The 55,635-nt window shown below is 61.5% G+C and carries 55 protein-coding genes, 1 pseudogene and 1 riboswitch (1 of these 57 only partly in view); of the genes and pseudogenes, 20 read left to right on the forward strand and 36 right to left on the reverse strand.

Features of this window, described 5'->3' with window-relative positions; all coding sequences use genetic code 11:
- Positions 1-189: 189 nt before the first annotated feature.
- The gene (gene yccS / locus NTD89_RS07530) at positions 190-2,373 is read left to right on the forward strand and encodes a YccS family putative transporter (RefSeq protein WP_145157603.1); all 2,184 of its coding nucleotides are present in this window, start codon (positions 190-192) and stop codon (positions 2,371-2,373) included.
- A 259-nt stretch (positions 2,374-2,632) separates the two neighbouring features.
- On the opposite strand, the gene NTD89_RS07535 is transcribed toward yccS, so the two are convergent.
- Complete coding sequence (locus NTD89_RS07535; protein WP_262206931.1) at positions 2,633-3,370, reverse strand: substrate-binding periplasmic protein; 738 nt, start codon at positions 3,368-3,370, stop codon at positions 2,633-2,635.
- A 198-nt stretch (positions 3,371-3,568) separates the two neighbouring features.
- Between NTD89_RS07535 and NTD89_RS07540 the strand changes: the two genes are divergently transcribed.
- Positions 3,569-4,021 (forward strand): GNAT family N-acetyltransferase, encoded by a 453-nt coding sequence (locus tag NTD89_RS07540; RefSeq protein WP_145157608.1) that lies wholly within the window; start codon positions 3,569-3,571, stop codon positions 4,019-4,021.
- A gap of 105 nt (positions 4,022-4,126) precedes the next feature.
- Here NTD89_RS07540 and NTD89_RS07545 read toward each other — a convergent pair whose 3' ends face one another.
- The 3 genes from NTD89_RS07545 to NTD89_RS07555 are packed head-to-tail and all read right to left on the reverse strand — an operon-like array spanning position 4,127 to position 7,091.
- The gene (locus NTD89_RS07545) at positions 4,127-4,423 is read right to left on the reverse strand and encodes a helix-turn-helix domain-containing protein (RefSeq protein ID WP_106575620.1); all 297 of its coding nucleotides are present in this window, start codon (positions 4,421-4,423) and stop codon (positions 4,127-4,129) included.
- A gap of 19 nt (positions 4,424-4,442) precedes the next feature.
- Complete coding sequence (locus tag NTD89_RS07550) at positions 4,443-4,943, reverse strand: M48 family metallopeptidase (protein WP_094949103.1); 501 nt, start codon at positions 4,941-4,943, stop codon at positions 4,443-4,445.
- A 42-nt stretch (positions 4,944-4,985) separates the two neighbouring features.
- Positions 4,986-7,091: a putative bifunctional diguanylate cyclase/phosphodiesterase gene (locus NTD89_RS07555; protein WP_262206936.1), complete on the reverse strand. Its 2,106-nt coding sequence runs from the start codon at positions 7,089-7,091 to the stop codon at positions 4,986-4,988.
- A gap of 309 nt (positions 7,092-7,400) precedes the next feature.
- Here NTD89_RS07555 and NTD89_RS07560 point away from each other — a divergent pair, with 309 nt between their 5' ends.
- Positions 7,401-8,066 carry a polysaccharide lyase family 7 protein gene (locus NTD89_RS07560; RefSeq protein WP_242200602.1) on the forward strand — a complete coding sequence of 222 codons (666 nt, stop codon included), beginning with the start codon at positions 7,401-7,403 and terminating at the stop codon, positions 8,064-8,066.
- Between the two features lie 254 nt (positions 8,067-8,320).
- On the opposite strand, the gene fba is transcribed toward NTD89_RS07560, so the two are convergent.
- The 6 genes from fba to tkt all read right to left on the reverse strand — a co-directional run bounded on the left by fba (position 8,321) and on the right by tkt (position 14,692).
- Positions 8,321-9,385, reverse strand: coding sequence for a class II fructose-bisphosphate aldolase (fba, locus tag NTD89_RS07565; RefSeq protein ID WP_003177554.1), 1,065 nt, complete (start codon positions 9,383-9,385; stop codon positions 8,321-8,323).
- A 283-nt stretch (positions 9,386-9,668) separates the two neighbouring features.
- A complete protein-coding gene (locus tag NTD89_RS07570; protein ID WP_119737525.1) occupies positions 9,669-10,001 on the reverse strand; it encodes an MliC family protein in 333 nt (110 codons plus the stop codon).
- 62 nt (positions 10,002-10,063) lie between these two features.
- The gene (locus tag NTD89_RS07575) at positions 10,064-10,291 is read right to left on the reverse strand and encodes a hypothetical protein (protein WP_145157625.1); all 228 of its coding nucleotides are present in this window, start codon (positions 10,289-10,291) and stop codon (positions 10,064-10,066) included.
- A 29-nt stretch (positions 10,292-10,320) separates the two neighbouring features.
- On the reverse strand, positions 10,321-11,484 hold the full coding sequence (locus tag NTD89_RS07580; RefSeq protein ID WP_262206938.1) for a phosphoglycerate kinase: 1,164 nt from the start codon (positions 11,482-11,484) through the stop codon (positions 10,321-10,323).
- 17 nt (positions 11,485-11,501) lie between these two features.
- Positions 11,502-12,557: an erythrose-4-phosphate dehydrogenase gene (gene epd / locus NTD89_RS07585; RefSeq protein ID WP_145157628.1), complete on the reverse strand. Its 1,056-nt coding sequence runs from the start codon at positions 12,555-12,557 to the stop codon at positions 11,502-11,504.
- A 137-nt stretch (positions 12,558-12,694) separates the two neighbouring features.
- Positions 12,695-14,692 carry a transketolase gene (gene tkt, locus NTD89_RS07590; RefSeq protein ID WP_124418633.1) on the reverse strand — a complete coding sequence of 666 codons (1,998 nt, stop codon included), beginning with the start codon at positions 14,690-14,692 and terminating at the stop codon, positions 12,695-12,697.
- 257 nt (positions 14,693-14,949) lie between these two features.
- Here tkt and NTD89_RS07595 point away from each other — a divergent pair, with 257 nt between their 5' ends.
- From NTD89_RS07595 to NTD89_RS07615, 5 genes and pseudogenes are all read left to right on the forward strand, one after another.
- Complete coding sequence (locus NTD89_RS07595) at positions 14,950-15,945, forward strand: ArsR/SmtB family transcription factor (RefSeq protein WP_262206941.1); 996 nt, start codon at positions 14,950-14,952, stop codon at positions 15,943-15,945.
- A gap of 19 nt (positions 15,946-15,964) precedes the next feature.
- Positions 15,965-17,155 (forward strand): methionine adenosyltransferase, encoded by a 1,191-nt coding sequence (gene metK / locus NTD89_RS07600; protein ID WP_099234792.1) that lies wholly within the window; start codon positions 15,965-15,967, stop codon positions 17,153-17,155.
- A gap of 99 nt (positions 17,156-17,254) precedes the next feature.
- A pseudogene (locus NTD89_RS07605) lies at positions 17,255-17,455 on the forward strand (hypothetical protein); the annotation flags it as partial.
- 95 nt (positions 17,456-17,550) lie between these two features.
- On the forward strand, positions 17,551-19,215 hold the full coding sequence (ligB, locus tag NTD89_RS07610) for an NAD-dependent DNA ligase LigB (protein WP_262206944.1): 1,665 nt from the start codon (positions 17,551-17,553) through the stop codon (positions 19,213-19,215).
- Positions 19,216-19,283: 68 nt separating this feature from the next.
- Positions 19,284-19,679, forward strand: coding sequence for a DUF1090 domain-containing protein (locus tag NTD89_RS07615; RefSeq protein ID WP_262206945.1), 396 nt, complete (start codon positions 19,284-19,286; stop codon positions 19,677-19,679).
- Positions 19,680-19,685: 6 nt separating this feature from the next.
- On the opposite strand, the gene NTD89_RS07620 is transcribed toward NTD89_RS07615, so the two are convergent.
- Positions 19,686-20,135 carry a c-type cytochrome gene (locus NTD89_RS07620; RefSeq protein ID WP_145157640.1) on the reverse strand — a complete coding sequence of 150 codons (450 nt, stop codon included), beginning with the start codon at positions 20,133-20,135 and terminating at the stop codon, positions 19,686-19,688.
- 127 nt (positions 20,136-20,262) lie between these two features.
- On the opposite strand from NTD89_RS07620, the gene NTD89_RS07625 reads away from it, so the two are divergent.
- Positions 20,263-21,447: a murein transglycosylase A gene (locus tag NTD89_RS07625; RefSeq protein WP_262206946.1), complete on the forward strand. Its 1,185-nt coding sequence runs from the start codon at positions 20,263-20,265 to the stop codon at positions 21,445-21,447.
- Between the two features lie 299 nt (positions 21,448-21,746).
- Here the strand turns inward: NTD89_RS07625 and NTD89_RS07630 are convergent, their stop codons facing one another.
- Positions 21,747-22,133, reverse strand: coding sequence for an MAPEG family protein (locus tag NTD89_RS07630; protein WP_106575634.1), 387 nt, complete (start codon positions 22,131-22,133; stop codon positions 21,747-21,749).
- Positions 22,134-22,328: 195 nt separating this feature from the next.
- Here NTD89_RS07630 and NTD89_RS07635 point away from each other — a divergent pair, with 195 nt between their 5' ends.
- Positions 22,329-23,588: a cation:proton antiporter gene (locus tag NTD89_RS07635; RefSeq protein ID WP_106575635.1), complete on the forward strand. Its 1,260-nt coding sequence runs from the start codon at positions 22,329-22,331 to the stop codon at positions 23,586-23,588.
- Positions 23,589-23,629: 41 nt separating this feature from the next.
- Here the strand turns inward: NTD89_RS07635 and NTD89_RS07640 are convergent, their stop codons facing one another.
- The 4 genes from NTD89_RS07640 to NTD89_RS07655 all read right to left on the reverse strand — a co-directional run bounded on the left by NTD89_RS07640 (position 23,630) and on the right by NTD89_RS07655 (position 25,397).
- On the reverse strand, positions 23,630-23,836 hold the full coding sequence (locus NTD89_RS07640) for a hypothetical protein (protein ID WP_262206947.1): 207 nt from the start codon (positions 23,834-23,836) through the stop codon (positions 23,630-23,632).
- The gene (locus tag NTD89_RS07645; RefSeq protein WP_262206948.1) at positions 23,814-23,966 is read right to left on the reverse strand and encodes a hypothetical protein; all 153 of its coding nucleotides are present in this window, start codon (positions 23,964-23,966) and stop codon (positions 23,814-23,816) included. The genes NTD89_RS07640 and NTD89_RS07645 overlap by 23 nt, the downstream gene beginning before the upstream one ends.
- Positions 23,967-24,031: 65 nt before the next feature.
- Positions 24,032-24,916, reverse strand: a complete 885-nt coding sequence (locus NTD89_RS07650) for a formate/nitrite transporter family protein (RefSeq protein WP_145157649.1) — start codon at positions 24,914-24,916, stop codon at positions 24,032-24,034.
- A 76-nt stretch (positions 24,917-24,992) separates the two neighbouring features.
- Positions 24,993-25,397, reverse strand: a complete 405-nt coding sequence (locus tag NTD89_RS07655) for an acyl-CoA thioesterase (protein ID WP_064454506.1) — start codon at positions 25,395-25,397, stop codon at positions 24,993-24,995.
- A 198-nt stretch (positions 25,398-25,595) separates the two neighbouring features.
- Positions 25,596-25,702, forward strand: a riboswitch (S-adenosyl-L-homocysteine riboswitch).
- A gap of 21 nt (positions 25,703-25,723) precedes the next feature.
- On the opposite strand from NTD89_RS07655, the gene ahcY reads away from it, so the two are divergent.
- From ahcY to NTD89_RS07675, 4 genes are all read left to right on the forward strand, one after another.
- On the forward strand, positions 25,724-27,133 hold the full coding sequence (ahcY, locus tag NTD89_RS07660; protein WP_145157652.1) for an adenosylhomocysteinase: 1,410 nt from the start codon (positions 25,724-25,726) through the stop codon (positions 27,131-27,133).
- 178 nt (positions 27,134-27,311) lie between these two features.
- Positions 27,312-28,157 carry a methylenetetrahydrofolate reductase [NAD(P)H] gene (gene metF / locus NTD89_RS07665; RefSeq protein WP_145157656.1) on the forward strand — a complete coding sequence of 282 codons (846 nt, stop codon included), beginning with the start codon at positions 27,312-27,314 and terminating at the stop codon, positions 28,155-28,157.
- Positions 28,158-28,287: 130 nt separating this feature from the next.
- On the forward strand, positions 28,288-29,079 hold the full coding sequence (locus NTD89_RS07670; protein ID WP_262206949.1) for a substrate-binding periplasmic protein: 792 nt from the start codon (positions 28,288-28,290) through the stop codon (positions 29,077-29,079).
- A 221-nt stretch (positions 29,080-29,300) separates the two neighbouring features.
- On the forward strand, positions 29,301-31,187 hold the full coding sequence (locus tag NTD89_RS07675; protein ID WP_262206950.1) for a DEAD/DEAH box helicase: 1,887 nt from the start codon (positions 29,301-29,303) through the stop codon (positions 31,185-31,187).
- 68 nt (positions 31,188-31,255) lie between these two features.
- On the opposite strand, the gene NTD89_RS07680 is transcribed toward NTD89_RS07675, so the two are convergent.
- Together NTD89_RS07680 and NTD89_RS07685 are read right to left on the reverse strand one after the other, a co-directional pair.
- Entirely contained in the window at positions 31,256-31,852 is a 597-nt protein-coding gene (locus NTD89_RS07680) for a YceI family protein (protein WP_106575642.1), read from the reverse strand.
- Positions 31,853-31,884: 32 nt separating this feature from the next.
- Positions 31,885-32,436, reverse strand: coding sequence for a cytochrome b (locus NTD89_RS07685; protein WP_106575643.1), 552 nt, complete (start codon positions 32,434-32,436; stop codon positions 31,885-31,887).
- 273 nt (positions 32,437-32,709) lie between these two features.
- Between NTD89_RS07685 and NTD89_RS07690 the strand changes: the two genes are divergently transcribed.
- Positions 32,710-34,116, forward strand: a complete 1,407-nt coding sequence (locus NTD89_RS07690; RefSeq protein ID WP_262206954.1) for an adenosylmethionine--8-amino-7-oxononanoate transaminase — start codon at positions 32,710-32,712, stop codon at positions 34,114-34,116.
- A 32-nt stretch (positions 34,117-34,148) separates the two neighbouring features.
- Positions 34,149-34,868: a 16S rRNA (uracil(1498)-N(3))-methyltransferase gene (locus NTD89_RS07695; protein ID WP_145157669.1), complete on the forward strand. Its 720-nt coding sequence runs from the start codon at positions 34,149-34,151 to the stop codon at positions 34,866-34,868.
- Positions 34,869-35,002: 134 nt separating this feature from the next.
- On the opposite strand, the gene NTD89_RS07700 is transcribed toward NTD89_RS07695, so the two are convergent.
- Both NTD89_RS07700 and NTD89_RS07705 read right to left on the reverse strand, forming a co-directional pair.
- Positions 35,003-35,905: a transporter substrate-binding domain-containing protein gene (locus NTD89_RS07700; RefSeq protein WP_262206957.1), complete on the reverse strand. Its 903-nt coding sequence runs from the start codon at positions 35,903-35,905 to the stop codon at positions 35,003-35,005.
- Positions 35,906-35,933: 28 nt separating this feature from the next.
- Positions 35,934-37,175, reverse strand: coding sequence for a D-amino acid dehydrogenase (locus tag NTD89_RS07705; RefSeq protein ID WP_262206959.1), 1,242 nt, complete (start codon positions 37,173-37,175; stop codon positions 35,934-35,936).
- 108 nt (positions 37,176-37,283) lie between these two features.
- Between NTD89_RS07705 and NTD89_RS07710 the strand changes: the two genes are divergently transcribed.
- Complete coding sequence (locus tag NTD89_RS07710; protein WP_242199844.1) at positions 37,284-38,186, forward strand: LysR family transcriptional regulator; 903 nt, start codon at positions 37,284-37,286, stop codon at positions 38,184-38,186.
- A gap of 89 nt (positions 38,187-38,275) precedes the next feature.
- Here the strand turns inward: NTD89_RS07710 and trhA are convergent, their stop codons facing one another.
- Complete coding sequence (trhA, locus tag NTD89_RS07715) at positions 38,276-38,893, reverse strand: PAQR family membrane homeostasis protein TrhA (RefSeq protein ID WP_124418644.1); 618 nt, start codon at positions 38,891-38,893, stop codon at positions 38,276-38,278.
- 174 nt (positions 38,894-39,067) lie between these two features.
- Between trhA and NTD89_RS07720 the strand changes: the two genes are divergently transcribed.
- The 3 genes from NTD89_RS07720 to NTD89_RS07730 are packed head-to-tail and all read left to right on the forward strand — an operon-like array spanning position 39,068 to position 41,128.
- Complete coding sequence (locus NTD89_RS07720; protein WP_145157680.1) at positions 39,068-39,634, forward strand: chromate transporter; 567 nt, start codon at positions 39,068-39,070, stop codon at positions 39,632-39,634.
- Complete coding sequence (locus NTD89_RS07725) at positions 39,634-40,176, forward strand: chromate transporter (protein ID WP_145157682.1); 543 nt, start codon at positions 39,634-39,636, stop codon at positions 40,174-40,176. Before NTD89_RS07720 ends, NTD89_RS07725 begins: the two co-directional genes overlap by 1 nt.
- Positions 40,177-40,213: 37 nt before the next feature.
- Entirely contained in the window at positions 40,214-41,128 is a 915-nt protein-coding gene (locus NTD89_RS07730) for a LysR substrate-binding domain-containing protein (RefSeq protein WP_242199842.1), read from the forward strand.
- A 102-nt stretch (positions 41,129-41,230) separates the two neighbouring features.
- Here NTD89_RS07730 and madM read toward each other — a convergent pair whose 3' ends face one another.
- The 15 genes from madM to NTD89_RS07805 all read right to left on the reverse strand — a co-directional run.
- Positions 41,231-41,995: a malonate transporter subunit MadM gene (madM, locus tag NTD89_RS07735; RefSeq protein ID WP_145157686.1), complete on the reverse strand. Its 765-nt coding sequence runs from the start codon at positions 41,993-41,995 to the stop codon at positions 41,231-41,233.
- Position 41,996: 1 nt separating this feature from the next.
- Positions 41,997-42,401 (reverse strand): malonate transporter subunit MadL, encoded by a 405-nt coding sequence (gene madL, locus NTD89_RS07740; RefSeq protein ID WP_106575654.1) that lies wholly within the window; start codon positions 42,399-42,401, stop codon positions 41,997-41,999.
- A gap of 67 nt (positions 42,402-42,468) precedes the next feature.
- Positions 42,469-43,368, reverse strand: a complete 900-nt coding sequence (mdcH, locus tag NTD89_RS07745; protein ID WP_262206963.1) for a malonate decarboxylase subunit epsilon — start codon at positions 43,366-43,368, stop codon at positions 42,469-42,471.
- Positions 43,365-43,961: a malonate decarboxylase holo-ACP synthase gene (locus NTD89_RS07750; protein WP_262206965.1), complete on the reverse strand. Its 597-nt coding sequence runs from the start codon at positions 43,959-43,961 to the stop codon at positions 43,365-43,367. The genes mdcH and NTD89_RS07750 overlap by 4 nt, the downstream gene beginning before the upstream one ends.
- On the reverse strand, positions 43,955-44,725 hold the full coding sequence (mdcE, locus tag NTD89_RS07755) for a biotin-independent malonate decarboxylase subunit gamma (RefSeq protein ID WP_262206967.1): 771 nt from the start codon (positions 44,723-44,725) through the stop codon (positions 43,955-43,957). The genes NTD89_RS07750 and mdcE overlap by 7 nt, the downstream gene beginning before the upstream one ends.
- Positions 44,722-45,564: a biotin-independent malonate decarboxylase subunit beta gene (locus NTD89_RS07760; RefSeq protein ID WP_242199832.1), complete on the reverse strand. Its 843-nt coding sequence runs from the start codon at positions 45,562-45,564 to the stop codon at positions 44,722-44,724. The genes mdcE and NTD89_RS07760 overlap by 4 nt, the downstream gene beginning before the upstream one ends.
- Positions 45,557-45,856 carry a malonate decarboxylase subunit delta gene (locus tag NTD89_RS07765; protein ID WP_056857713.1) on the reverse strand — a complete coding sequence of 100 codons (300 nt, stop codon included), beginning with the start codon at positions 45,854-45,856 and terminating at the stop codon, positions 45,557-45,559. The genes NTD89_RS07760 and NTD89_RS07765 overlap by 8 nt, the downstream gene beginning before the upstream one ends.
- Positions 45,856-46,689: a triphosphoribosyl-dephospho-CoA synthase gene (locus NTD89_RS07770; protein WP_262206971.1), complete on the reverse strand. Its 834-nt coding sequence runs from the start codon at positions 46,687-46,689 to the stop codon at positions 45,856-45,858. The genes NTD89_RS07765 and NTD89_RS07770 overlap by 1 nt, the downstream gene beginning before the upstream one ends.
- A complete protein-coding gene (mdcA, locus tag NTD89_RS07775) occupies positions 46,690-48,360 on the reverse strand; it encodes a malonate decarboxylase subunit alpha (RefSeq protein ID WP_145157701.1) in 1,671 nt (556 codons plus the stop codon).
- A gap of 260 nt (positions 48,361-48,620) precedes the next feature.
- A complete protein-coding gene (locus tag NTD89_RS07780) occupies positions 48,621-49,055 on the reverse strand; it encodes a hypothetical protein (RefSeq protein ID WP_262206973.1) in 435 nt (144 codons plus the stop codon).
- The gene (locus NTD89_RS07785) at positions 49,018-49,647 is read right to left on the reverse strand and encodes a nucleotidyltransferase domain-containing protein (RefSeq protein ID WP_145157706.1); all 630 of its coding nucleotides are present in this window, start codon (positions 49,645-49,647) and stop codon (positions 49,018-49,020) included. Before NTD89_RS07785 ends, NTD89_RS07780 begins: the two co-directional genes overlap by 38 nt.
- A gap of 265 nt (positions 49,648-49,912) precedes the next feature.
- Entirely contained in the window at positions 49,913-50,152 is a 240-nt protein-coding gene (locus NTD89_RS07790) for a DUF6124 family protein (RefSeq protein WP_262206976.1), read from the reverse strand.
- Between the two features lie 330 nt (positions 50,153-50,482).
- The gene (locus NTD89_RS07795; protein ID WP_262206978.1) at positions 50,483-50,878 is read right to left on the reverse strand and encodes a hypothetical protein; all 396 of its coding nucleotides are present in this window, start codon (positions 50,876-50,878) and stop codon (positions 50,483-50,485) included.
- Positions 50,879-51,185: 307 nt separating this feature from the next.
- A complete protein-coding gene (locus NTD89_RS07800) occupies positions 51,186-51,641 on the reverse strand; it encodes a chemotaxis protein CheW (protein WP_053258465.1) in 456 nt (151 codons plus the stop codon).
- Positions 51,634-55,635 carry the 3' portion of an Hpt domain-containing protein gene (locus NTD89_RS07805; RefSeq protein ID WP_262206981.1) on the reverse strand. Its footprint extends 1,815 nt past the window's final position, so 4,002 of the gene's 5,817 nt are visible here — the last part of the coding sequence; its start codon lies off the right edge, out of view; its stop codon occupies positions 51,634-51,636. Before NTD89_RS07805 ends, NTD89_RS07800 begins: the two co-directional genes overlap by 8 nt.

Here is a 55,635-nt window from a genome sequence, read left to right on the forward strand (position 1 = left end):
CCGGGGCGGCGGGGGGGGGCGGGGGGGGGCGGGGGGGGGCCCCCCCCCCCCCCCCCCCCCAAGCCAGCTCCCACATGTGTCTTGTGGTGTGCCTGGAAGTTATTTTGCGCATCGATGTGATCGCTACGCTTGCCGTGGCGTCCTTGATAGCTCAATTTAGCGGCATCGTCCCGGAAGACTCCAGACTTCATGTCATCGACCTCGTTCAAGCAGTCCATGCGCCGCCTGTGGGCGCTGGATAAATTCAGCTACAGCGTACGGGTGTTCATCGCCCTCACCGGCAGCATGGCGCTGTGCTGGTATCAGGACGAAATGACGCTGCTGATCCCGCTGTTCCTGGGGATTATCGCCAGCGCCCTGGCCGAGACCGATGACAGTTGGCAAGGCCGCCTCAACGCTCTGGCGGTGACGCTGGTGTGCTTCAGCATCGCCGCGCTGTCGGTGGAACTGCTGTTCCCTTACCCGTGGATGTTCGCAATCGCCCTGGCCCTGGCCAGTTTCTGCCTGACCATGCTGGGTGCGCTGGGCGAACGCTATGGCGCGATTGCTTCGGCGACGCTGATTCTGTCGGTGTACACCATGATTGGTGTGGACCAGCGCGGTGGCGCCGTCTCTGATTTCTGGCATGAACCGCTGCTGCTGGTGGCCGGTGCTGCCTGGTATGGCGTGCTCTCGGTGCTGTGGCAGGTGCTGTTTTCCAACCAGCCGGTGCAGCAAAGCCTGGCGCGGCTGTTTCGCGAGTTGGGGCGTTATCTCAAGCTCAAATCGTCGCTGTTCGAACCGATTCGCCAGTTGGACGTGGAAGCGCGCCGCCTGGAACTCGCCCAGCAAAACGGGCGCGTTGTGGCAGCGCTGAATGCGGCGAAGGAAATCATCCTGCACCGCGTGGGCAATGGTCGGCCCGGCTCGAAGGTCAGCCGCTACTTGAAGCTGTACTTCCTCGCCCAGGACATCCACGAACGCGCCAGCTCCTCGCACTACCCGTACAACGCCCTGGCTGACGCCTTTTTCCACAGCGACGTGCTGTTCCGCTGTCAGCGCCTGCTGCGCCAGCAAGGCAAGGCCTGCCAGACCCTGGGCGAGTCGATCCAGCTGCGCCAGCCGTTCATTTACGACGACAGCTTCGCCGAAGCGCTGGGCGACCTGAATGCCTCGCTGGAACACCTGCGCATCCAGAGCAACCCGGCGTGGCGCGGTCTGCTGCGCTCGTTGCGCGCCCTGGCAGCCAACCTGTCGACCCTCGACCGCCTGCTCGGCGACGCCAGCAACCCCGACGCCCTCGCGGACGCCACCGACAGCAACCTGCTGGACCGTGCGCCACGCAACCTCAAGGAAATGTGGACGCGCCTGCGCACGCAACTGACGCCGACCTCGCTGCTGTTCCGCCATGCCTTGCGCCTGGCCCTGGCGCTGACCATCGGCTACGGCACCCTGCATGCGATTCACGCCTCCCAGGGTTATTGGATCATCCTCACCACCCTGTTCGTGTGCCAGCCCAACTACGGCGCCACCCGGCGCAAACTCGGCCAACGGATCATCGGCACGGCCATCGGCCTGACCGTGGCCTGGGCACTGTTCGACCTGTTCCCAAGCCCGCTGGTGCAATCGCTGTTCGCCATCGCCGCCGGCCTGGTGTTCTTTATCAACCGCACCACCCGCTACACCCTGGCCACGGCGGCAATCACCTTGATGGTGTTGTTCTGCTTCAACCAAGTGGGTGATGGCTACGGGCTGTTCCTGCCACGGCTGTTCGATACGCTGATTGGCAGCCTGATCGCGGGCCTGGCGGTATTCCTGTTCCTGCCGGACTGGCAGGGCCGGCGCCTGAACAAAGTGCTGGCCAACACCCTGACCTGCAACAGCATCTACCTGCGCCAGATCATGCAGCAATACGCCGCCGGCAAGAGCGACGACCTGGCCTACCGCCTGGCCCGGCGCAACGCGCACAACGCCGATGCGGCGCTGTCCACCACGCTGGCGAACATGCTGATGGAGCCTGGGCACTTTCGCAAAGAAGCTGACGTAGGCTTCCGCTTTTTGGTGCTGTCGCACACCTTGCTCAGTTACCTGTCGGGGCTGGGCGCACACCGCGAAACCCAACTGCCGGCCGAAGTGCGTGAGCACTTGATCGACGGCGCCGGCAACAGCCTGGCAGCGAGCATCGACGAGATCGCCACGGGGCTGGCCAACAAGCAGCCGATCGCAATTCAAAGCGACGCCGAAGAAGCCCTGGCAGCGGACCTGGAGCAGATGCCGGATGAGATCGATGAAGGGCAGCGGTTGGTGCAGACGCAGTTGGCGTTGATCTGCCGGCAACTGGGGCCGCTGCGCACGCTGGCGGCGCACCTGATCAAGGACACCCGCGCGGCTTAATGGCTGCGGTGCTTCCTGTGGCGGGCAGGCTTCTTGTGGCGGGTGGGCTTCCTGTGGCGAGCGGGCTTGCCCCGCGTTGGGGCGCGAAGCGGCCCCCAGATAAGCCGCCACGGTGCATCAGGTAAATCAAGGTGTCAGGTATTGGGGCTGCTGCGCAGCCCAACGCGGGGCAAGCCCGCTCGCCACAACAAGCCCACCCGCCACAGGAAGCCCGCTTGCCACGAGAAGCCTGCTTGGCACGATAAAGCGTTCACCCCGTTCACATCCCATGCGCCTTCATCAGCCGTGCATAACTGCCATCGACCTTCATCTTGGCAATTTCCCGGTCGAAACCGGCAACAATCTGTGCATGCTCGGGGTTCTTCAGGCTGACCAGAATATGCAGGCTGTTTTCGCTCAACGCCTGGGGTAAAAACTCCACCGCATTGCGCACCCGTGGCGACTCGCGCGCCAGGTAATAGCGGGCGACATATTCGTCTTCCAGCGTCAGCCTCACGCGTTGCGCCGCGAGCATGCGCACGGCCATGGCGAAGTTATGTACCGGCACTTTCTGCAACTGCGCATCCTGGTCGAACGCCGCCGAATAGGCATACCCGCGCACCACGGCGATGGGCTCACCGTGCAGCTGTTCAAGGTTCTGATACTCAATGGGGTCGTCCCGGCGCTTGATAAACCGCACGCGGTTGAGCAGGTACTCAGCGGAAAATTGCCCCAGTTGCGTGCGCGCCTCGTCGTACCAGGCATTGATCAACACGTCATAGCGGCCATCACCCACACCCATCAACGCGCGTGCCCAAGGTACCTGCTCAAAATCACTGGCGTAGCCGGCGCGCGCCAGGGCCGTGCTGACAATGTCGGTGGCCAACCCACCGTTGATCAATGTCGAATCAGTAAACGGTGGCCAGGCATCCGCCACCAAACGCAGACGTTGTGCGACCACTGGCGTGGTCAGCAACAACACTCCTATCAAAGCAACGGCACGAGAAAATCGCGGCATGCTTAAAGTCCTTGGCGGGCAGGCAGTGGCTTGATAACAGTAGCTCATCAATGAGCCTGCATTGCAGATTACACAAAGAACCGGGCCGCGCGCGCACGGAATGATGGCAAATTGACGCCATTCACAAAAATGCTGAATTTAGACAGTTCTGACCGTCACGCTTACTATCGGCTCCAGCCATTAACAAGAGAACACACCATGACGGTTAGTTGGGTCTGCAAACACCAGGAAGACTTGGGCAAGGACCAGCTCTACGCCCTTCTGCGCTTGCGCAGCGAGGTCTTTGTCGTTGAACAGCAGTGCGTGTATCCGGACCTCGACGGGCAGGACCTTTCGGGTGATACCCACCACCTGATGGCCTGGAAAGATGATGAGCTGGTGGCCTACCTGCGGCTGCTGGACCCGCAATCCCAGGGCGGTGATGTGGTGATTGGCCGAGTGATCGTCGCGCCAGTGGCACGCGGCACCGGGCTGGGCCATCAAATGATGGAAGAAGCCCTCAAGCGCATTGACGACATCTGGCCTGAAACGCCGATCTTTCTGTCAGCCCAGGCGCATTTGCAGGGGTATTACGGGCGGTACGGGTTTGTGGCTGAGGGTGAGGAATACCTGGAGGACGATATTCCGCACATTGGTATGCGGCGTCAGTGAGGGCGCCATCGCAGGCAAGCCAGCTCCCACCTTTGACAGCGTTCACAACTCAACAGGTGGGAGCTGGCTTGCCCGCGATGAGGCCAGACCAACCACCAGCCGGTGTCAGGGATAACCCAACACCTGCTTGATCGCCCCCAGATTCGCCTCGATCCACTTGCGGTCAATCGCCCCCCAGCTACGAATCCGATAGCGCCCGGCATGATTGCGCGCGCCGTCTTCCTGCTCGAACTCACACAGGATATCCAGGTCGGCCAATGCCGCAATCGTGTCCTGCGCCGTGCGCCGCGGCATGCCGGTGGCGTCGGTCAACGCCGGGACGCTGCTGGCCAGCCCGCTGTCGATCAGGTACGCCACGTACAGGCGGCGGTAGAAACTGCTTTTGGTCTTGCTCACGTCCATGCTCGGTCGCCTGGTGAGGTTAGGGCTTGCCCTGCAAGTCGCGATACGTGAGGTACACCCGCAGGTCGAATTCCACCTGATGGTAGCCGGGCATCATGTATTCGCAGAGTTTGTAGAACGCCTTGTTGTGGTCCGATTCCTTGAAGTGTGCCAGCTCGTGCACCACGATCATGCGCAGAAATTCCGGCGCCGCCTCTTTGAACAACGCCGCGATGCGAATCTCTTTCTTGGATTTGAGATTGCCGCCCTGCACCCGTGAAATCGTGGTGTGCAGGCCCAAGGCGCGGTGGGTCAGGTCCAGGCGGTTGTCGAACAGCACTTTGTCGATGGCCGGCGCGTTACGCAGGTGTTCCTGCTTCAAGGCCAGGGCATAGCTGTACAACGCCTTGTCACTTTGCACCGCATGGCGCTCGGGGTAGCGCTGCTCCAGGTAGGCGCCCAACTGATCCTTGGCGATCATCTGGCGCACTTGCTCCTGGAGCGCTGCGGGGTAAGCCTGGAGGTATTTCAGCGCGGTCATGGGGTCTGCAACAGGGTTCGAGTGGGCGCCAGTGTAGCGAATTCAAAGCAGACGGGGGTGAGACCAATCGGCCACTTCCTCAGCAATCAGGGGCTGAGCCGCCCATGCTCCTTGGACGAACGAGCAACCATTGGCCTTCAGCCACTGCGCCTGCTCGAGTGTTTCCACGCCTTCGGCGATCACCAACACATCAAAATGCCCGCACAACTGGATGATGCTGCGAGCCATCGCGGCGTCCCGCACCGACCCCGGCAGACGCGCCACCAATTGCGGGTCAAGCTTCAACGTGTCGAACTCCAGGTCACGCAGATGGGCCAGGGAACACTGGCCCAAACCAAAGTCATCCAGGGCGATACGCACGCCGATCCGCCGCAGCAACCTGAGCTGCTTGTTGGTTTCATCAAGGTTGCTCATCAGGCTGTCTTCACTGATTTCCACCTCCAGCTGCCGCGCCTGCAACCCATGTCGCTCGAGTACCTGCTGCAGCTGGCCGGCCAGGTTGGGCATGTTGAACTGACTGCTGCTCAGGCTCACGCTCAGCACCAGTTCTTCATCGAAGCTGGTTTGCCAGGCCTGGCGTTGGGCAGCGACCTGCTGGTAGATCCAGGCGCTCAATTGGCTGATCAGCCGCGCCTCTTCGAGCAACGGCAAAAACAAGCCCGGCGGCACATCGCCGACGCTCGGGTGCTGCCAGCGCAACAACGCTTCGACGCCACGCAAGCGTCCGTCTTCCAGCGAGACCTGGGGCTGGTACACCAAGGTGAAATCCTTGTTTTGAATCGCGGTACGCACGCTGTCTTCAAGCATCAGACGCGAGCGGGCGCGGCCGTTCATTTCCTGATCGTAATAGCGATATTGCTGACGCCCCGCACGCTTGGCTTCGTACATGGCGATGTCGGCCGCGCGCAGCAGGCCATTGAGGTCAGAGCCGCAGTCCGGGAAAGTCGCAATGCCAATGCTGACGCCGAGCATCACATCCAAACCGTCGACCTGCTGACACACCGACACGCGCTCGATCAGTTTTTCCGAAATCTTCGCCGCCTGTTCCGGGAATTCCAGCTCCACCAATGCGGTGAACTCATCCCCGCCCATCCGCCCAAGAATGTCGTAGGAACGCAGACACGCCTGCATTTGTTCAGAGACCCAACGCAGCACCCGATCTCCGGCGTCGTGGCCCAACGAATCGTTGACCCGCTTGAAGCCGTCGAGGTCCAGGTAGAGCAGCACCAGCGACTGCTCGTTTCGCTCGCTGCGCAGCAACGTGTTTTCCACTGCCTGGTGAAAGCCGCGTCGGTTCAGCAGGCCGGTCAACGGGTCGGTCACCGCCTGGAACTCCAGTTGCTGGTGCAGATGGCGCACCTCGGACATGTCCAGCACCGTCACGACCATAGCCTTCTGCTCGGCGGGTAACGGCGCGCAGGACAACGCCACCGGCACCTGCTGGCCGCGACTGGTGCGTAAAATGGCGTCGTGCTGGCGCCATGTCTCACCCTTGCGATACGCCTCGTACATCGGGAACCCCAGCCAGGCCGGCACATGGGGCTTTTGCAGAAAGCTCAAAAAGCTTTCGCCCTGCAACTCGGCCATCGTCGCATTCAGCAGCCGAGAAATGGCCGGGTTGGCGTACTCGATCACACTGCCCTCGCCCACCACCAGGATGCCCTCGGCGGCGTTGTCGAGTACCGAGGCGTTAAAGGCGCGCGCGGATTCCAGGTCATGGCTCAGGCGCTGCAAGGCACGGCGGTTGCGCTGGTGTTCCAGCAACGCCTGCACCTTGGGCTTGAGAATGTGTGGGTCGAAGGGCTTGAACAGGTAATCAATGGCGCCGCTGGCATAGCCTTCCAATACGGAGGCAGGCGACTGGGCATGGGCGGTCAGGAAGATAATCGGCGTCATGCGTGTGCGTTGGCTGCCACGCATCAGGCGCGCAACCTCAAAGCCGTCCATGCCGGGCATGCGCACATCCAGCAAGACCAGGTCGACTTCGTGTGCGAGCAGTAACTCCAACGCTTCCAGCCCGGAAGCGGCGGTCATCACGTGCCAATCTTCACGCTGCAAAAGCGCACGCATGCTGATGAGGTTTTCCGGGTAGTCATCAACCACCAGAAGAACCGAACTGCCGTCGCCGGGGTGTGGAGCGCAATCCATGCTACGTCTCTTCCTTGAAGGGCTGTACCGGTCACTTCTGATATAAAAACCGGACAAACACTGAGGCCTCACTCTAGCCCCGGTTCTAAAAAAGCAGAAGTGACCCGGGTGCCATCATTGCGCCAAAGCTCAGGAAGCCGACTAACGGTCAAGCGCTACAGCCCGCGCCCCATGGGAAACATGGCTTTTTGGCATTCCTCTGACGCCAATAAATTGCCAGCAATTGTTTAACAACCGGACGATCACCGCCTATAAAGAACCTGAATGGCCCCCGGGCCAAAGCCTCACCTCTGTAAAAAGGCCAACACCATGATCGACCTTTCCACCTGGAACCTGAGCATTCCGGTCGGCTCGCCGCCCACGACCATCGACACCCCGAAACTGCTTAGCGGCTTCAAGGACCAATATTTCCAGGCCGAAGGCAGCGACGTGCAATTCTGGACACCCGTGACCGGCACGCGCACAGAAAACGCCGTCTACCCGCGCAGCGAATTGCGCGAAACCTACGCCGACGGGCGTCTGCGCAACTGGACCTACCCCGACGCCGACAACTTTCTGCGCGCCACCCTGGCCGTCAACCAGGTGCCCTCCAGCGGCAAGGTGGTCATCGGTCAGATCCACGCCTATGACAGCCAGAAACCCCTGATCAAGCTCGAATATCAATTCAAGGAAAAGACCCAGACCGGCAACATTGTCGCCAAAGTGCGCATGCGCCCGGACGAGGATGACGGCCGCGTGATTATCGTGGCCTCCAATGTGCCGCTGGAGAAGAGTTTCACCTACGTGATCAACCTCAATAAAGCCGGGCTGTTGACCGTCGAGGCCGCTGACGGCCAGTGGAATGAGCGCATTGGTGCCGCGTGGGGCGCTAAACCGCTGTATTTCAAGGCCGGCGCGTATGTGCAGGACAACAGTGGCAACAGCAAGGAAGGCGCACGGGTGACGTTTGCGAAGCTGGATATTGATCACGAATGAGCGCCGCCTGATTTCAAGCAGGCCTGGCACTACGACTCCAAGGATAATTCGCGTTTAAACCCGCCGCTGATCCCTGTGGGAGCCGGGCTTGCCCGCGATGGCGGACTGTCAGCCAACCCATTCGGCCACTGACACGCCGCATCGCGAGCGAGCAGCTCTGGCGGCGAATCAGCTCGGCTCAACGTACAAGGGTCAAATCCCGCCCACAAAAAAAGCCCGCATCGCTGCGGGCTTTTTGTTTAAACACCTGAGGCTCAGTTCACCTTGGCGTTCAACTCACCTTTCAGGTAACGCTGGTACATCGCTTCCAGAGAGATCGGCTTGATCTTCGAAGCATTACCGGCCGTGCCGAACGCTTCGTAACGAGCGATACACACGTCACGCATCGCGGTCACGGTGGCACCGAAGAATTTACGTGGATCAAATTCGCTCGGGTTGGTGGCCATCAGGCGACGCATTGCGCCGGTGGACGCCAGGCGCAGGTCGGTGTCGATGTTGACCTTGCGCACGCCGTACTTGATGCCTTCGACGATTTCTTCAACCGGCACGCCGTAGGTTTCTTTGATGTCGCCACCGTACTGGTTGATGATCGCCAGCCACTCTTGCGGCACCGAGGAAGAACCGTGCATCACCAGGTGGGTGTTCGGGATGCGTTTGTGGATTTCCTTGATGCGGTCGATGGCCAGCACGTCGCCGGTAGGTGGCTTGGTGAACTTGTAAGCGCCGTGGCTGGTGCCGATGGCGATGGCCAGGGCGTCAACTTGGGTCTTCTTGACGAAGTCGGCGGCTTCTTCCGGGTCGGTCAGCATTTGGCTGTGATCCAGCACGCCTTCGGCGCCGATGCCGTCTTCTTCGCCGGCCATGCCGGTTTCCAACGAACCCAGGCAGCCCAACTCGCCTTCAACCGAAACGCCGCAGGCGTGAGCCATGGCCACGGTTTGTTGGGTCACGCGTACGTTGTACTCGTAGTCGGTTGGGGTCTTGCCATCTTCGCCGAGGGAGCCGTCCATCATCACCGAGCTGAAGCCCAGTTGGATGGAGCGCTGGCACACGTCAGGGCTGGTGCCGTGGTCCTGGTGCATGCACACCGGGATGTGCGGGAATTCTTCGATGGCGGCCAGGATCAGGTGACGCAGGAAGGGGGCACCGGCGTATTTGCGGGCACCGGCCGAAGCCTGAACGATCACTGGGGAGTCGGTCTTGTCAGCGGCTTCCATGATGGCGCGCATCTGCTCAAGGTTGTTGACGTTAAAGGCTGGGACGCCGTAGCCGAACTCGGCTGCGTGGTCCAGCATTTGACGCATGCTGATAAGTGCCATTGTGTTGTCTCTCCCGATCGTGGGTCGTTAATCGTGCAAGCCTGCCGTAGCGGCGGCTGCTATTCAAGTTATTGCAGATCAAGGGGTTAAGGCTTGGCCTGCTGAATCGTTATTGCAGTGTCCGATTCAAAATCCATGTCACTTTGGAACCGGATCTACTGTGGGAGCGGGCTTGCTCGCGAAGGCGGTGTATCAGCTACCTGATGCTTACCTGACCCACCGCTTTCGCGAGCAAGCCCGCTCCCACATTTGGATCTCATCACATGAGAGATCGCGTTCTGTGTTACTGGGCCTTGCAGCCTCGCCCAATCAAATCATCGGTGGCGACCCAGTAGATCAGGCCTTCCTCACCTTTTTGGTGAAACGCCAACTGGTCGTTGCTGTACAGCACGCCCGAGGCAGCAACGTCCTGTTTAAGACGATAAACCTGGTCCGAACCGCCGAGGCGTACATCCACCTCGGAACGTGCCTGGTTGGCAAAGCGCCAGTTGACCTCGGCCTTGCTGTCGCACGTCCAGGTGGTCCACTTGTCGGCCGGCTCTGCCTTGTTGAACATATTCATGCTGCTGCAGCCGGCCAACAAGGCCAGGGCTGCCAGGGCGAAAACGCCTTTCATTGCCAATCCTCGAACGGCGACCCAAAAGGCCGCCAAAGCTGTCGGTTAGTTGATCAGACCCGTCAAGGGCATCCCTGTTCCTGACCGTTGGGCGCGGCGTCGTATTGCTCCAGCCGCTCGTTGCCGATGCGCTTGTTGATCACCGGCATGGTTTCGGCTTGCCAGTCAGCCTGGTAGCAGCTCTTTTTCTGCGTAGGCGCAGGCTCTGCAGACGCAGGCTTCGCGCTTGGCGTGCTGCCGCAGCCGGCCAACAGGCCCGCTGCGATCACCAGTGCCAACGACTTGATCATGGGAATACTCCTTTTCCGGATCACGAGCCTTAGCCTTTGGCTCGAGTTTCCAGCACTTCAACGGCCGGCAGCACTTTGCCTTCGACGAATTCGAGGAACGCGCCGCCACCGGTAGAAATGTAGGAGATCTGGTCAGCAACGCCATATTTATCGATGGCCGCCAAGGTGTCGCCACCCCCGGCAATGGAGAAAGCCGAGCTTTCAGCAATGGCGTGGGCCAGTACTTTGGTGCCGTTGCCGAACTGGTCGAACTCGAACACGCCAACCGGACCGTTCCACAAAATGGTCTTGGACGACTTCAGCAGTTCAGCGAAGTTGGCCGCGGTTTGCGGGCCGATGTCCAGGATCATGTCGTCGGCCGCCACGTCGGCGATGAGCTTGACGGTGGCTTCGGCGCTTTCAGCGAATTCCTTGGCAACCACCACGTCCACCGGCAGTGGCACGCTGACTTTGGCCGCGATGGCACGCGCGGTGTCGAGCAGGTCCGGCTCGTACAGGGACTTGCCCACCGGGTGGCCGGCTGCGGCCAGGAAGGTGTTGGCAATGCCGCCGCCGACGATCAATTGGTTGCAGATCTGGCTCAGGCTGTTGAGCACGTCGAGCTTGGTGGAGACTTTGGAACCGGCCACGATGGCCGCCATTGGCTGCGCCGGAGCGCCCAGGGCCTTGCCCAGTGCATCCAGTTCTGCGGCCAGCAGTGGGCCGGCGGCGGCGACTTTGGCGAACTTGGCCACGCCGTGGGTCGAACCTTCGGCGCGGTGCGCGGTGCCGAAGGCGTCCATCACGAACACGTCGCACAGGGCCGCGTATTGCTGAGCCAGTTCGTCGCTGTTCTTTTTCTCGCCTTTGTTGAAGCGCACGTTTTCGAACAGCACGACATCGCCTGGCTTGACGTCAACGCCGCCCAGGTAGTCAGCCACCAGCGGCACGTCGCGGCCCAGGGCCTTGCTCAGGTAGTCGGCTACCGGCTTGAGGCTGTTTTCGGCGGAGAACTCACCTTCGGTCGGACGACCCAGGTGGGAGCAGACCATCACGGCCGCGCCTTTTTCCAGGGCCAGCTTGATGGTCGGCAGCGAGGCCAGGATTCGCGCATCGCTGGTGACAACACCGTCCTTGACTGGGACGTTGAGGTCTTCGCGAATCAGTACGCGCTTACCTTGCAGATCGAGGTCGGTCATCTTCAACACGGTCATGGGTCGCAGTTCCTGAATTACTGTTGAGGTTGTGTGGAGGCGATGTGCAGATAATGTTCGGCAACATCCAGCATTCGGTTGGCAAACCCCCATTCGTTGTCGAACCAGGCCAGGATGTTCACCAGCCTGGGGCCGGAAACGCGGGTCTGGCTGGCATCGACAATCGCCGAATGCGGGTCATGGTTGAAATCGCAACTGGCATGGGGCAACTCGGTGTAGGCCAGCAAACCCTTGAGCGGGCCGCTGGTGGCGGCGTCGCGCAGAATCCGGTTGACCTCCGTCGCGTCAGTGTCGCTGACAGTCTGCATGGTGATGTCCAGGCAAGACACGTTCACCGTCGGCACCCGTACGGCTTTGGCTTGAATTCGCCCGGCAAGTTCCGGTAACAATCTTTCGATACCTCGCGCCAGGCCGGTAGACACCGGAATCACTGACTGGAAGGCCGAACGCGTGCGGCGCAGGTCTTCGTGGTGATAGGCGTCGATGACCGGCTGGTCGTTCATCGCCGAGTGAATCGTGGTGATCGACACGTAATCCAGGCCAATCGCCTGATCCAGCAGGCGCAACAGCGGCACGCTGCAGTTGGTGGTGCAGGAGGCGTTGGACACCAGCAGCTCGTTGCCGGTCAGGCAATCCTGGTTGATGCCATAGACGATGGTGGCGTCGACATCCGCCTCGCTGGCCATCGGCTGGGAAAACAGCACACGCGGTGCACCGGCGTCGAGAAAACGCTGGCCATCGGCACGGGTGTGGTAAGCACCGGAGCATTCCAACACCAGGTCGACGCCCAGCGCCGCCCAGTCGATGCCCTCGGGAGTGGCACTGCGCAGGACTTTCACGCAGTCGCCATTGATATGCAGACAGTCGCCGTCTACACGCACTTCGCCGGGAAACCGGCCGTGGGTGGAGTCAAAGCGTGTCAGGTATTCGATGCTGGCCATGTCGGCCAAATCGTTGATCGCAACAATTTCAAACCCTGCCGCCGCCCCTCGCTCAAACAGAGCACGCAAGACGCAACGACCAATGCGGCCGTAGCCGTTGAGTGCAACTTTGTAGGGACGCGGTTGGGGCATGGGGTTCTCGATCAATGTTAGTTCGGTGTTGAATGTTCTGACGCCATCGCGGGCAAGCCCGCTCCCACCTTAGACCGAGATCGAATGTGGGAGCGGGCTTGCCCGCGATAGCGCCAGTACAGACAACGCAGACTGACTTAGTCTTCCAGCAGTTCTTCAGCCTGACCCAGGATGTTTTCCAGGGTGAAACCGAACTCTTCGAACAACGCTGGCGCCGGCGCCGACTCACCGTAAGTGGTCATGCCGATCACGCGGCCTTCCAGGCCCACGTACTTGTACCAGTAGTCGGCGTGAGCCGCTTCGATGGCGATACGCGCGCTGACCTGCAACGGCAGAACCGATTGCTTGTAGTCGGCGTCCTGGGCTTCGAACAGGCTGGTGCACGGCATAGACACAACGCGCACGTTGCGGCCCTGGGCAGTCAGCTTGTCGTAGGCCTGAACGGTCAGGCCGACTTCGGAACCGGTGGAGATCAGGATCAGTTCCGGCTCGCCAACGCAGTCCTTGAGCACGTAGCCACCACGGCTGATCGCAGCGATCTGCGCGTCGGTACGCACTTGGTGCTGCAGGTTCTGACGCGAGAAGATCAGCGCCGAAGGGCCGTCCTTACGCTCGATGGCGTGCTTCCAGGCCACGGCGGATTCGACCGCGTCGGCTGGGCGCCAGCAATCCAGGTTCGGCGTGGTACGCAGGCTGGTCAGTTGCTCGACCGGCTGGTGCGTCGGGCCGTCTTCGCCCAGGCCGATGGAGTCGTGGGTGTACACATGGATCACGCGCTTCTTCATCAGCGCGGCCATACGTACGGCGTTGCGCGCATATTCCATGAACATCAGGAAGGTCGCGCCGTAAGGCACCAGGCCGCCGTGCAGGGACACGCCGTTCATGATGGCGCTCATGCCGAACTCGCGCACGCCGTAGTACATGTAGTTGCCGCTGGCGTCTTCGGCCGAGACACCTTTGCAACCTTTCCACAGGGTCAGGTTGGAACCGGCCAGGTCAGCCGAACCGCCGAGAATCTCCGGCAGCAACGGGCCAAAGGCGTTCAGGGTGTTCTGGCTGGCTTTACGGCTGGCGATGGTCTCGCCCTTGGCCGCCACTTCGGCGATGTAGGCCGAGGCTTTTTCCGAGAAGTCGGCAGGCAGGTCACCGGCCAGGCGACGCACCAGTTCGTTGGCCAACTCTGGGAATTCGGCGGAGTAGGCCGCAAAACGCTGGTCCCACTCGGCTTCGGTCGCCAGGCCTTTTTCCTTGGCGTTCCACTCGGCATAGATGTCAGCCGGGATTTCGAACGGGCCGTGGTTCCACTTCAGCGCTTCACGGGTCAGGGCGATTTCCGCGTCACCCAGTGGGGCGCCGTGGCAGTCTTCTTTACCTTGCTTGTTCGGCGAGCCGAAACCGATGGTGGTCTTGCAGCAGATCAGGGTCGGCTGCTCGCTCTTGCGCGCGGTGTCGATGGCGGTCTTGATCTCTTCCGGATCGTGGCCGTCGACGTTGCGGATCACTTGCCAGTTGTAGGCTTCGAAACGCTTCGGGGTGTCATCGGTGAACCAGCCTTCGACTTCGCCGTCGATGGAGATGCCGTTGTCATCGTAGAAGGCAATCAGCTTGCCCAGGCCCAGGGTACCGGCCAGGGACGCCACTTCATGGGAAATGCCTTCCATCATGCAGCCATCACCCAGGAACACATAGGTGTGGTGGTCGACGATGTTGTGACCAGGGCGGTTGAACTGCGCGCCCAGGACTTTTTCAGCCAGTGCGAAGCCAACAGCATTGGCCAGGCCTTGGCCCAGGGGACCGGTGGTGGTCTCGACGCCTGGGGTGTAGCCGAATTCCGGGTGACCCGGGGTGCGGCTGTGCAGCTGGCGGAAGCTCTTGAGGTCATCGATGGTGACGTCGTAGCCGGTCAGGTGCAGCAGCGAATAGATCAGCATCGAGCCGTGGCCGTTGGACAGCACGAAGCGGTCACGGTCGGCGAACGACGGGTTGCTCGGATTGTGTTTCAGGTAGTCACGCCAAAGTACCTCGGCGATATCCGCCATGCCCATCGGGGCACCGGGATGGCCGCTGTTGGCTTTTTGCACGGCATCCATGCTGAGGGCACGAATGGCGTTGGCACGCTCACGACGGCTGGGCATCGCTGATCTCCTGGGGTTGCTTAAAAGAAACGGAAAAAAGGATCGGCATTTTCCCTCAGCCACCGCCTGCGGGCAATCACAGATAGTCACTTGAGGTGTTTTTCCTGCGCTTTGCCCGCCAATCGCTTGCAGAAAAGCCTGACTGCTTCGTCTAAAGGTTATAGCGGGTGCTTATAACTACCGATTATCGACCAATATCAAAACTTTTTGATATTGACCTTGCGGGGATATCCACCCGTCACTAGACTGCTGGCCTTATGAACCTACCCGTGCCCTCCCTGCGTCCTGACGACGGCGACGACCTGGCAGCCTTATGCAAGGCCGCTGGTGATCCGTTACGTCTGAACGTGTTGCGCGCGCTGGCCAACGATTCTTTCGGCGTACTGGAACTGGCGCAGATCTTCGCCATTGGCCAGTCCGGCATGAGCCACCATCTGAAGGTCCTGGCCCAGGCTGACCTGGTGGCCACCCGCCGCGAAGGCAATGCGATTTTTTACCGTCGCGCCCTGCCCCACACCGAGCTGCTCGGCGGCAAACTGCACGCCGCGTTGCTGGAAGAGGTGGACAGTTTGTGCCTGCCCGGCGACGTGCAGTCGCGCATCAGCCAAGTTCACGGGCAACGCGCCGCCGCCAGCCAGGATTTTTTCTCACGGGTCGCCGAGAAGTTTCGCGCCCAACAGGACTTGATCGCCGGCTTGCCGCAATACCGCGAAAGCGTACTGGCGCTGTTGGACAAACTGAGCTTCAGTCATTCGGCCACGGCGCTGGAAGTGGGCCCTGGCGATGGCGGTTTCCTGCCGGAGCTGGCGCGCCGCTTCAAGCAGGTGACGGCGCTGGACAACAGCCCGGCGATGCTCGAACTGGCGCGCCAGTTGTGCGAGCGCGAGGCGCTGGGCAATGTCAGCCTGCAGCTGGCGGACGCATTGAATGACACAAACCTGCGGGCCGATTGCGTGGTGTTGAACATGGTCTTGCACCATTTCGCCGCCCCCGCCGACGCCCTCAAGCAGATGGCAAACTTGCTGCAACCCGGCGGTAGCCTGCTGGTCACAGATTTATGCAGCCACAACCAGAATTGGGCCAGGGAGGCCTGCGGTGATCTCTGGTTGGGTTTTGAACAGGACGATCTGGCCCGTTGGGCCACCGCTGCGGGACTCGTTCCCGGGGAAAGCCTCTATGTAGGTTTACGTAATGGTTTCCAGATTCAGGTCCGCCATTTTCAGCGGCCGGCTGGCGACACTCACCATCGGTAAATATCAGGAAAACATCGAGATGAGCGAATACTCCCTTTTCACCTCCGAGTCCGTGTCTGAAGGGCATCCGGACAAAATCGCCGACCAGATTTCTGATGCGGTGCTGGACGCCATCATTGCTGAAGACAAGTTCGCCCGTGTGGCGTGCGAGACTCTGGTGAAAACGGGCGTGGCGATCATCGCCGGTGAAGTCACCACCACCGCGTGGGTCGATCTGGAACAGATCGTCCGTGACGTCATCACCAAGATTGGCTACAACAGTTCCGACGTCGGTTTCGACGGCGCAACCTGCGGCGTGATGAACATCATCGGCAAGCAGTCGCCCGACATCAACCAGGGTGTGGACCGCGCCAAGCCTGAAGATCAGGGTGCTGGCGACCAGGGCCTGATGTTCGGCTACGCCAGCAACGAAACCGAGGTGCTGATGCCGGCGCCGATCACCTTCTCGCACCAGCTTGTGCAACGTCAGGCCGAGGCTCGCAAAAACGGCCTGCTGCCGTGGCTGCGCCCGGATGCCAAATCCCAGGTGACCTGCCGTTACGAAGGCGGCAAGGTGGTGGGTATCGACGCCGTTGTACTGTCGACCCAGCACAACCCGGACGTGTCCTACGCCGACCTGCGCGAAGGCGTGATGGAGCTGATCGTCAAGCACGTGCTGCCGGCCGAACTGCTGACCAAGGACACCCAGTTCCACATCAACCCGACTGGCCAGTTCATCATCGGTGGCCCGGTGGGCGACTGCGGCCTGACCGGCCGCAAGATCATCGTCGACAGCTACGGCGGCATGGCCCGTCATGGCGGTGGCGCGTTCTCGGGTAAAGACCCATCCAAGGTTGACCGTTCGGCGGCCTACGCCGGTCGTTATGTGGCCAAGAACATCGTCGCGGCCGGCTTGGCCGAGCGTTGCGAGATTCAGGTTTCCTACGCTATCGGTGTGGCCCAGCCTACGTCGATCTCGCTGAACACCTTTGGCACCGGCAAGATCAGCGACGACAAAATCGTCAAGCTGGTGCGCGAGATCTTCGACCTGCGCCCTTACGCGATCACCACCATGCTTGACCTGCTGCACCCGATGTACCAGGAAACCGCAGCCTACGGCCACTTCGGCCGTACCCCTGCGCAGAAGACTGTCGGCGACGACACCTTCACCACGTTCACCTGGGAAAAAACCGACCGCGCCAACGACCTGCGCACTGCCGCCGGCCTGTAAGCACGCGCTCCCCCAAAAGCCCCGCCGGGTTCGCCCGGCGGGGCTTTTTTATTGCCTGCGCGAGAGGCATCACACGTCTGGCGCCCTGAGCACTCACCGGGAGGCAAACCCGGCGACTGCCAGCCGCAAGCCAACAACGACTTGCTGAGCGTGCAGGCTTTTAACGCCGCACAAGAGCAGGTCAAAAGTTGTAACAAACTGGCCGACGCCCAAGCCAAAGCCGACGCCAGGCAGCAAACACAGGAAGCCAGGATGGATAAAAACGACGCAGTGAAAGCGTTGGGCGGCCTGTTCAAGTAATTCGAAACACCCGGTAAAAAGCCCCGCACTGTCGGGGCTTTTTTGTGGCCGCCTGGATCACTTAGGCTGGGCGCCCCTTCCGAGCAAGGATGCTCATGATGCGTTTATTGATTGCTCTGTTACTCAGTGCCTTGCCCTTTCTGGTGTGGGCAGAAGACTGTCCCGAGGACGCCAGGTCACAGGTCGGCGCGCTGGCCAGGCAGATCACGCTGTGGGATGACAGCTACCACCGGCTCGGCCAATCCCCGGTCAGCGATGAACTCTACGATCAGGCACGCCACCGCCTGGAGCACTGGCGAACGTGTTTCCCCAAAAACAGCCTGACGGCTGACAAGCCACTCGCGAGTTCGCGGGGCACACGGCCTCACCCGGTCGCGCATACAGGCCTAGAAAAGTTATTGGATGAGCGGGCGGTCGATGACTGGCTCAGGACCCGGCAAGACGTATGGATTCAACCCAAGGTCGATGGTGTTGCGGTGACGCTGGTCTATCGTCAGGGCCGGTTGAGCCGGCTTATCAGCCGAGGTGACGGACGCCTCGGCCAGGATTGGTCGACCGCCGCACGCCGGATCCCCGGCATTGTCCAGCAACTGCCGGAGCCCATCGACCTGGTGCTGCAGGGCGAACTCTATTGGCGCCTCGACGCTCATGTGCAGGCGACACAGGGCGGGCTGAATGCTCGCAGCAAGATGGCCGGGCTGATGAACCGCCTTCAGTTGAGCGACACCGATGCCGCGGGGATCGGGCTTTTTGTCTGGGCCTGGCCCGACGGCCCGACCGACTTCAACGAGCGCCTGAACACCCTGGCACGCTGGGGCTTCACCGATAGCCATCGCTACAGCCAGCGCATTCAAAACATCGCTGAAGCCTCACACTGGCGCAGTTACTGGTACAACCACCCGCTGCCTTTTGCTAGCGATGGCGTGGTATTGCACCAGGCTGTGCATGCGCCCGCCAAACGCTGGCAAGCCAGTGCCCCCTACTGGGCGGTCGCCTGGAAATACCCGGCCGCCAAGGCGCTCGCGCTGGTGCGTAATGTGCGGTTCAACATCGGCCGCACCGGGCGCATTACGCCCATTCTTGAGCTGGAACCGGTGCGACTGGATGACCGGCGCATTCACCGCGTGAGCGTCGGCTCCCTGAAACGCTGGCAAGTGCTGGATATCCGCCCCGGCGATCAGGTGTCCATCAGTCTTGCCGGCCATGTGATCCCCCGGTTGGAGCACGTGATCCTGCGCAACGAAAACAGGGTGGAAGTACGAGCGCCCGATGCCCGAGACTTTCACGCCTTGAGCTGCTGGCAACTGGACCCCGGTTGCGAGGAGCAATTGCTGGCCCGCCTGACCTGGCTGAGCGGCAATCAAGGCCTGGCCATGCCGCATATTGGCCGCGAAACCTGGAACATATTGATCCAGGCCGGTCTAATCGCCGGCATTCTCGATTGGTTGACCCTGGATGCGGCAGAGCTTGCTAACATTGACGGCTTAGGCGAACGCAGCCGCGCGCGGGTGCTCGAAAGCATTCAAAACGCTCGGCAACGTCCCTTTGCACAATGGCTCAAAGCCTTGGGTGTACCGCCCTCGGCACGTAACGACCTGGACGGCGGCTGGCAGACCCTGGCCGCCAGAGACACCCAGGCCTGGCTGGCCACCGATGGCATCGGCCCGGGCCGCGCAGCGCAATTGAGCGCCTTTTTTCGCGACCCGCAGGTACAGGCGTTGGCTCAGACACTCCGCGAGGCGGGGATAGACGGGTTTTAACCTGGCCCGACCACTTTTTAACCAACGGCAGAATTCATCCTGCCATTTGATTGCACCCTGGAGCCTTTATGAAATTTCTTGCCCCTTTTGCCTTGTTAACGGCTGCAAGCTTCATGGCGACACCGCTGCTGGCCGCCGAAGAGGTGCCGGAACTCACCGGCTGCGCCGCCAAGCGCCAAGCCATCAGCACTCAGATCGAGCAAGCCAAGGCACACGGCAACAGCGAGCAACAGGCTGGCCTTGAAAAAGCCCTGAGCGAAGTCACCGCCAACTGCACCGATGCGTCCCTGAGGAAAGAACGCGAAAACAAGGTGCTCGACGCCAAGCACGAAGTCAGCCGCCGTCAGGCCGACCTCGACAAGGCGATGAAAAAGGGTGACGCGGACAAGATCAACAAGCGTAAGGACAAGTTGGCGCAGTCACGCAAAGAGCTGCAGGACGCTGTTGAAGAACTCGACCAGTAAACCCGGTCAGTGATCCCGAAACTGCTTATGGCAAGCCGTGCAGGCATCTTCGACTTTCTGCACTGCAGGCCCCAGGTTGCTGGCTTTGTAAGGCTGCACCTGGCTGGCGATCACCAGTTCACCGGTGGCCGTTTCAAGGTTTCGGGCCAACGCCTGGAACCGTGCCTGTTGTTGCCACACGCTGTCCTTGGCGCTGGTGTGATCTTCTTCGCGCACGCTCGGGAAATGCTTCCAAGGCTCGTGGGACAACGCATCAAGCTTGACCGCGCCTTCGGCGAACTTCGCGCCATCAAAAGGGATGCGCCCACGCAACATGCCGCCCAGGTCTTCACCGGTCTTGAGCATTTGCTTGAAGATTGCCTTGCGCTGACCCAGAGGTGAATTCGGATCAACACCGCCACAAGCGGATAACGTCAGGCAGGCCAGCAATACAACGGTCAGTGTTTTAAAAGTCATGATGGCTTCAGGTCACGGGAACGGCGGCCAGTATCCTCGCCCCGCCCGTAAAGACCAATAGCCCTATTAATAATAAGGGTTGCCCAAACGTGCTGCGGCGCGGGCAATCGCTTCAGGAAGTGTTTGTATGAATGTCACCTTGAAACCCTGGAGCCGCCGCCTGGCGTGGGCTCTGCCGATCATTGCACTGCTGGCCGGCTGCGATGGCAACAAAGACGCCGGCAAAGATGAAACCGTAAAACCCCATGCCGTCGCCACGTATGTGAGTGCACCGTGGGAAGCGCTGCCGGCTGTTTCCGACAGCGACCTGCTCGCCGGGTTTGAATCCTGGCGCAGCGCCTGCCAACGCCTGAAGGCCGACCCGATCTGGGGCGCGACCTGCGCAGCAGCGACCAGCGTGCCGGGCAACGCCCCGGCAGTGCGCAGCTTTCTCAAGGAGCGCCTGGATGTGTTCGGCCTGCGCTCGGCCGACAACACGCCGAACGGCCTGATCACCGGCTACTACGAACCGGTCTACCCCGGCAGCCTGACCGAAACCGCCACTGCCCATGTGCCGGTGTACGGGGTGCCGGATGACCTGATCATCGTCAACCTGGAAAGCATCTACCCGGAACTCAAGGGCAAGCGCCTGCGCGGCCGCCTCGAAGGGCGTGTGCTCAAGCCATATGACGACGCCAGCACCATCAACGGCCAGGGCTCCACCGCCAAGCCGATTGCCTGGCTGACCAACCCGATGGACCTGCAGTTCTTGCAGATTCAGGGCTCGGGCCGCATTCAACTCGCCGGCGGGCGCCAACTGCGTGTGGGGTATGGCGACCAGAACGGTTACCCGTACCGCCCGATCGGCCGTTGGCTGGTGGAGCAAGGCGAGCTGAAAAAAGAAGACGTGACCATGGGCGCCATCAGCGCCTGGGCCAAGGCTAACCCGCAACGTATTCCACAACTGCTGGCGAGCAACCCCAGCTACGTGTTTTTCAGCGCTCGCCCGGACAGCAATGAAGGCCCGCGCGGCTCACTGAATGTGCCGCTGACGGCGGGCTACAGCGTGGCGGTGGATCGCAAGGTGATTCCGCTGGGCAGCCTGTTATGGCTGTCGACCACCCAACCTGACGGCTCGCCCATTGCCCGGCCCGTGGCCGCACAGGACACCGGCGGTGCAATCACCGGCGAAGTGCGCGCAGACCTGTTCTGGGGCACCGGTGATGCAGCGGGCGAGTTGGCGGGGAATATGAAGCAGCAGGGTCAGATCTGGATGCTGTGGCCTAAAGGCGCAGCGTTGCCGCAGGTGCCGGATGCGCCTGCCGGCACCTGAGTGGTTTCTGATAGACGCGATTCATGGTGTTGAGCAGGCTCGTGTGGCGAGCGGGCTTGATGTGGCTAGCAGACTTGTGGCCGAGCGGGCGTGGTGTGGCGAGCGGGCTTGCCCCGCGTTGGGCTGCGAAGCAGCCCCAATACAAGCGCCGAGCTCTTTCAGGAAGAACTGGGTGTCCGATTTTAGGGCCGCTTCGCGCCCCAACGCGGGGCAAGCCCGCTCGCCACAACAAGCCCGCTCGCCACAACAAACTGGATCGGCACAACAAGCCAGCTCACACGAGGAAATCGCATCGGGCCTTAGATCGAGACAAAAAAGAAACTCGCGATCAATGCCATGCCCAATGCCCAGACCAGCGAACGCAGCATCGCCCAGTCTGCCAGGTAGCAAATGATGTACAGCAGCCGACTGGTGATAAACAGCACCGCCAGCACATTGATGGTCACCAGTGATGCCGTGCCGGCCAAGTGCGCAATGATTACTGCCGCCGCAAATGCCGGCGTCACTTCAAAGCTGTTGAGTTGCGCACTGTGAGCGCGTTTGGCGAACCCATCGAGGGTGTCCAGGAAAGCCCGAGGGTCATGGTTCTGCCGAGGCCCGAACTTGCCGCCGCTGAACTTGGCCACACCCGTGCACAGATAAGGCAGGAAAATTGCGATCAACACACACCAGAAAGCCACCGTCATCACCGATTCCTTTTGTAGTTTTAGCCAGCGGTTAGAGTTTTAGCACTAAAAATGCCACACCGCACTTAACCGCTATGAACCGCGCCACCGCCAAAGGTTCTACCGGCCTTTTGCCCTATGGTCTGCAACATCCCGCCACTGCTGCGGTCCATCCACCCATTAACCAACGCTCACTTCACCTTCCAAGGACCCCGGATGCTTGAACTTGTCGCCGCCTTCATTTGCCTCACTACCCTGCTCACGTATGTGAACTTCCGTTTTATAGGCCTGCCACCCACCATTGGCGTGATGGTCACCGCCCTGCTGTTCTCACTGATCCTGCAAGGCCTGAGCTTCATCGGCTACCCAGGCCTGGAGGAGCGTATTCAGCAATTGATCGGCCAGATCGACTTTGGCGATCTGTTGATGAACTGGATGCTTTCGTTCCTGCTGTTCGCTGGCGCCTTGCACGTCAACCTGAATGACTTGCGCAGTTATCGCTGGCCCATCGGCCTGTTGGCAACCTTCGGCGTGTTGATTGCCACCGTGGTCATCGGCAGCCTGGCGTTCTACATCTTCGCCCTGTTCGGCTGGCACGTGAGCTTCCTCTACTGCCTGCTGTTCGGCGCGCTGATCTCGCCTACCGACCCGATTGCGGTGCTGGGCGTGCTGCGAACGGCCAACGCATCGAAACCGCTGAAAACCACCATTGTCGGCGAGTCGCTGTTCAATGACGGCACGGCGGTCGTGGTGTTTACCGTGCTGCTAGGCATCGCGCAGTTGGGTGAAACGCCAACCGTCGGCGCCACGGCCATGCTGTTCGCTCATGAAGCGATTGGCGGGGTGGTGTTCGGCGGGCTGATCGGCTACCTGGTGTACTTGATGATCAAAAGCATCGAGCAGCACCAGATTGAAGTGATGCTGACCTTGGCGCTGGTGATCGGCGGCTCGGCGTTGGCCACCGAACTGCACGTCTCGGCACCGATTGCGATGGTGGTTGCCGGCCTGATCATCGGCAACCTGGGCCGCAAGCTGGCGATGAACGACATGACCCGACGCTACCTGGACGGTTTCTGGGAATTGCTCGATGACATGCTCAACGCCTTGCTGTTCGCGCTGATCGGCATGGAGCTGTTGCTGCTGCCGTTCAACTGGCTGCACGTATTGGCGGCCAGTTTGCTGGCGGTGGCGATCCTGCTTTCGCGCCTGCTGACCGTGGCCCCGGCGATCCTGTTGCTGCGCCGCTGGCGCACCGTACCGCGCGGCACTATCCGCATCCTTACCTGGGGCGGCCTGCGTGGCGGGGTGTCGGTAGCATTGGCACTGGCCTTGCCGTTGGGGCCGGAGCGCGACTTGTTGCTGAGCATCACCTACATCGTGGTGCTGTCGTCGATCCTGCTGCAGGGTTTGAGCATCGGCAAGCTGGTCAAACACGTGACCAAGGATGAACCGGCTCCGCAGGCCGAGACCCACTGATGGACGCGGGCGGCGAACTGACTTCGCCGCCCGCATTACGGTCAGAGGGTCTGCACGATGATCTGGCTTTTCAGGTCATTGAACATCGCCTCGATCATCGGCTGCATCGCCTTGAAGTACGCAGGGCTGCACACCGCTTCGGGATGACTGAACGCCAGGGTGCGAAAAACCAGTACGGTGTTGCCGCTGCGCTCGTAACGGGCGTCGTAGGTAACATCCGCGCCCTTATGCGAAACGGCCTTGGGCACCTTGAGTATTCTTTTCGATGGTCAACGAGCGATCCGCCGCATCGTCCCTGGCCTGCGCCATGCCGAACACGCCCAGCGCCACGATCAGCGCGCACCCATTGCGCGCCCGTAAAAAAGGGGAAGCCCGCATAAGATTCCTCTTTAATGAATGGAAAGCCGCGTAGCGACTTTGCCATTCATTAAAGAGGAATCGGCTTACCGCTCCTTGTTGACCTGCTGGGGATGGCGCGGGTCTGCGGTCTCGCCCGGCAGACTGTTTTCGCTGCGAATCTGTGCGTGGCTGATCAGCGCAAAAATAAAACTGCCGCCGATGATGTTGCCGGCCAGTGTCGGGCCGGCGAACACCAGCCAAAAATCCTTCCACGGCAGTTCGCCCGCAAACACCAGGTACGAGACTTCCGCCGAACCGACGACGATATGGGTGAAGTCACCCAGCGCCATCAGGTAGGTGATCAGGATGATGATGAACATTTTCGCGCTTTCCATGGACGGGATCATCCACACCATGGTGGCGATCATCCAGCCGGAAATAATGCCCTTGGCGAACATCTGACCGGTGTCGTTTTCCATGACTTTGCGACCGATTTCGAGGAAGGCCATGTCAGTCTTGGTGTCGAAGATCGGCAAATGCAGCATCACATACGCCACCAGCAAGGTGCCGCACAGGTTGCCCACCAGCACCACTGCCCACAGGCGCAGCAATCGTGCGGCGTTGGCCAGGGTTGGCTTGCTCATCACCGGCAGCACGGCCGTCAGGGTGTTTTCGGTAAACAACTGCTGACGGGCGAGGATTACCGCCAGGAAACCTGCGCAGTACCCGAAACTGGCGATCACTTTGAACCCTTCGCCGTCCGGTAGCCGCGAATTGAGCAGGCCCATGCCCATCAACGACAGGCCCATGGTCAGGCCGGCGGCCAGCGCCGACCACCACAATGCGGCCACGGTGCGTTCCAGTTCCTGATCGCCCTGGGTGCGGATGATTTCATGCAGAACCGCCGCGCGGGGCGGCTGATTCTTGTCGACGTCGTGCTGTTCTTCCTGCGACAGGTTAGGGGTCTTGCCGTCTGCTTGCGTAGCCATGGTGATACCTGAACGGGGGGCGTTGTTCAGGTACGACCTTTGACCTATCAATAGCGTTCACTGGCCAGCGACAGGATTAGTCCTTGATGCCGTCTTCCTGGAACTGGTCCTTCACGTACTTGATCTCTGTGCGACCGTGGGGCGCCGGCAAGCCGTCTTCGCCGAGGTTGACGAAGACCATTTTTTCTACGGTCAGGATGCTTTTGCGCGTGATCTTGTTGCGCACTTCGCAGGTCAGGGTGATCGAGGTGCGGCCGAACTCGGTGGCGGTGATGCCCAGCTCGATGATGTCGCCCTGGCGCGAGGCGCTGACGAAGTTGATTTCGGAGATGTACTTGGTCACCACCCGCTGGTTGCCCAATTGCACAATCGCGTAGATGGCCGCTTCTTCGTCGATCCAGCGCAGCAGGCTGCCGCCGAACAGGGTGCCGTTGGGGTTGAGGTCTTCTGGTTTTACCCATTTGCGGGTGTGGAAGTTCATGGTCACTCCAAAGCGCGTTGCGAAATGAAGGGCAACATCATGGCAGAGCCCGGGCCCAAGCTCTATGAGCCATTGCCTATCAAGCCCATGAGCGATCTTCATATGCCCGACAGAAAGGCTTGGGAAGTCTGGCGCACACAGCTATAATCGCCACCGCTTCAAAACGGTCATCTGTGATTGATACCGTTCTCCCGCCACCTGTCCGAGGGGCGCTGCAGCAGGCTCGACCTGTCAGGCTCGGATGGGGCGTTGTCAGGCCTGGTTTATCGGGGTTGATACTAAACGCACAACGGCGCCCATTCGCACACTACGAATGGAGGCTCTTCATGAGCGCTGTAATCTCGCCTGCAGGTTTTACCGACTACAAAGTCGCCGACATGTCCCTCGCTGCCTGGGGCCGTCGCGAAACCTTTATCGCCGAATCCGAAATGCCTGCCCTGATGGGTCTGCGTCGCAAATACGCCGCTGAGCAACCGCTCAAAGGCGCGAAGATTCTCGGCTGCATCCACATGACCATTCAGACTGCCGTGCTGATCGAAACCTTGGTTGCCCTGGGTGCCGAAGTGCGTTGGTCGTCCTGCAACATTTTCTCGACTCAAGACCAGGCCGCTGCTGCTATCGCTGCTGCCGGCATCGCGGTTTATGCCTGGAAAGGCGAAACCGAAGAAGAGTACGAGTGGTGCCTGGAGCAAACCATCCTCAAAGATGGCAAGCCATGGGACGCCAACATGATCCTCGACGACGGCGGCGACCTGACTGAGCTGCTGCACAAGAAATACCCGCAGATCCTCGACCGCGTCCACGGCGTGACCGAAGAAACCACCACCGGCGTGCACCGCCTGCTGGACATGCTGGCCAAGGGCGAGCTGAAAATCCCGGCCATCAACGTCAACGACTCGGTGACCAAGAGCAAGAACGACAACAAGTACGGCTGCCGTCACAGCCTGAACGATGCCATCAAGCGCGGCACCGACCACCTGCTGTCGGGCAAGCAAGCTCTGGTGATCGGCTACGGCGACGTGGGCAAGGGTTCGTCCCAGTCCCTGCGTCAGGAAGGCATGATCGTTAAAGTCTCCGAAGTTGACCCGATCTGCGCCATGCAAGCGTGCATGGACGGTTTCGAAGTGGTTTCGCCGTTCATCAACGGCCAGAACGACGGCACCGAAGCGAGCATCGACAAGGCCCTGCTGGGCAAGATCGACCTGATCGTGACCACCACCGGTAACGTGAACGTGTGCGACGCGAACATGCTCAAAGCCCTGAAAAAGCGCGCTGTGGTGTGCAACATCGGTCACTTTGACAACGAAATCGACACCGCTTTCATGCGCAAGAACTGGGCATGGGAAGAAGTGAAGCCGCAGGTACACAAGGTTCACCGTACCGGCGCCGGTGACTTCGATCCGCAGAACGACGACTACCTGATCCTGCTGGCCGAAGGCCGCCTGGTTAACCTGGGCAACGCCACTGGCCACCCAAGCCGCATCATGGACGGCTCGTTCGCCAACCAGGTTCTGGCGCAGATTTTCCTGTTCGGCCAGAAGTACGCCGACCTGTCGCCAGCCCAGAAAGCCGAGCGCCTGACCGTGGAAGTACTGCCCAAGAAACTCGACGAAGAAGTGGCCCTGGAAATGGTCCGCGGCTTCGGCGGCGTGGTGACTCAACTGACCAAAACCCAGGCCGACTACATCGGCGTGACGGTTGAAGGTCCGTTCAAGCCGCACGCTTACCGCTACTGATATGCCTGCTGCCTGCTCCCCTTGTGGGAGCGGGCTTCTAATGTAGGAGGGGGCTTGCCCCCGATAGCGGAATGTCAGTTAACAACTATGTCGACTGATACATCGTCATCGGGGGCAAGCCCCCTCCCACATTGACGGCGTACATCTCCCGGTTTTATGAGTTTCCAAGGGTATTACCATGTCCCAAGACCGTCGCTACAGCTTCGAGTTCTTCCCGACCAAGACCGATGCTGGGCATGAAAAACTGATGGCGACTGCCAAGCAGTTGGCCAGCTACAACCCCGACTTCTTCTCCTGCACCTACGGCGCCGGCGGTTCGACCCGTGATCGCACGATCAACACCGTGTTGCAGCTGGAAAGCGAAGTCAAAGTTCCCGCCGCTCCGCACTTGTCGTGCGTGGGCGACAGCAAAGCCGACCTGCGCGGCCTGCTGACCCAGTACAAGCAAGCCGGCATCAAGCGCATCGTCGCCCTGCGTGGCGATTTGCCGTCCGGCATGGGCATGGCCAGCGGTGAGCTGCGCTACGCCAATGACCTGGTGAGTTTCATCCGTGAAGAAAGCGGCGATCACTTCCATATCGAAGTGGCGGCGTACCCGGAGATGCATCCCCAGGCACGCAATTTCGAAGACGATCTGCGGAACTTCGTGCGCAAGGCCAACGCCGGTGCCGACAGCGCGATCACCCAGTACTTCTTCAACGCCGACAGCTACTTCTACTTCGTCGAGCGTGTACGGGCCATGGGTGTGAACATCCCGATCGTGCCGGGCATCATGCCGATCACCAACTACAGCAAGCTGGCGCGTTTCTCCGACGCTTGCGGCGCCGAGATTCCGCGCTGGGTGCGCAAGCAACTGGAAGCCTACGGCGACGACGTCAAAAGCATCCAGGCGTTTGGCGAGCAGGTCATCACCCAGATGTGCGAACAACTGCTGCAAGGTGGCGCGCCAGGGTTGCACTTCTACACCCTGAACCAGGCCGAACCGAGCCTGGCCATCTGGAACAACCTCAAGCTGCCACGCTGAGGCTTGCTCCGTGACTCGAAGGCCCTCGTCAATACGAGGGCCTTTTTGTTTTAAATGCGCTACATCAACGTGGCCGCGAATGCGTGTGCCAGCGCTTCTCTTTAGCGCAAGAGCGTCGTAACCTCAGGGCATGCCTGTCATTCTCAAGTTGTTGACTGCTGTGTTTTTTACTTGCCTGAGCCTCACCGCTTTCGGTGAGAAACTGCGCATTGTCACCGAGCCCTGGGCCCCCTACGTCTACGACGACAAGGGCAGCATGCGCGGGCTGGATTACGAAACCACGGTAACCGTGTTCCAACGCCTGGGCGTGGACGTGCAATGGCAATTCCTGCCCTGGAAGCGCTGCCTGGCGATGCTCGACCAGGGCAATGCCGATGGCGCGCTGGACATCTTTCACAGCCATGAGCGCGACGCCTTGCTGCTTTACCCCAGCGAGCCGCTGTCGGATGTCGAGTTCGTGCTGTTCTACGCCAACGACCGCCCTCATCCGGCCGAAACCCTCGATGATTTGCGCGGGCTCACCGTCGGTACATCCCCGGGCTACCTCTACGGCGAAGATTTCAGCGAGTCGACCTTGTTCAACCGCGAGCCGGCGCCCAGCCATGAGGCCAACTTCGGCAAGCTGTCGCTGGGGCGCATCGATCTGGTCATTACGGACCGCCGAGTGGGCCAGCATGTGATCAAGGCCATGGGCCTGGAAGGCAAGGTCAGCCGGGCGCCCGTGGTGGTCAGCCGCCAGCCGCAGTTTCTGGCGGTGCGCCGTGGCGCCGGCATGGATTTGCTGGTGCAGCGCTTCGCCGCCGAGCTCAAGCGCTTCAAACAAGAGCCGGCTTACGCCGCCTTGAGCGCAAAATACGGTGGAATCCAGGCCATTACGGCCTCTGAACACACCGTTGAGCAGCAGGAAAGCAGCGCGCCGTGATTGCTCTGTTATACTCCGGCCTTTCCGCCAGGCTCACGCCCGGCCGCTGAGGTCTTGAAAAAGGCACCTAACCCAGCTACTGCGCAGCTTTCAGCCCGCGCGAGCCGGTGGAGTGCCCGCCAGACGCAGCAGGACCGGACGGGGTTGCGCTCCCCTAAGCGCCATTCACGCCCGGCAAGATTATCCCTTTGGGCCAAGCCCTAACTAAAACAGGATTACTCATGTCCTTTGCTTCCCTCGGTCTCTCCGAGGCTTTAGTCCGCGCCATCGAGGCAGCGGGCTATACCGAGCCTACTCCGGTGCAACAGCGGGCCATTCCCGCCGTGTTGCAAGGTCGCGACCTGATGGTTGCGGCTCAGACAGGTACTGGTAAAACCGGTGGTTTCGCCCTCCCGATTCTGGAGCGCTTGTTCCCCAACGGTCACCCGGACAAATCCCAGCGTCACGGCCCGCGCCAACCGCGCGTACTGGTCCTGACCCCTACCCGCGAACTCGCCGCCCAAGTGCACGACAGCTTCAAGCTGTATGCCCGCGACTTGAAGTTCGTCAGCGCCTGCATCTTCGGCGGCGTCGGCATGAACCCACAGGTTCAGGCCATGTCCCGCGGGGTTGACGTGCTGGTCGCCTGCCCGGGTCGTTTGCTCGACCTGTGCGGCCAAGGCAGCGTTGACTTGTCCCACGTGGAAATCCTCGTGCTGGACGAAGCCGACCGCATGCTCGACATGGGCTTTGTCCATGACGTGAAAAAGGTCCTCGCCCGCCTGCCGGCCAAACGTCAGAACCTGCTGTTTTCGGCAACGTTCTCCCAGGACATCACCGCCCTGGCCGGCAAGCTGCTGCACAACCCGGAACGCATCGAAGTCACGCCGCCGAACACCACGGTCGAGCGGATCGAGCAACGCGTATTCCGCCTGGCTGCCAGCCACAAGCGTGCGCTGCTGGCCCACCTGATCACCGCCGGCGCCTGGGAACAAGTGCTGGTGTTTACCCGCACCAAGCACGGCGCCAACCGCCTGGCCGAGTACCTGGACAAGCACGGCCTCACGGCCGTCGCCATCCACGGCAACAAGAGCCAGAACGCGCGCACCAAAGCCCTGGCCGATTTCAAGGCCGGTGAAGTGCGCATCCTGGTCGCCACCGACATCGCCGCGCGCGGCTTGGATATCGACCAGTTGCCGCACGTGGTCAACTTCGAGCTGCCAAACGTCGACGAAGACTATGTGCACCGTATCGGCCGTACTGGCCGTGCCGGGCGTTCGGGCGAGGCCATTTCGCTGGTCGCCCCGGACGAAGAAAAACTGCTGAAAAGCATCGAGCGCATGACCAAGCAGAAAATCGCCGACGGCGACCTGATGGGCTTCGATGCCAGCGTCGTAGAGGCTGAAAAGCCTGAAGTGCGCGAGCGTCCGGATGTGCGTAACCCGCGCAACCCACGCGGTCCGAAGGGCGATGGCCCGAACGGCGGCGGTGGTGGCGGTGGTCGTCGCGACAAGGGCAAGGACAAGGGCGGCAAGGAAAAAGCGCCCACCAACGGCCGTGGCGAACGCCCAGCCCGTGAGCAAAAGCCCCGTGAAGGCACCCCGGCCCGCGAACAGCGCCAGCCAAGCCAGCCGCCACGCGCCGCCGCCGACCGCGCCCCGGACGAGTTCCTCGACGACGACGTGGATAACTTCGGTAACCGCGTCGACTACGTGCCTCAGGCCAAACCGGCCCAGGGCCGTGGCCGTCGTCCAGGTGCACCGGCACAGGGTGCAGGCGCAGGTGCTCCACGTGGCGGCCAGCCGCAGGGCGGCCGTCAGAATGGTCCGCGCAACAGCAGCGGCGGCACCACCGGCACGCCACCTGCCAAACGCAGCGGCCCGCGCAATGGCGCACCGCGTGACGGTCAAGCCCGTCGCGAAGACTCGCGCAGCAACAACCGCCGCCCGGCCCGTGACGACCAGCCACGCTCGTCCGAACCTGCCGTGCAGAACCCGCGCGGTGGCCCGGCGCCGAAAATCATCCACAAGGAGTCGAAGGCTGACCGCTTCCCGACACCCGAGCAGTTGGATCAACTGCCAGGCCGTCCTCGTGGTGAAAAACCAGCGTTGCTGACCCGCAACCGCTGATTTTCAACGCGCCATAAAAAATGCCCCGCATCCAAAGATGCGGGGCATTTTTGTGTGCGAGGCGAAAATTACTTCGCTTTCACACCTTCAAACGTCACGTACAACTCAACCGAGTTGGACGCTGGGCCCAGGTCCATCTGCTTGCCGAAGTCCTGGCGATTGATGGTGGTGGTGCCTTCGAAGCCGGCACGGTAGCCGCCCCATGGATCCTTGCCTTCACCCAGGAACGTGGCCTTGACCACCACTGGCTTGGTCACGCCCAGCAGGGTCAGGTCGCCGGCTACGTCAGCAGTGACTTTGCCATCAGCATTCTTGCCGGTTGGCGTGACCTTGGTGGACACGAACTTGGCGTCGGCAAACTTGGCAACGTCCAGGAAGTCTTTGCTGGCGATGTGCTTGTCACGTTCGGCGTGGTTGGTGAACACGCTGGCGGTGCGCACGTTCACTTCGATCTTGGCGTCTTCAGGCTTGGCAGCGTCGAAGCTGAACTTGCCGTCCAGGTCCTTGAAGGTACCGGTGATGTAGCTGTAGCCCAAGTGGCTGATCTTGAAGTCGACGAAGGCGTGCTGGCCTTCTTTGTCGATCACGTAGTCAGCGGCCATCGCTGAACCGGCGGACAGCAGAGCAGAACCGATTGCCAGAGCGGCGAGTGTCTTTTTCAACATGCTTTCTATTCCTTGTGAGTCGAGGTTGAACATCAGGCTTTGCGCCCCAGCATTCGCAGGAGGGTCGCATCACGATCGATAAAGTGGTGTTTCAATGCAGCCACGCCGTGCAAACCGGCAAAGACCACCAACACCCAGGCAAGGTACAAGTGCACCACACCGGCGGTGTCTGCCTGGTCCGGTAGCCCGGAAACCACGGCAGGAATCTCAAACAGACCAAACACCGGGATACCGACACCGTCTGCGGTGGAAATCAGGTAACCGGCAATCATCACGGCAAACAGCCCGAGATACAGGAACGCATGGCCAAACGCAGCACCCAAACGGGTCAAACGACTGTAGCTGGCCAGCGGCGGCGGTGGCGGGCTGACCAAACGCCAGACGATGCGCACGAGCATGATGGCGAACAGCGTGATGCCGATGCTCTTGTGCAGGTCGGGCGCGTCTTTGCGCCAGGCGCTGTAGTAGTCGAGACCGACCATCCACAGGCCCAGCGCGAACAAACCAAACACCACCAGGGCCACGCCCCAGTGCAAAACCATGCTGACCCAACCATAGCGGGCCGGTGAATTACGTAGCTGCATGTCCCAAATCCCGTAAGAACTGTGCCCAAGACTAGCGATTTACCTATCGAATTAAAGCGGAAAATTTCGCTTTGAAATATCGAGAAATACGATCAAGAGGTTATGCACAGTACGTTAACAATGGATTAAGGACTATTCCTGAGAAACGTGACAGACCGTCCCGCGTTTACTGCCAATTCATCCGTAATGGGTTGTGACACCGCCTGGCATTGCATAGGCTTGCGCGATTGTTACGCCTGCGCCGGCCGCAGGACCGCTTCGAGGAGATAACCGATGGGCTTGAATAACCAGTGGATGCAACGCGACCTCGCGGTGCTGTGGCATCCCTGCACCCAAATGAAAGACCACCAGCAACTGCCGCTGATCCCGATCAAGCGCGGTGAAGGCGTGTGGCTGGAGGACTTCGAAGGCAAGCGCTACCTCGATGCGGTCAGTTCCTGGTGGGTCAACGTATTCGGCCACGCCAACCCGCGCATCAACCAGCGCATCAAGGATCAGGTCGACCAACTGGAACACGTGATCCTCGCCGGGTTCAGCCACCAGCCGGTGATCGAGCTGTCCGAACGCCTGGTCAAAATGACGCCCGAAGGCCTGACCCGCTGCTTCTACGCCGATAACGGTTCGTCGTGCATCGAAGTGGCGCTGAAGATGAGCTTTCACTACTGGCTCAACCGCGGCCTGCCGAACAAAAAGCGCTTCGTGACCCTGACCAACAGCTACCACGGCGAAACCATCGCCGCGATGTCGGTGGGCGATGTGCCGTTGTTTACCGAGACCTACAAGGCCTTGCTGCTGGACACCATCAAGGTGCCGAGCCCGGACTGCTACCTGCGCCCCGAAGGCATGAGCTGGGAAGAACATTCCCGGAACATGTTCCTGGCCATGGAACAGACCCTCGCCGAAAACCACGCCAGCGTGGCCGCCGTGATCGTCGAACCACTGATCCAGGGCGCCGGCGGCATGCGCATGTACCATCCGGTGTACCTCAAGCTGCTGCGCGAGGCCTGCGACCGCTACGGCGTGCACCTGATCCACGACGAAATCGCCGTGGGCTTCGGCCGTACCGGCACGATGTTCGCCTGTGAACAGGCCGGCATCCGTCCGGACTTCCTGTGCCTGTCCAAGGCCCTCACCGGCGGCTACCTGCCGTTGGCCGCCGTGGTCACCACCGACGACGTCTACGACGCCTTCTACGACGACTACCCGACCCTGCGCGCCTTCCTGCACTCCCACAGCTACACCGGCAACCCGCTGGCCTGCGCGGCGGCCCTGGCGACCCTGGATATTTTCGAAGAAGACAACGTCATCGAAAACAACAAGGCGCTGGCCCAGCGCATGGCCACCGCCACCGCGCACCTGGCGGACCACCCGCACGTGTCAGAAGTGCGCCAGACCGGCATGGTGCTGGCCATCGAGATGGTCCAGGACAAAGCCACCAAGACCGCCTACCCGTGGCAGGAACGCCGTGGCCTGAAAGTCTTCGAACATGCCCTGGAGCGCGGCGCGCTGTTGCGGCCATTGGGCAGCGTGGTGTATTTCCTGCCGCCGTATGTGATCACGCCGGAGCAGATCGACTTTTTGGCGCAAGTGGCCAGTGAAGGCATCGATATCGCCACCAACGATAAAGTCAGCGTTGCGGTGCCGAAAGACTTCCACCCTGGCTTCCGTGATCCGGGCTGATAGCACCTACTTAAATTTTCCAGAGAACAGAAATGAGACTGTCCCGCTTTTTCACCGACACCCCGCTGAGCCTCGGCGAACACGAACTGCCCGAAGCCCAGGCCCACTACATCAGCCGTGTATTGCGCATGGGCGAAGGCGATGCCGTGCAACTGTTCGACGGCTCCGGCCAGGAGTTTTTGGGCACGTTGCTGGAGGTCGGTAAAAAACGCGTCAGCGTGCAGCTCACGCAAAGCTTCGCAGGCCAGAGCGAATCGCCGCTGCACATTCACCTCGGCCAGGGCCTGTCCCGGGGCGAGCGTATGGACTGGGCGATTCAGAAAGCCACGGAGCTGGGCGTGAATGAAATCACGCCGATTTTCAGCGACCGCTGCGAAGTGCGCCTCAAGGACGAGCGCGCCGACAAACGTCTGCTGCACTGGCGCCAGGTGGCGATCAGCGCATGCGAGCAATGCGGGCGTTCGACGGTGCCGGTGATTCATCCGCCGCTGCTGCTGGCCGACTGGTTGAAGCAGGCCGAGGCGGAGTTGAAGCTGGTGCTGCACCCGGTGGCCGCGCCGATGATCAGCCATGCCAAGCCTGCCAGCCTGGCGTTTTTGATCGGGCCTGAAGGTGGCTTGACCGATAACGAAGTCGACACCGCCCAAAGCGCCGGCTTCCACGCCGCCCGCCTCGGCCCGCGCGTGCTGCGCACTGAAACGGCGCCAGTGGTGGCGCTGGCCGTCGCCCAGCAACTGTGGGGCGACTTCTAACCCCGCTGTGCAAACCCACTCGAATGTGGGAGCTGGCTTGCCTGCGATAGCGGTGTACCAAACAACAACGATGTTGAATGTGCCGACGCTATCGCAGGCAAGCCTGCTCCCACAGTGATCGGGTTAACACTTCGCTACTCCACCGGGTCACTGACCGGCCTGGCAATAATCGCCTTCAACTCAGCCGTCATCGGGAACTCCAGGTTCAAGCCCTTGGGCGGGATCGGCTGTTCAAACCAGCGCTGGTAAATCCCGTTGATTTCCCCGGAGCGGTAAAGGTCAGCCAGCGTCTCGTTGACCACCGCCAGAAACTGCGGGTCGTCCTTGCGCACCATGCAGCTGTAGATCTCCCGCGACTGCTCCTTGCCCACCACCACCCAGCGGTGCGGGTCGCGGGCCTTGGCGCGCTCGCCGTAGAGCAGCGCGTCATCCATGTAGAACGCCGCCGCGCGGCCGGTCTCGAGCATCTTGAAGGCTTCGCCGTGGTCCTTGGCACTGATCACCGACAGGTTGCTTTTGTGTTCGGCGTTGTAGTGCTTGAGGTACCGCTCATTGGTGGTGCCGGCGGTGGTCACCACGTTCCTGCCCTTGAGGTCGTCAAACCCGTTGATGCCGCTGTCCCTGGCGGTCAGCAACTGGCCCTTCACGTAAATAAACCCGTACGAAAACGCCACCTGTTTCTGGCGCTCGGCGGTCACCCCGGTGGAGCCGCATTCCAGGTCCACAGTGCCGTTCTGCACCAGCGGGATGCGGGTCTGGGACGTCACCAGGGTGTACTTCACGCCAAGGTTGGGCACGCCGGTTTTCTGCTGGATGCGCTCGACGATCTTGCCCGCCAACTCCACTGAATAACCCATGGGCTGGCCGCTGTGGTCACCTACGTAGGAAAACGGCACCGACGCATCGCGATAGCCCAGCGTGATGGACTTGGCGCTGGCGATCTTGCCCAAGGTGCCGTCCAGAGGTGCTTCAGTCGCCTGAACCTGAGCGCCCAACAAAAGCCCCAGGGTGCAGCCGGTCAACAGGATTTTTTTCATTGTTATCCTCCGTTGGTGGTGTGACGAATCAAGCCGCGCGGGGCGCCAGGCCCTGCATATCAATGGAAGGCGCCTGCTGGCCGATCAGCTCGGCCAGCAGTTGGCCGCTGCCACAGGCCAAGGTAAAGCCGAGCGCACCGTGGCCCAGGTTCAGCCACAGATTGCGATAAGCACTCGCACCGATCAGCGGCACACCGGTCGGCGTGGCCGGGCGCATACCGGCCCATTCGACGGCGTGGGCGTAATCGCCGCCATGGGGAAATGTCTCCAACGCGTGGCGTTTGATCAGCGCCAGGCGCTTGGGCTCAAGGCGGGCGTCAAAGCCGACAATGTCGACCATCGCGGCCACACGCAGCTGCTCGCCGATCCGCGCGTAGACGATCTTGCGGTCGTAGTCGGTGATGCTCACATTCGGCGCCTGGTGCTGCGCGCCAATCGGCACGCTCAGGCTGTAGCCTTTGAGCGGATACAGCGCAAGGGCCACGCCCGGCAACGCTAACTCGGCGCTGCGATGCCCGGCAGCGATTACAAGCTGGTCCACCGGCATCGTTTCATCGCCTAGATCGATGGCCTGCACCGCACCGTCGCCGTGACGTAGCCCCGTGACCTTGCGGCCAAGCAAAAACGAGCAGCGCCCGGAGGCCTCAAGCCGCGCGGCCAGTCGTTGGCAGAAGGCATGGCAATCTGCGACCTCTTCATTTGGCGTGTAAATACCGCCGACAAAGCCATCCCCCACCAGCGCCGGCTCCAGGCGCGCGCAATCGGCGGCCGACAGCACCTGTTGTTGCAGAAAATCGGTGACCTTGCTGCGCGCAAGCTCAAAGGTGCCGGTCCTGCGAAAGGTCACCAGCTTGCCGTTGCGCCGCCAGTCGAAGCCGTCCAGGCGATCATCCTCGCGCCATTGCTGCAAAGTGGCCTGGCTCAAAGACGCCAGGCGCAGCAGGTGAGCGGCGTTACGCTTGTTCACCGAACCCCGGCAGGCGCCCAGGAAGGACGCCATCCAGCGCCATTGTCGGGGATCGAGACGCGGGCGCAGTGTCAACGGCGAGTCCCCACGCAGCAGCCAGCCCAGCGCTTGCAGGGGCACGCCGGCGTCGGCCAGCGGCGCGACATAGCGGTAAGACAGTTGCCCGCCGTTGGCAAAACTGGTTTCGCTGCACAGGCTGTCGCGCGCGTCGATCACCGTGACTTCATGGCCTGCGCGCACCAGGGCGTATGCACTCGCCAGACCGATGACACCGCCGCCGATGATGCAAACCCGCTTGGCCATTCCCCTCACCCGCACTTGAGTTAACAGGCCTCAAGCCTAGGGGCAGGTGACAGGCCACCGACAATGAATAAAGATGGCTCACCTATAAACAAAGGTTATGGACGTGCCATGCGCTTGCGTCATATCGAAATCTTCCAGGCCATCCGCCAGACCGGCTCCGTCAGCGCCGCCGCGCAGTTGCTGCATGTCTCGCAACCGGCGGTGACCAAGGTATTGCAGCATGCCGAGCTGCAACTGGGCTTCCCGCTGTTTCTGCGCGTGCGCGGCAAACTGCAGCCCACCCCGGAAGCCCTGGCGCTGGAAAGCGAAGTCGAGAAGGTCACCGAGAGCCTGCAAGGTGTGCGGCGGCTGGCCAAGAGCTTGCGCCGCGAGCCGGGCCAGAGTGTGCGCATCGGTGCGATCCCTGCCCTGGCATTGTCACTGCTGCCGCCTTCGATTCTGGAGTGGAAGCGCGCCTACCCGGACATCGCCTGCGAGCTGTCCAGCGACCATAGCCGGGAGCTGGTGCAGAAGCTGTTGATGCGTGAGATCGACCTGGCGCTGACCCTCAACTTCTCCGGCCATCCGGGTTTGACCACGCAAGTGTTGGCCAATGGGGGGCTGGTGGCGTTGGCTTCCAAGGGTTACTGGCCTGAGGCCCAAATGAGCAAACCGTTGCCACTGACTGACCTGGCGGGTGCGCCGTTGATTGGCCTGTCCAGTGCCGACCCCTTGGCGGCAAAGCTCGACAGCTACCTGGAAAATGTCGACCCGCCGCCACGAGTGACCATTTCTGTCCAGACCTATTCCCTGGCCCGGGCCATGGTGGAGTCCGGCGCCGGCCTGACCGTGATCGATCCCTTCACCGCCCTCGGCGCATCGACGGCCACCACCTGCATCCGCACGCTCACCCCGCCGCTGCCGATCACCCTGTACGCGCTGACCCGCGCCGATGAACCGCCGCCGCATATGCTGGCGAACCTGCTGCAGATTTTCGGCAAGCGCGCGTGTGAACTGCTGGAACGCTTGTGATGTGGGAGCTGGCTTGCCTGCGATAGCATCGCCTCGGTCTAACTGATAGACCGAGTCGCCTGTATCGCAGGCAAGCCAGCTCCCACAGGTCAAAGCACGTAATGCATGATCGCCACAAAATGCAGCAGGCTGCCGCCGATCACGAACAAGTGCCAGATCCCATGGGAGTGGCGCAGGCGATCTTCCAGGGCAAAAAAGATGATCCCGACGGTGTACAACACCCCGCCCGAGGCCAGCCATACAAACCCCGCCGTGCCCAGCGCAGCAATCAGCGGCTTGACCGCCACCAGCACGATCCAGCCCATCACCGCGTAAATCACAATCGACAGAATGCGCGCCTCGGAGCGCGGCTTGATCTCTTGCAGGATGCCGATCACCGCCAGCCCCCACACGATTCCGAACAGTGTCCAACCCCACGGCCCGCGCAGCGTTACCAGGCAAAACGGCGTGTAGCTGCCGGCGATCAACAGGTAGATCGAAAAGTGGTCGACCTTCTGCATGATCTCTTTTCGTCGCCCGCGCACGCTGTGGTACACGGTGGACGCGCTGTACAGCACCAGCAGCGTAAAACCATAAATCGCCACGCTGACGATCTTCCAGGGGCTGCCGTCCAGGCTTGCCACCACCAACATCCACACTGCGCCAACAAAAGCTGCTACAGCCCCGACCAAATGGCTCCAGGCGTTAAATCGTTCCCCGTGATACATGTGTCACTCACCTCGAATAACCGTTCCCACCTTGAGCATTCTGACGCCACCCTACCGATATCAGGTAACACCCTTTCTTCATTTGCCCAAATACACACGTCCATAGATGATTCGCTTCATCCTGTGGGAGCAGCAAGCCGGCTCCCACGTAAAAGCGTCCTATCGGTAATTGCCATGCCCGAGCTAGAACCCGCCACGCCTCACCCCAGCCTATGGCAGCTGTTTTACAATTTTGCCATGGTCGGCCTGTTCGGCTTTGGCGGCGTGATGCCCTGGGCGCGGCAGATGATGGTCGACCGTCGCCGCTGGGTCAGTGAGCAAAGCTTCAATGAGCTGCTGACCACCGGCCAGTTCTTCCCGGGCCCCAATATCGCCAACGTCGGCATCATCTACGGCCGGCGCCTGCATGGCTTGCCCGGTGCGGTTGTGACCGTGTGCGGGCTATACCTGTTCCCCTCGTTGATCACCGTGCTTGCCGGATTTGCCTATGCCAAGTGGTGGAGCCACGACGTGGTGCAGCAGATCTTCGGCGCGGTGATGCCGATTGCCACGGGTTTGATGCTCGGCACCACGCTGCGCCTGCTCAAGGCCATGCCCCGCACGCTCGCCAACTACAGCGCCTTCGTGTTGACCTTCGTATTGATGGCTGTCTTTGTGTTGCCGCTGTGGATGGTCTTGCTGATCTGCATTCCCAGCTCCCTGGCCTTGAGCTTTATCGGTTCGAACAAGGTGGCCGGCTGATGCAAACCGTGCTGTTGCACCTGATGATTCAATGCGCACTGTGGTCGCTGATGGCGATTGGCGGCAACACGGTGGCCATCGGCGATATCCATCGCTACACCGTGGTCGATATGCACTGGATCACCGACGCGCAATTTGTCGCCTTCTTCGCCTTGTCCCAGGCGCTGCCGGGGCCCAACGGCATGTTTCTGGTATTTATCGGCCAGCAGGCGGCGGGCTTGCCTGGCGCGCTGGTGGCGTTGTTGGCCAAGCTGGTGCCCTGTTCGGTGCTGGCTTACCTGGGCGCTGGCTGGCTGGAACGGCACACCCGAACGCCGTGGGTGCAACGGGTTAAACGCAGCCTGCTGCCGATCTCCATCGGCCTGATTCTCGCCTCAACCTACATCCTGATGAACAGCCTGGAAAACAACGCGACCAGCCTGGTGCTGACCCTGGCCAGCGCCGCCGTGGTGTATTACACGCGGCTCAACGCGATCTGGCTGATCATCGGCGGCGTGCTGCTGGGCCTGGGCAGTGCATGGCTGGGAGTGAACTGCTTTTAGAGGCACAATCGACCGCATTCGACTAAGAGCCACGGCCATGCTGATCGACGAAGAATTCACCCTCAAGAAGCTCGAGATCTTCCTGGCGTTCATGCGCACCGGCAACCTGGCCCGCGCCGCCGCCGAGTTGCAAACCAGCAACGTCAGCGTGCACCGCGCCATCCACTCGCTGGAAAACGCGCTGCGCTGCCCGCTGTTCAAACACGAAGGGCGCAACCTCACCCCGCTGGAAAGCGCGTACGTGCTGGAAGAGCGCGCGCAAAAGCTGGTGGCCGACGTGGTGGACAGCGTGCGCCTGACCCGCGAAGCCGCGGGTTTCTCGGCTGAGCGTTTCAAGCTCGGCTCGCTGTATTCGCTGACGGTCAAAACCGTACCGCAGCTGATCATGGGCCTGAAAATCAGGCGCAGCGAACTCAATATCGACCTGATCCTGGGCTCCAACTTCGACCTGCTCTACAAGCTCAAGAACATGGAAGTGGACGCGATCCTGATCTCCCTCGACGAACGCGCCAACGACCCGGACTGCGAACAGATCGCGCTGTTCACCGACGACATCTTCCTCGCCACCCCGGCCGACTCACCCTTGGATCGCGAGCAGGAAATCGACCTGGCCGATGTGCGCGACGCGACCTTCATCACCCTCACCCAAGGCTTCGCCACGCATCAGGATGGCAACCGGGTGTTCAATCAGGCGGGGTTTGAGCCGAAGGTGGCGATGCAGGTCAATGACATCTTCACGCTGTTGAGCATGGTCAGTTCGGGCGTGGGTTATGCGCTGCTGCCGGGGCGGATTGCGGCGGTGTATGAGAACCGCGTGAAACTGATACCGCTGCAACCCAGGTATCGGTTGCAGCAGCACATTGGCGTGGTGTTTTTAAAGGCCAAGGAGCGCGACCCGAATTTGCTGGCGTTGCTGGCAGAGTGTCGGATGTATGCCAACCGGCAGCCTTGAGACCGCCATCGCAGGCAAGCCAGCTCCCACAGTTGACTGTATTCACACATCAAAATGTGGGAGCGGGCTTGCCCGCGATGAGGCCCTCAAAACCAACAGCAATTAGCCGACTAAACCGCGCACGATGAAGTACAGCAACGACGGCCCAAGCAAACACCCAAGCCCGGTATGGAAAGTGGCAGTCAGCGCGCCATACGGCACCAACCGCCGATCTGTCGCCGCCAGCCCCGCCGTCACCCCACTCACCGTGCCGGCCAGCCCACCAAATACCATCGCCGAGCGCGGGTTATCCAGGCCCATCCAGCGCGCCGCCACGGGCGTGCCGACCATCACCAGAATCGCCTTGATCAGCCCTGTCGCAATCGACAACGCCATCACATCCGAGGTCGCGCCAATCGCCGCACCGGTCACAGGGCCAACGATGTAAGTCACGGCGCCCGCGCCGATGGTGGTCATGCTGATCGCATCGCGATACCCAAACGCCCAGGCCATGCTCGCGCCAACGATAAACGGAAGGATGGTGCCGAGCAGCAACGCAATCACACCGATCAGCCCGGCCTTGCGCGCCTCGGTGGCCTGCACTTCAAACGCGGTGGCAACAATGGCGAAATCGCGCAGCATCGCGCCGCCCATCAAGCCGATGCCGGAGAACAGCGCCATGTCCGCCAGGCCTTTTTGCCCGCCGGTGAGTGTGCCGCCGACCCAGGCCAACACCAGCCCGATCACGATGGCAATCGCCGAGCCATGAATGCGCCCGAACGTCAGGCGCTTGGACAGCACCACGGAAACCCACATCACCACACCGACGAAGGCAAACGCGGTGACCAGGCTGTTATTTTCCAAACCTTTTTCAATCAGAGGCCACATATCAGCGACCTCCCGCAGCAGCGATCAGCGGCTCTTCGGCGGGCAGGGGTTCACCCTTGTGCGTGCGGCTGATCAAGGCAATGGTGCAACCGCAGACCACCACCGAACCGATGGCGGCCAGCACAGCGACCGGGCCGCCGTGCAGCGCGGTCACCACGTTTTGTTGCGCGGCCATCGCCACCACCACCGGAATGTACATGGCGCCCCAAAAGCCCACGCCCATTTCGCAGTCTTTGGTCATGCCACCGTGTTTTTGCATCCACAAGCGTGCGCAGATCAACAGGATCATGGCGATCCCGACGCCGCCCACATTGGATTTGACGCCCAGCAACACACCGAGCATGTCGCCAAGGATCACTCCCGCCAACATGCAGATCGCCAGCAAAGCCACACCATAAATAATCATCGTTGTTGTCCTCAAAGTGCTTCATCGAAATTGTTGTTTTTGTGCTTCGAAAGCCTTGGGTGGAGCTTTATCGGTGGCGGCGTTCCTCCTCTTGCAGCAGGGCCTGCAGGGTGTCCAGGCGCGCGCCTTCGCAGGCAATCACCGTGCCCTGCTCAAACACGCGGCGTGACAGGCCAGTGAGCACCGCGCCCGGCGGCAGTTCGATTTGCAGGCGCACACCACGCTCGTAGGCGCTTTGCACGGTGCCGCGCCAATCGACGATGCGGCACATGTTGAAGGCCAGGTCGTCGCGCAGTTGCTCGGGGTTGTGAATCGGCCGCGCGCGGGTGCTGCTCAGGTAGGTAATGCGCGGCGCCTTGAGCGTGACGAATGCTTGCGCCAGCGCCTGGGCAGGCGCCTCCAGCAGCGCGCAATGCGACGGCACGCTGACCGCCAGGCGCTTGGCGACGCCGTTGCCCTTGATGCGCGCTGCGACGAGCTTCATCGCCGCATCGCTGCCAGCAATCACGGTTTGGTTATCGGCGTTGATGTTGGCCAAATACACCGGCGTTTGCGGGCTGTGTATTTCGCTCAGTATGTTTTCGACTGTGGATAACTCAGGGCCGATCAGCGCGGTCATCCCAAAGCCTTGTGGATAAGCGTTTTGCATCAGCTCGCCGCGCAGGCTGACCAGTTTTACCGCGTCGGCAAACGCCAGGGCGCCCGCGATAACTGCCGCCGGGTAGGCGCCGATGGACAGGCCCGCCACGTAATCCGGCGTGTGTTGCAGCTGACGGGCATGGGCCACGCCGACAATCAGCAGGCACAGTTGAACAGCGCGCGTACTCGCCAAGGCTTGCGCCGAATCGAGCAGGCGAACGTCTTCACCCAAGGCGTCACTGGCCTCATCCAGAACGTCGGCCGCCAGCGCGCGGAGCATGCCCGTACGCTGGGCGCCCTGCCCCGGAAACACCAGAAGGCTGCTCATGCCACCGCCTGCCACGGGTCAACCACCAAGTGCGCGCCGCTGACGGTTTTCAGCAGTACTCGGCGCGAGCCTCCCGCCCACTCGCGCAAGGCGACGGCGCCAAACGGGGTTTGCAGTTGCAGGTCCACGGCACACGGCGCCGTGTCCAATATCGCGAGCAGGTCCTCGGCATCACCGCGCTCCAAACGCTGGGGCGTGCGCAGGATCAAATCCAGGTCGCTCTGCGCATGCAGTGCTTCAACTCCACTGGCCAACTCAAAACCCGCGCTGCCCGTGACGCCCCACGTCTCCTGCGCTAACACTGGCCGCAGTAGATCGAGCGCGCGCAACGCCGGTAAATCCCGTGGTGAGGTCGCACCGCGCAGCGCCTCGGGCACTACTCGCCGTTGCACCGCCGCGACAGGCATCACGGCCGCAAACCGCTGCTCACGCAAACGCCCGCGCACGCCGACGGCCACCTGGCCCGGCTCGGCGATGGCGCGGCGCACCACCACCGGATGGCCGGCGTTGATAGCCTCCAACACCCAAGCCGGCGCGTCGGCGGGCAGATGCGCCGGGGCCATGCCCCAGAGCAAATCGTGAGCGTTCACCATTGCTCCCGCAGCAGTTGGCGTACGTGGCTGGAAGCGGCACGGTGGGTGGCGCCCAGGCGTCCTTTTAAATCGGGGCCCGCGACATCGTCGATGGCGTGCAGCAGGCAATCACTGACGCGCACCACATCGTCTGCCGTGGGGTGTTCAATCTGGCTGACCGACAGCGTCTCCCAGAGCAAACCAAGGCTGGCATAACTGTCGATGTCGTAGGCCATCGGCGGCACGCTGGCGGCCAGGGCTTCCAGCTCCTCGACACTGCGCAGGGTCACCCGCGCCGCCGACGCCTTGCCCATCGCATGCACCATTACGCCGGGATCGCGCAGAGCAATCAGGCGGTTGGCCTGGTAGCCGTGGGCGAGGAACGCGCCGGACATGGCCTTGCCCACCAGCAGCGCGATCACCGGGTGCCCGGCCAACCGAGCGCGGGCGTAGCTGTCGGCGGCGGCGGCCAGGGCTTGATGGATGCCGAGGGCTTCTTCGCGACGGCCATAGGCTTGGCTGGGCACATCGACGATGGCGATGATCGGGCGCTTGTCGCCACGGGCGATGGCATCGTCCACGGCTTTGGCCAGGCCCCAGCCTTCGAGCAGGCCGACTTCGCCATTGCGCGCCCGCGGGAAACAGTTGTGCGCGTCGGTGACCACGGCGATGAAGCGCACGGCTTGCTCACCCAGTACGCCGTCGGCGACTTTCAGCGAGGCCGGCAAACCGTCCACAGGTGTGGCGCCGGCACTCAATGCGTTGAACCACTGCAGGCCTCTCATGAGCGATCTCCTTGGTACAGGTCGCGCACCGTCGCCGCGTCGATTTGCGGCGTGGCGTCCAGCTCGGTCAGGCGCGTCAGGTAGAAATCGGCCTGACGGCTGCGCGGGTGTTCGGGCATACCTTGTTGCAACAGCGCGGTAACCGTCTGTTGGATCTGCGCCACATCGTCCGCCACGTAACGGTCAGCCAGGCCGCTGTTGAAGCGTTGCTCGCCGCCGGTGAGGCTCCAGATAAACGGGCGGTCGCGGGAGTCGTATTCTTCCAGGCCTGCCTCCTGCTCGATCACTTGCGGGCCATTCAGGCCCAGGCGTGCTTCGCGAGTGACCACAAGGTAGCTGCACAGCCCAGCGGCGATGGACATGCCGCCAAAGCAACCGACACTGCCGGCCACCACGCCGATCACCGGCTGGTACTGGCGCAGGTCGACAATCGCCGCATGGATATCGGCAATCGCCGCCAGGCCGAGGTTGGCTTCCTGCAAGCGCACGCCGCCGGTTTCCAGCAACAGCACCGCGCCGGTCGGGATGCCCTTGCGGTTGTCTTCAGCCGCCAATTCCAGCGCACCGGCAATTTTTGCACCGCCGACTTCACCGAGGCTGCCGCCCTGGAAGTTGCCTTCGATAGCGGCCACCACTACCGGCTTTCCGGCGATGCTGCCTTTGGCGATCACCACGCCGTCATCGGCCTGGGGCACCACGCCTTGGCGGCTGAGCCAGGGCGACATCACGCGTTGGAAGGGGTCGATCAGTTCGCGATACGTGCCGGCGTCGAGCAAGGCCTTGGCCCGCTGCCGTGCCCCCAATTCAACGAAGCTGTGTTTGCTGAGCAAGTCAGTCATGGCCGATCTCCTCGAAGCCTTGCTCCAGGCGCAAACGCACCACGCCGGGCGTGGCGCCGAAGTCGTGGATATCGATCTTCAACGCTGGCGGCGTGTGCTCCTGGAAGATCCGCTCGAACAGATGCTGCCAGCGTTGTTCGGCGCCATTCACCGAGGTCTGCACTTGGATGGTCAGCGTGCCGGGCGTGCCCGGTTCCAGCAGCACTTCCAGGTCACCGGAGCCGACGCAACCCACCAGCGCACGGCCTTTGGGCGGCTGCCCGGCGGGGAATTCAAAGGATAAGGTTTCCATCAAAACGCTCCGTCGAGGCGGTCGATAAACAGGCAGGCGGCCAACAGGTCGGCGGCGCCGCCGGGGGAGGCATTCAGGGCCAGCAATTGGTCGTCCAGTTCGTGCAATTGGCGGCGACCGGCGAGGGTCGCGCTGCCGCCTGCGTCCAGTACCGCTTGGGCGCCGCGTTGCATGGCGTGCAGGCCTTCGGTGCCGGCGCGGTAGAGCACGCAGGTGTCGGCCAGGTCGGTCATGATGGCGAGCAAGGCATCCAGGCGTGCGTTCTGCTCACCCGCGTTTTGCTGGCGGCTTTTGTGCAGTTGCGGCAGGCCGCGTTGCGTCACGGACGGGAAGCCCAGTTGTGCTTCTTCACGGGCGCCGCGCGCGCCGTAGCGTTGAGCAACCTGAGCGCCGTGGCTCAGCGGCTGCGGGGCGTAGCGGTCGTTGAGCAGGGCCAACTTGGCCGCCGTCAGCGTGACGCTGCGTGGCTCCAGCGCCGCAGCAGCAGTGAGCAAACCGAGCGCCCAGATCGCGCCGCGATGGGTGTTCACGCCGTTGGTGGTGGTGAGCATCGCTTGCTCGCCTTCGCGGCCAATCTGCCCGAGGGCTTCGCGCAAGGGCAAACCGACTTCACCGAATTCAAGCGCGGCTTCCGCCATCTCCTTGAACATCGGCCACAGCGACAGCGCCGAAGCGTGCATCAGGCCCAGGTGCAAATCGCTATGGGCACCGTTACCGCGGCGGTCCACCAAGGCCGGTTTGGGCGACAGGTCCGCCTCATCGATCAGCGCGTCGACGGCCATGTCTGCCAGGCGATCAGCCAGGCTCAGTTCATGCAGTTTGAGCGCGCGCATTTACCAGCTCCTGAATTTGGCGGGCGGGTTGTACAAGCCACCGGACCACTCCACCAGGTCGGCCACGCTCTTGGCGGCCAACAGCTCGCGGGTGGCGTCTGTGCGGCGAATGCCGAGGTCTTCGGGCAACGCGATCAAGCCTTCGCGGCGCATGCGCGCGGTGTCTTTGGGGTTGTGGCGCAGGCCGATGGCGGTGACGCCAGCGACGGCGGCGATCATCGCCTGGCGCTCTTCCAGCGAGCGCGCCTTGTACAGGTAGGCGATGCCTTCTTCGGTGAGCAGGTGGGTGACGTCGTCGCCGTAGATCATGATCGGCGCCAGCGGCATGCCGCTTTTGCGCGCCACTTCGACGGCGTCGAGGGTCTCGACGAAAGTGGGTTTGCCGCCTTCCTGGAAGGTTTCGACCATTTGTACGACCAACTTTTTGCCACGCTCAAGCAAGGCTTGCGGCGCGTCATCGTGGCGCATGTCCAGCCACGCCGGGGTGCCATGGCGACGGCCGCGCGGGTCGTGGCCCATGTTCGGCGCGCCGCCAAAACCGGCGAGGCGGCCACGGGTCACGGTGGAGGAATGCCCGTCGCCATCCACTTGCAGGGTAGCGCCGATAAACAGGTCCACGGCGTATTGGCCGGCGAGCTGGCAGAACATCCGGTTGGAGCGCATCGAGCCGTCGCGGCCGGTGAAGAACACATCAGGCCGCGCGGCGATGTAGTTTTCCATGCCCAGTTCGGTGCCAAAGCAATGCACGCTCTCCACCCAGCCGCTTTCGATGGCAGGGATCAAGGTTGGGTGCGGGTTGAGGGTCCAGTTGCGGCAGATTTTGCCTTTAAGGCCGAGGGATTCGCCGTAAGTCGGCAGGATCAATTCGATGGCGGCGGTGTTGAACCCAATGCCGTGGTTGAGCGACTGCACATTGTGTTTTTCGTAGATGCCACGGATCGCCATCATCGCCATCAGCACATGCACCGGCTTGATATGGCGCGGGTCGCGGGTGAACAGCGGCTCGATGTAGAACGGCTTGTCGGCCACCACCACAAAATCCACCCAGCTCGCGGGAATATCGACGCGGGGCAAATCGGTGACGTCATCCACCAACTGGTTGACCTGCACGATGACGATGCCATCGCTGAACGCGGCAGGCTCGATCAGCGCCGGGGTGTCTTCGGTGCTGGCGCCGGTGTAAATGTTACCGGCGCGGTCGGCCATGAAACCGGCCGAGAGCACGACGTTGGGGATCAGGTCCACCACCAGCCGCGCGTAGAGTTCGATGTAGGTGTGGATCGCGCCGATTTCCAGCAGGCCGTCTTCCAGCAGCTGGCTGATGCGCAGGGATTGGGTGCCGGCGAAAGAGAAATCGAGCTTGCGGGCGATGCCCTTTTCAAACAGGTCCAAGTGCTCGGAACGGCCAACACTTGGCATGATCATGTGCAAATCGTGGAGCTTGGCCGGGTCGGCCTTGGCCAGGGAGCGCGAGAGGAAGTCGGCCTGCTTCTGGTTGTTGCCCTCCAGCACCACGCGGTCGCCAGGGAGGATCAGCGCTTCCAGGGCCTCGACGATTCTGTCACTGGGCAACACCGCCCCGTCTGCGTATTTTTTGACCAGCCCGAGGCGCCGCTGCTTCTCGTCGCGCCGCCGCGTCCAGCGCGAGTCGGGGGTGATGGTTGTTGTCATGGTCGCTCCACGGGGTTTGCTGTCGTGGGCTGTACCTTAGGAGTGAACGTGGGGGGTATCAATCAAGCCCAACGGCGGATCGTTACGGTTGGAGTAACGGATCGTCAGCAATCGCGGACTCAAGCCGAACAAAGATTAAAAATGGGGGAGCTGGCTTGCCTGCGATTGCGGACTGTCAGTCGACATATCTGCAGCTGATCTACCGCTATCGCAGGCAAGCCAGCTCCCACATTTGATTGGCGGTGTTGCGAAGAATCACGTCATTGCCACTGACGCACAGCCAACACATCTTCCACTCTATTCAGCAGAGACATCGCGCCATCTATCAACTGCCCAAGCAACGCCTCATCCTCATCCATATACCCTTCATATTCCGCCAGGTTTCGGCGCTCATGACATAACGCCAGTAACCTCACCTGCACCCTGCTCACGTCGGCGGAGTGAATCAGACATTGAAAGACCAGATAGCGTTTGTCAGAACGATACCCTTGCAGGCGCAAGGCCGTGAGCGCGATGGCGTGGGCGGCGTTGTAGGCCAAGTCGAAACGACTGGCGAACGATAGCTGTGGGTTACCCGCATCCCTTAACCGATCCCGCGCCGAGCGCATCAGCCCGTCACACTCCTTGCGATCCGGCGGCTCAGCCTTCAAGCCACCGCTACGTTGCAGATTTTCCAGATTTGCCTTGCTGTCCATCCATGGATTCCAGGGGGTTGCCCCCGATCAGATTGATCTTGTCCTGCTGCACGACCCGCTGCACAAAACTGTTCCCGGCATTCCATTTGCCGATCCAGTCTTCAAGGGTGTAAAGCGTCGGATTGATGGTGCGGCCCAGTTGCTCTTCCAGCGGTATGAGCTGCTCCATGACTTCACTGTAGTTGAGGCTTTGGCCGATCAGCATCAGATCTATGTCACTGGATGAGTGCGCCTCACCCTTGGCGATGGAGCCGTAGATAAAGGCCCAGGTTATCTGCTCGGCGAACGGTGCCAATGCATTGCGCAGGGGTTCATCCAGGCTCAGGGTCTTGCGCACGATGGCCAACAACTCCGAGTAAATCGGGCATTGGGGGTTGGCCTTGTAGTGGGTCTGATTGCCTTGGCGCGTCATGCTCAAGATACCCGCCAACTGCAAACGCTCCAGCTCGCGGGTAAGGCTGCCTTTGCCTACCTGGGCCCAGCGCGCGATTTCATTGGTGAAAAAACTCTGATCGGGCTTGCCGAAAAGCAGGCCCAGCACTTTCTGCTGAGTGTTGGTGAAGAGTGCAGTGCTGAGCGGCAAGGTTTGCATGGCAGCGGCCAAAGAGTCCCAAAAAGGGAACGATAGGTCCCTTTTTGGGAACGATCAAGTTTTAGGGGGATGGGATATTGGAAATGATCAATCAGCAAATACTGGATTTGGGCCGAATGAAGATCGAAAGGTGGGAGCTGGCTTGCCTGCGATAGCGGTGGGTCAGCTATCAAGATGTCGACTGACACGCCGCCATCGCTGGCAAGCCAGCTCCCACATTTGTTCGGTGGTGTCTGTTAAAAATCGGTCCCTGTTTGGGACCGCTTCAACCTACCGGCGCAGGGCTGACGTGTTCCAGCGCTCTATCAACCAGTAACTGACTCAACTCGGCCATTTGCTGAATGCCGAGCATGATTGCGCGCTGGGAGGTGTCCAGGTTGAAGGCCAGATTGCAGGTCATGGCGTTTAGCGAGGACAGTGTTTCGCTGGCGTTGACCAGTAAGGTCTCAGTGTTCTGGTGGGGGTTAACGGTGAAAAGGGGCGGATTAGGCGTAGGTTTAGCCATGATTTACAGCTCCGATATGTGATGGAGGCTGCCCTTATCCGCTTGCACGCGAAATAGGGTGGCAGCCGTGCGCAGGTGTGCAAGACCGGGCATATCGGACCCCGGCAGACTCCAAGGAATCTCCCGCGCACAGCCGCCATAACAAATACAGCAGGCATAAAAAACGCCCGTTGAATGGCTATGGGCGTTGGTGCGCCGACATGTAACCGGACTTGCACGTCCGTGTCACCGTTTTTTTCGATGACGGAGCGAAGACTAGCCTCCATGACTACCCACAACAAGTTCACGCACAGCCCGAAATCTTGCGGGAAAAATCCGAAGACTGGCCCATCACAAAGCCATCATCACCTTGACCGTTCCAAGGCCCTCCAGCGCATAGCTGTGGTACTCATACACCTCTCCCTGAATGATCAGATGCAGCGCGCCGCCTTCATCACTTACTTGAACATCGGGCTCTTTGGTTTTTAGAAAGGGACGTGCAGACACTAATGTGGTGAGTATTTCCTGATCACTCCCCAAGTCCTCATGGACGTAGTACCGGTAGGAAAATCCTACGGTCGCACCGCCCTGGCCGTCTCGCGCACCATAGATCGAAGTGCCGTTACCCAAGGAATGCTTCAACACCACTTCATCCAGAACCGGTGTTCCCGGCGACAGGATCCAACCGCCCCCGATATAGATCAGGCAGACCACAAGCAGGCAATTACGCAGAAACGGTACGGCCATTTTCGGATCCTTGCTGGCGGTGATGGAGTGCAGAAACTAGCCACTCCACTCAAACCTGAAAACCCGCTAATCCAAATGCAGAACTCGCCTACAGCAACTCCATCCCATTCCGACATGTGAGCGGTTAATCCGCATCATGAGCAGATCGAAATGGCGAAAAGGTACGATCATCATCTTGGGCCGAACACAATTCAGTGTGGGAGCTGGCTTGCCTGCGATAGCGGTGGGTCAGTTGTTGATGCAGTGACTGACAGGCCGCCATCGCAGGCAAGCCAGCTCCCACATTGGATCTTCACAAGGCTTATGGTCAGGCCAGGCCGGATTCGACCAACAAGGCTTCAAGCCCCATAAGGTCAGGCACCTTCGCCACATGTTCCCCCACTTGCACCGCTGCCAGTTCCAGCGGGCACAGCGGCACGTCCACGTAACTCAGTTGGCTATCCAGCTTGTACGAACGCGGAATGCCCTGAATCACCATCGCAATAAACTTCAACGTCGGCCGCCCGCCCAGCGCGTTCAGCACCACAATCCGCGAGCGCTCGCCGGTCACGCTGGCCTCGCCGCACACGGCTTCAAAGCTGATCAACGGCAACTGCCGGTCGCGCCATGTGACTTGCCGCAGGTACCACGGCGGTGCATCGCTGGCCGGTTCGCCGCGCTGGAAGTCGATCAGTTCGGCGATGGCGACGTTGGGCAGCACCAGGTGGCGGTCGGCCAGGGGCAGCAGCAGGCCGGTGAGTTGGCTGGTGCGGTGGTCAAGCATGGGACTTGCTCCAGTAGGCGATGCTTTCCAGCAGCACCGACTCTTGGTACGGCTTGCCGAGGTAGTCGTTGACGCCGATGGCCATGGCGCGGTCGCGGTGTTTTTGGCCGGTGCGCGAGGTGATCATGATGATCGGCAGGCGCATCAAGCGTGGGTCGTTGCGCACCTGGATCGCCACTTCGAAGCCGTCCATGCGCGGCATTTCGATGTCGAGCAGCATCAGGTCCGGGGTGTGTTCTTCGAGCAACGCGATGGCGTCGATGCCGTCTTTGGCGGTGAGCACGTTCATGCCGTTGCGCTCCAGCAGGCGGCTGGTGACTTTGCGCACGGTGACCGAGTCGTCCACCACCAGCACCAGCAGCGGGCGCTTTTTCAGCGGGTCGTTGAGGATCAGCGGCGCGTCCACCGACTGGGCCGGCAACGCCGGTTGGCGGGCGCGGATGTGCGCCAGCAAGTCGATAATCAGCACCACGCGACCATCGCCCAGAATGGTCGCCCCGGACAAACCCTGCACGCCGGCAAACTGTGGCCCCAGGCCCTTGACCACGATCTCGCGCGTACCGGCCATTGCGTCCACGTGCACTGCCACGCGCCGCTCGTTGCACTGCACCAGCAGCACCGGCACAGGCTGGTATTGGCCGAGCAGTCTGGGCCGGGCGACGGTGTGCAGCAGGTCGCCCAAATAGAACAATTCATAACGCTGGCCGGCGTATTCGTAACGCGGCGGATCTTGCTGATAGTGCCCGGCCAGCTCGTGGGGCAACACGCGCACCAGGCCTTCAATGGTGTTGAGCGGGATCGCATATTGGTCGTCCGCGCATTGCACCATCAGCGCGCGATTGACCGACACGGTAAACGGCAGGCGAATGCGAAAGTGCACGCCCGCGCCCGGCGTCGAGTCGATGAACATCGAGCCACCGAGCTGGCGCACTTCTTCGTGCACCACGTCCATGCCCACGCCGCGCCCGGAAATCTGGGTGATTTTTTCGGCGGTGGAAAAGCCCGGCTGCAGGATGAACTGCAACACGTCGCGGTCGCTCATGTCTTGATCAGGCGCGAGCAGGCCGCGCTTGATCGCCTTGCGCCGCACCGCGTCCAGGGGCACACCGGCACCGTCGTCGCGCATGTCGAAGACGATGTCGCCGCCTTCGTGGGTCAGGTCCAGGCTGATCCGGCCCTTCTCGGGTTTACCGGCCAACACGCGCGCCTCGCGGGACTCCAGGCCATGGTCGACGGCATTGCGCAGCATATGTTCCAGCGGCGCCACCATGCGCTCCAGCACGTTGCGGTCCATCTCGCCTTCGGCATTGCCGACAACGAATTCAACGTCCTTGCCCAACTCTTCCGCCACCTGGCGCACGATGCGTTTGAGGCGCGGCAGCATGCGTTCAAACGGCACCATGCGCGTGCGCATCAGGCCTTCCTGCAGCTCGGTGTTGATGCGTGCCTGTTGCTGCAACAGGTTGTGTGCATCCCCGTTGCGACGGTCGAGGGTTTCCTTGAGGTCCAGCAGGTCGGAGGCCGATTCGGACAGTGCGCGCGACAACTGCTGCAGCTGCGAATGACGGTCCATTTCCAGCGGATCGAATTCTTCATAGCCCAGGCGCTCGGCCTCGGCCTGCTGACGACTGAGAATGCGGCCCTGGGTTTCGGTGTCGAGGCGGCGCAGTTGGTCACGCATGCGCTCGATCGTGGTTTCGACTTCGTTGAGCGCGATACGCGCGTCGTTGACCTGCTGCTCGATACGGCCACGGAAGATTGAGGTTTCACCGGCCAGGTTGACCAGATCATCAAGCAAGTCAGCGGAAATTTTCACCATGTCGGCGCCGGGGTCCACCGCCGCTTCGGCCTTGCCGGCCGGCAAGGCTACGGGCGCCAGCGGCTCATCACCGGGGTGCACCAGGCTTCTGATGCGCTTGATGAGTTTATCCACCGACCCCACCGGCAAACCGCCCGCCACCGCGTCGATCATCTGCGCCAGGCGGTCATGGCAGCCTTGCAGCAACGCGAACAATTCCGGCGACGGCGCAAGCAAACCGGCAGACAGGCCTTCGTAGAGAAACTCCAGCTCATGGGCCAAATCGCCAATCGGCCCGATTTCGACCATGCGCGCGCCGCCCTTGAGGGTGTGCAAGTCGCGCAGCAAGGTTTCCACCTCCTGGCGATTGCTCGGCTCGGCCTGCCAGCGCAGCAACGCGCTGCTTGAACTGTCGAGAATATCGGCGGCTTCTTCGAGGAAGATATCCAGCAACTCGGGATCAGCCGCTGCGGTTTCAGGTTCTGTGGGCGTGTTGGCGGGCGCGTTGTTCTGACGCAACGCGCGCAACTGCGCGATCAAGTCACTGGAGTCGCTCAGGGGTTGGTGGTCTTGCAATTGATCGAGCTGCAAGGCCAGCCGCTCATGACTGGCCATCAATACTTGGGACAGTTCGGTCGAGTAGCTGTAGCGGCGGTCCACCAGACCTTCGTACAGGCATTCCAACTCATGGGCGAGGTCGCCAATCGGGCCGATTTCGGCCATGCGCGCGCCGCCCTTGAGGGTGTGCAGGTCCCGCTGCAACGACGACAACGGCGCCGCGCTGTCCGGTTCCAGCAGCCAGCGTTTCAGCGACTGCCCGGCGCTGTCGAGGATGTCCACTGCCTCTTCCAGGAAAATCTCGACGATCTCGTCGTCCATCGCCGTGTCCTGGCCCAATCGGGCCGTGGCGGCGCCCAGTTCGGAGATGCTTGGGGCGCGCCCGCCGTCGCTTTTGATCAGGCCGGTGGCGGACGGGTCGAGGGCTTCGTCCAGCAGGTCGCGCAGGGCGTCTACCCGCGCCGGGGCCGGGCTGATTTCCTGGCCGGCCGCCAGTTGGTCGAGCATGTTGATCAGCGCTTCATGGGCCTGTTCGGCCTCATGGAAAAACCGTTCGCTGACCGCCAGGCTGCTCTCTTCCACAGCGCCATAGAGGTCGAGCAAGGCTTCGCAGAGTTCGTCGATGGCGTGCAGGTCGGCGATGTGTGCGCCCTCGCCCAGGGTGGTCAACTCGTCCAGCAGCGCGGTCAGTTCCTGGCGTTCGCCGGGGTGTTGCTGCCAGCGGCGCAGCAGGCTTTCGGCATCCAGCAGGATGTCCATGCCCTGGGCCAGGAAGTTGCTGATCAGCTGCGCGTCGCGCTTGATGCGCAGCCCGGTGTTGGGCGCGTCGAGCAAGGCTTGCAGCTGCTGGTCGAGCAGGCTTTGCGTGCGGCTGATCAACTCTGCCGCGCCCTTGATCGGCACCAGCGGATCACTGTCCAGCTGACGCAACCCGCGCTGGAACAGGCCTTCGGCTTCCAGCAGCAGTTCCACTTCATCCAGGTCCAGCGGCAGACGGTGCGCCTTGTATTCGCGGGTCAGGTGATCAAGCGGTCGTGCCAGTTCGGCCATCGGCAACACGCCGGCCATGTAGGCGCTGCCCTTGAGGGTGTGCAGGGCACGTTGCAGTTCATCGCTGACTTGCAGCGGCATATGCTCGGCGGCCTGTTGCAGAAAGTGGTTGAGGCTTTCCAGGTGGCTCTGGGCTTCGTTGCGAAAGATCTCCAGCAACATCGGGTCATGGGGCTCTGCGGCCGGTTGAGTGCCGCTGGCCAAGGCGTGGGCACGGGCCGCCAGGGCGTCGACTTCATCGCGCTGGCGTTGGTCGTCGGCCGCAAAGTCGGCGATCAGCTCCGGCAGCAGGGCCACGGCCTCATCCAGCACCTGTTGCACGTCAGCGTCGAGCGCCACGCTGCGTTCGAGCACCCGGTTAAGCAGGTTTTCCACGGCCCAGGCCAGCTCGGCCAATACCAGGGCGCGGACCATCCGGCCGCTGCCTTTGAGCGTGTGGAAGGCACGCCGCATCTCGCTTTGGGCGGTTTTGTCGGCGCTGTTGGGCAAGTAGCGGTGCAGCACTTCAAGGACTTCATCGGTTTCTTCGAGGAAGACTTCGCGCAGTTCATCGTCGACAGGTTCTTCGCCAACGGGCGGCGGCAAGAG

It is taken from the genome of Pseudomonas sp. 14P_5.3_Bac1, from assembly GCF_025466135.1.
GTDB lineage: Bacteria > Pseudomonadota > Gammaproteobacteria > Pseudomonadales > Pseudomonadaceae > Aquipseudomonas.

Coding starts and splice junctions, on each gene's coding strand:
- yccS (WP_145157603.1), top strand. CDS start 190: ATGTCATCGACCTCGTTCAAGCAGTCCATGCGCCGCCTGTGGGCGCTG.
- NTD89_RS07535 (WP_262206931.1), bottom strand. CDS start 3,370: ATGCCGCGATTTTCTCGTGCCGTTGCTTTGATAGGAGTGTTGTTGCTG.
- NTD89_RS07540 (WP_145157608.1), top strand. CDS start 3,569: ATGACGGTTAGTTGGGTCTGCAAACACCAGGAAGACTTGGGCAAGGAC.
- NTD89_RS07545 (WP_106575620.1), bottom strand. CDS start 4,423: ATGGACGTGAGCAAGACCAAAAGCAGTTTCTACCGCCGCCTGTACGTG.
- NTD89_RS07550 (WP_094949103.1), bottom strand. CDS start 4,943: ATGACCGCGCTGAAATACCTCCAGGCTTACCCCGCAGCGCTCCAGGAG.
- NTD89_RS07555 (WP_262206936.1), bottom strand. CDS start 7,091: ATGGATTGCGCTCCACACCCCGGCGACGGCAGTTCGGTTCTTCTGGTG.
- NTD89_RS07560 (WP_242200602.1), top strand. CDS start 7,401: ATGATCGACCTTTCCACCTGGAACCTGAGCATTCCGGTCGGCTCGCCG.
- fba (WP_003177554.1), bottom strand. CDS start 9,385: ATGGCACTTATCAGCATGCGTCAAATGCTGGACCACGCAGCCGAGTTC.
- NTD89_RS07570 (WP_119737525.1), bottom strand. CDS start 10,001: ATGAAAGGCGTTTTCGCCCTGGCAGCCCTGGCCTTGTTGGCCGGCTGC.
- NTD89_RS07575 (WP_145157625.1), bottom strand. CDS start 10,291: ATGATCAAGTCGTTGGCACTGGTGATCGCAGCGGGCCTGTTGGCCGGC.
- NTD89_RS07580 (WP_262206938.1), bottom strand. CDS start 11,484: ATGACCGTGTTGAAGATGACCGACCTCGATCTGCAAGGTAAGCGCGTA.
- epd (WP_145157628.1), bottom strand. CDS start 12,557: ATGCCCCAACCGCGTCCCTACAAAGTTGCACTCAACGGCTACGGCCGC.
- tkt (WP_124418633.1), bottom strand. CDS start 14,692: ATGCCCAGCCGTCGTGAGCGTGCCAACGCCATTCGTGCCCTCAGCATG.
- NTD89_RS07595 (WP_262206941.1), top strand. CDS start 14,950: ATGAACCTACCCGTGCCCTCCCTGCGTCCTGACGACGGCGACGACCTG.
- metK (WP_099234792.1), top strand. CDS start 15,965: ATGAGCGAATACTCCCTTTTCACCTCCGAGTCCGTGTCTGAAGGGCAT.
- ligB (WP_262206944.1), top strand. CDS start 17,551: ATGATGCGTTTATTGATTGCTCTGTTACTCAGTGCCTTGCCCTTTCTG.
- NTD89_RS07615 (WP_262206945.1), top strand. CDS start 19,284: ATGAAATTTCTTGCCCCTTTTGCCTTGTTAACGGCTGCAAGCTTCATG.
- NTD89_RS07620 (WP_145157640.1), bottom strand. CDS start 20,135: ATGACTTTTAAAACACTGACCGTTGTATTGCTGGCCTGCCTGACGTTA.
- NTD89_RS07625 (WP_262206946.1), top strand. CDS start 20,263: ATGAATGTCACCTTGAAACCCTGGAGCCGCCGCCTGGCGTGGGCTCTG.
- NTD89_RS07630 (WP_106575634.1), bottom strand. CDS start 22,133: ATGACGGTGGCTTTCTGGTGTGTGTTGATCGCAATTTTCCTGCCTTAT.
- NTD89_RS07635 (WP_106575635.1), top strand. CDS start 22,329: ATGCTTGAACTTGTCGCCGCCTTCATTTGCCTCACTACCCTGCTCACG.
- NTD89_RS07645 (WP_262206948.1), bottom strand. CDS start 23,966: ATGCGGGCTTCCCCTTTTTTACGGGCGCGCAATGGGTGCGCGCTGATC.
- NTD89_RS07650 (WP_145157649.1), bottom strand. CDS start 24,916: ATGGCTACGCAAGCAGACGGCAAGACCCCTAACCTGTCGCAGGAAGAA.
- NTD89_RS07655 (WP_064454506.1), bottom strand. CDS start 25,397: ATGAACTTCCACACCCGCAAATGGGTAAAACCAGAAGACCTCAACCCC.
- ahcY (WP_145157652.1), top strand. CDS start 25,724: ATGAGCGCTGTAATCTCGCCTGCAGGTTTTACCGACTACAAAGTCGCC.
- metF (WP_145157656.1), top strand. CDS start 27,312: ATGTCCCAAGACCGTCGCTACAGCTTCGAGTTCTTCCCGACCAAGACC.
- NTD89_RS07670 (WP_262206949.1), top strand. CDS start 28,288: ATGCCTGTCATTCTCAAGTTGTTGACTGCTGTGTTTTTTACTTGCCTG.
- NTD89_RS07675 (WP_262206950.1), top strand. CDS start 29,301: ATGTCCTTTGCTTCCCTCGGTCTCTCCGAGGCTTTAGTCCGCGCCATC.
- NTD89_RS07680 (WP_106575642.1), bottom strand. CDS start 31,852: ATGTTGAAAAAGACACTCGCCGCTCTGGCAATCGGTTCTGCTCTGCTG.
- NTD89_RS07685 (WP_106575643.1), bottom strand. CDS start 32,436: ATGCAGCTACGTAATTCACCGGCCCGCTATGGTTGGGTCAGCATGGTT.
- NTD89_RS07690 (WP_262206954.1), top strand. CDS start 32,710: ATGGGCTTGAATAACCAGTGGATGCAACGCGACCTCGCGGTGCTGTGG.
- NTD89_RS07695 (WP_145157669.1), top strand. CDS start 34,149: ATGAGACTGTCCCGCTTTTTCACCGACACCCCGCTGAGCCTCGGCGAA.
- NTD89_RS07700 (WP_262206957.1), bottom strand. CDS start 35,905: ATGAAAAAAATCCTGTTGACCGGCTGCACCCTGGGGCTTTTGTTGGGC.
- NTD89_RS07705 (WP_262206959.1), bottom strand. CDS start 37,175: ATGGCCAAGCGGGTTTGCATCATCGGCGGCGGTGTCATCGGTCTGGCG.
- NTD89_RS07710 (WP_242199844.1), top strand. CDS start 37,284: ATGCGCTTGCGTCATATCGAAATCTTCCAGGCCATCCGCCAGACCGGC.
- trhA (WP_124418644.1), bottom strand. CDS start 38,893: ATGTATCACGGGGAACGATTTAACGCCTGGAGCCATTTGGTCGGGGCT.
- NTD89_RS07720 (WP_145157680.1), top strand. CDS start 39,068: ATGCCCGAGCTAGAACCCGCCACGCCTCACCCCAGCCTATGGCAGCTG.
- NTD89_RS07725 (WP_145157682.1), top strand. CDS start 39,634: ATGCAAACCGTGCTGTTGCACCTGATGATTCAATGCGCACTGTGGTCG.
- NTD89_RS07730 (WP_242199842.1), top strand. CDS start 40,214: ATGCTGATCGACGAAGAATTCACCCTCAAGAAGCTCGAGATCTTCCTG.
- madM (WP_145157686.1), bottom strand. CDS start 41,995: ATGTGGCCTCTGATTGAAAAAGGTTTGGAAAATAACAGCCTGGTCACC.
- madL (WP_106575654.1), bottom strand. CDS start 42,401: ATGATTATTTATGGTGTGGCTTTGCTGGCGATCTGCATGTTGGCGGGA.
- mdcH (WP_262206963.1), bottom strand. CDS start 43,368: ATGAGCAGCCTTCTGGTGTTTCCGGGGCAGGGCGCCCAGCGTACGGGC.
- NTD89_RS07750 (WP_262206965.1), bottom strand. CDS start 43,961: ATGGTGAACGCTCACGATTTGCTCTGGGGCATGGCCCCGGCGCATCTG.
- mdcE (WP_262206967.1), bottom strand. CDS start 44,725: ATGAGAGGCCTGCAGTGGTTCAACGCATTGAGTGCCGGCGCCACACCT.
- NTD89_RS07760 (WP_242199832.1), bottom strand. CDS start 45,564: ATGACTGACTTGCTCAGCAAACACAGCTTCGTTGAATTGGGGGCACGG.
- NTD89_RS07765 (WP_056857713.1), bottom strand. CDS start 45,856: ATGGAAACCTTATCCTTTGAATTCCCCGCCGGGCAGCCGCCCAAAGGC.
- NTD89_RS07770 (WP_262206971.1), bottom strand. CDS start 46,689: ATGCGCGCGCTCAAACTGCATGAACTGAGCCTGGCTGATCGCCTGGCA.
- mdcA (WP_145157701.1), bottom strand. CDS start 48,360: ATGACAACAACCATCACCCCCGACTCGCGCTGGACGCGGCGGCGCGAC.
- NTD89_RS07780 (WP_262206973.1), bottom strand. CDS start 49,055: ATGGACAGCAAGGCAAATCTGGAAAATCTGCAACGTAGCGGTGGCTTG.
- NTD89_RS07785 (WP_145157706.1), bottom strand. CDS start 49,647: ATGCAAACCTTGCCGCTCAGCACTGCACTCTTCACCAACACTCAGCAG.
- NTD89_RS07790 (WP_262206976.1), bottom strand. CDS start 50,152: ATGGCTAAACCTACGCCTAATCCGCCCCTTTTCACCGTTAACCCCCAC.
- NTD89_RS07795 (WP_262206978.1), bottom strand. CDS start 50,878: ATGGCCGTACCGTTTCTGCGTAATTGCCTGCTTGTGGTCTGCCTGATC.
- NTD89_RS07800 (WP_053258465.1), bottom strand. CDS start 51,641: ATGCTTGACCACCGCACCAGCCAACTCACCGGCCTGCTGCTGCCCCTG.